The 56934-nt window shown below is 60.4% G+C and carries 52 protein-coding genes and 1 pseudogene (1 of these 53 only partly in view); 28 read left to right on the forward strand and 25 right to left on the reverse strand.

Annotation, left to right across the window (positions count from 1 at the left end):
* The 7 genes from KGB27_RS10225 to KGB27_RS10255 all read right to left on the reverse strand — a co-directional run.
* On the reverse strand, nucleotides 1-752 hold a 752-nt coding region (locus tag KGB27_RS10225; protein WP_223554262.1), incomplete at its 3' end, for a DeoR/GlpR family DNA-binding transcription regulator.
* Between the two features lie 55 nt (nucleotides 753-807).
* Entirely contained in the window at nucleotides 808-1809 is a 1002-nt protein-coding gene (gene pdxA, locus KGB27_RS10230) for a 4-hydroxythreonine-4-phosphate dehydrogenase PdxA (RefSeq protein ID WP_223452906.1), read from the reverse strand.
* Nucleotides 1810-1814: 5 nt separating this feature from the next.
* Nucleotides 1815-3095: a four-carbon acid sugar kinase family protein gene (locus tag KGB27_RS10235; protein WP_223554265.1), complete on the reverse strand. Its 1281-nt coding sequence runs from the start codon at nucleotides 3093-3095 to the stop codon at nucleotides 1815-1817.
* Nucleotides 3092-4105 (reverse strand): 2-keto-3-deoxygluconate permease, encoded by a 1014-nt coding sequence (locus tag KGB27_RS10240; RefSeq protein WP_008025009.1) that lies wholly within the window; start codon nucleotides 4103-4105, stop codon nucleotides 3092-3094. Before KGB27_RS10240 ends, KGB27_RS10235 begins: the two co-directional genes overlap by 4 nt.
* A gap of 286 nt (nucleotides 4106-4391) precedes the next feature.
* Nucleotides 4392-5678, reverse strand: a complete 1287-nt coding sequence (locus tag KGB27_RS10245) for an OprD family porin (protein WP_008040100.1) — start codon at nucleotides 5676-5678, stop codon at nucleotides 4392-4394.
* Between the two features lie 240 nt (nucleotides 5679-5918).
* Nucleotides 5919-6314, reverse strand: coding sequence for a nuclear transport factor 2 family protein (locus KGB27_RS10250; RefSeq protein WP_223434903.1), 396 nt, complete (start codon nucleotides 6312-6314; stop codon nucleotides 5919-5921).
* An 18-nt stretch (nucleotides 6315-6332) separates the two neighbouring features.
* Nucleotides 6333-7004 (reverse strand): DsbA family protein, encoded by a 672-nt coding sequence (locus tag KGB27_RS10255; RefSeq protein ID WP_223554266.1) that lies wholly within the window; start codon nucleotides 7002-7004, stop codon nucleotides 6333-6335.
* A 258-nt stretch (nucleotides 7005-7262) separates the two neighbouring features.
* Here KGB27_RS10255 and KGB27_RS10260 point away from each other — a divergent pair, with 258 nt between their 5' ends.
* Nucleotides 7263-9356, forward strand: coding sequence for a TonB-dependent receptor (locus tag KGB27_RS10260; protein WP_207285598.1), 2094 nt, complete (start codon nucleotides 7263-7265; stop codon nucleotides 9354-9356).
* Nucleotides 9357-9567: 211 nt separating this feature from the next.
* On the opposite strand, the gene KGB27_RS10265 is transcribed toward KGB27_RS10260, so the two are convergent.
* The 4 genes from KGB27_RS10265 to KGB27_RS10280 all read right to left on the reverse strand — a co-directional run bounded on the left by KGB27_RS10265 (nucleotide 9568) and on the right by KGB27_RS10280 (nucleotide 15258).
* Nucleotides 9568-9783 (reverse strand): hypothetical protein, encoded by a 216-nt coding sequence (locus KGB27_RS10265; protein ID WP_008040104.1) that lies wholly within the window; start codon nucleotides 9781-9783, stop codon nucleotides 9568-9570.
* A 245-nt stretch (nucleotides 9784-10028) separates the two neighbouring features.
* Nucleotides 10029-11135: an agmatine deiminase gene (gene aguA / locus KGB27_RS10270; RefSeq protein WP_223554269.1), complete on the reverse strand. Its 1107-nt coding sequence runs from the start codon at nucleotides 11133-11135 to the stop codon at nucleotides 10029-10031.
* Nucleotides 11136-11139: 4 nt separating this feature from the next.
* Nucleotides 11140-12018: an N-carbamoylputrescine amidase gene (gene aguB, locus KGB27_RS10275; RefSeq protein ID WP_223434907.1), complete on the reverse strand. Its 879-nt coding sequence runs from the start codon at nucleotides 12016-12018 to the stop codon at nucleotides 11140-11142.
* A gap of 327 nt (nucleotides 12019-12345) precedes the next feature.
* Nucleotides 12346-15258: an aminotransferase gene (locus KGB27_RS10280; RefSeq protein ID WP_223554271.1), complete on the reverse strand. Its 2913-nt coding sequence runs from the start codon at nucleotides 15256-15258 to the stop codon at nucleotides 12346-12348.
* 177 nt (nucleotides 15259-15435) lie between these two features.
* Between KGB27_RS10280 and rfbB the strand changes: the two genes are divergently transcribed.
* From rfbB to KGB27_RS10315, 7 genes are read left to right on the forward strand one after another with little or no spacing between them, the layout of a single operon-like run.
* Entirely contained in the window at nucleotides 15436-16518 is a 1083-nt protein-coding gene (rfbB, locus tag KGB27_RS10285) for a dTDP-glucose 4,6-dehydratase (RefSeq protein ID WP_008040110.1), read from the forward strand.
* Entirely contained in the window at nucleotides 16515-17387 is an 873-nt protein-coding gene (rfbA, locus tag KGB27_RS10290) for a glucose-1-phosphate thymidylyltransferase RfbA (protein ID WP_008040111.1), read from the forward strand. Before rfbB ends, rfbA begins: the two co-directional genes overlap by 4 nt.
* On the forward strand, nucleotides 17387-17932 hold the full coding sequence (gene rfbC, locus KGB27_RS10295) for a dTDP-4-dehydrorhamnose 3,5-epimerase (RefSeq protein ID WP_223554273.1): 546 nt from the start codon (nucleotides 17387-17389) through the stop codon (nucleotides 17930-17932). The genes rfbA and rfbC overlap by 1 nt, the downstream gene beginning before the upstream one ends.
* Nucleotides 17933-17940: 8 nt before the next feature.
* Nucleotides 17941-18810 (forward strand): dTDP-4-dehydrorhamnose reductase, encoded by an 870-nt coding sequence (rfbD, locus tag KGB27_RS10300; RefSeq protein WP_223481643.1) that lies wholly within the window; start codon nucleotides 17941-17943, stop codon nucleotides 18808-18810.
* A 36-nt stretch (nucleotides 18811-18846) separates the two neighbouring features.
* Nucleotides 18847-20655, forward strand: a complete 1809-nt coding sequence (locus tag KGB27_RS10305; protein WP_032832528.1) for an ATP-binding protein — start codon at nucleotides 18847-18849, stop codon at nucleotides 20653-20655.
* Nucleotides 20652-22037: a sigma-54-dependent transcriptional regulator gene (locus KGB27_RS10310; protein ID WP_207285595.1), complete on the forward strand. Its 1386-nt coding sequence runs from the start codon at nucleotides 20652-20654 to the stop codon at nucleotides 22035-22037. Before KGB27_RS10305 ends, KGB27_RS10310 begins: the two co-directional genes overlap by 4 nt.
* A 40-nt stretch (nucleotides 22038-22077) precedes the next feature.
* A complete protein-coding gene (locus KGB27_RS10315; protein ID WP_192417225.1) occupies nucleotides 22078-22533 on the forward strand; it encodes a thioesterase domain-containing protein in 456 nt (151 codons plus the stop codon).
* A gap of 124 nt (nucleotides 22534-22657) precedes the next feature.
* On the opposite strand, the gene cysQ is transcribed toward KGB27_RS10315, so the two are convergent.
* Nucleotides 22658-23485, reverse strand: coding sequence for a 3'(2'),5'-bisphosphate nucleotidase CysQ (gene cysQ / locus KGB27_RS10320; RefSeq protein WP_008040116.1), 828 nt, complete (start codon nucleotides 23483-23485; stop codon nucleotides 22658-22660).
* Nucleotides 23482-24048, reverse strand: a complete 567-nt coding sequence (gene nudE / locus KGB27_RS10325) for an ADP compounds hydrolase NudE (protein ID WP_008040117.1) — start codon at nucleotides 24046-24048, stop codon at nucleotides 23482-23484. Before nudE ends, cysQ begins: the two co-directional genes overlap by 4 nt.
* 90 nt (nucleotides 24049-24138) lie before the next feature.
* Here nudE and yrfG point away from each other — a divergent pair, with 90 nt between their 5' ends.
* Nucleotides 24139-24801 carry a GMP/IMP nucleotidase gene (gene yrfG / locus KGB27_RS10330; protein WP_008040118.1) on the forward strand — a complete coding sequence of 221 codons (663 nt, stop codon included), beginning with the start codon at nucleotides 24139-24141 and terminating at the stop codon, nucleotides 24799-24801.
* Nucleotides 24802-24920: 119 nt separating this feature from the next.
* On the opposite strand, the gene lysM is transcribed toward yrfG, so the two are convergent.
* Nucleotides 24921-25361, reverse strand: coding sequence for a peptidoglycan-binding protein LysM (lysM, locus tag KGB27_RS10335; RefSeq protein ID WP_223481566.1), 441 nt, complete (start codon nucleotides 25359-25361; stop codon nucleotides 24921-24923).
* A gap of 135 nt (nucleotides 25362-25496) precedes the next feature.
* Between lysM and KGB27_RS10345 the strand changes: the two genes are divergently transcribed.
* The 4 genes from KGB27_RS10345 (at nucleotide 25497) to KGB27_RS10360 (ending at nucleotide 30501) form a co-directional block, all read left to right on the forward strand.
* The gene (locus KGB27_RS10345; RefSeq protein ID WP_223554276.1) at nucleotides 25497-26384 is read left to right on the forward strand and encodes a LysR family transcriptional regulator; all 888 of its coding nucleotides are present in this window, start codon (nucleotides 25497-25499) and stop codon (nucleotides 26382-26384) included.
* Nucleotides 26385-26479: 95 nt separating this feature from the next.
* Nucleotides 26480-27319 (forward strand): formate dehydrogenase accessory sulfurtransferase FdhD, encoded by an 840-nt coding sequence (gene fdhD, locus KGB27_RS10350; protein WP_192417229.1) that lies wholly within the window; start codon nucleotides 26480-26482, stop codon nucleotides 27317-27319.
* Complete coding sequence (locus KGB27_RS10355; RefSeq protein WP_223416026.1) at nucleotides 27316-29664, forward strand: FdhF/YdeP family oxidoreductase; 2349 nt, start codon at nucleotides 27316-27318, stop codon at nucleotides 29662-29664. The genes fdhD and KGB27_RS10355 overlap by 4 nt, the downstream gene beginning before the upstream one ends.
* 351 nt (nucleotides 29665-30015) lie before the next feature.
* Nucleotides 30016-30501 (forward strand): glycine zipper domain-containing protein, encoded by a 486-nt coding sequence (locus tag KGB27_RS10360; protein ID WP_008025043.1) that lies wholly within the window; start codon nucleotides 30016-30018, stop codon nucleotides 30499-30501.
* A 70-nt stretch (nucleotides 30502-30571) separates the two neighbouring features.
* On the opposite strand, the gene KGB27_RS10365 is transcribed toward KGB27_RS10360, so the two are convergent.
* The 4 genes from KGB27_RS10365 to KGB27_RS10380 form a co-directional block, all read right to left on the reverse strand.
* Nucleotides 30572-30991, reverse strand: a complete 420-nt coding sequence (locus KGB27_RS10365) for an acyl-CoA thioesterase (protein WP_223554278.1) — start codon at nucleotides 30989-30991, stop codon at nucleotides 30572-30574.
* Nucleotides 30992-31126: 135 nt separating this feature from the next.
* Nucleotides 31127-32353: a 3-hydroxyacyl-CoA dehydrogenase gene (locus KGB27_RS10370; protein WP_223554280.1), complete on the reverse strand. Its 1227-nt coding sequence runs from the start codon at nucleotides 32351-32353 to the stop codon at nucleotides 31127-31129.
* Between the two features lie 228 nt (nucleotides 32354-32581).
* Nucleotides 32582-34516, reverse strand: a complete 1935-nt coding sequence (locus tag KGB27_RS10375) for an ATP-dependent DNA helicase RecQ (RefSeq protein WP_223554283.1) — start codon at nucleotides 34514-34516, stop codon at nucleotides 32582-32584.
* A gap of 287 nt (nucleotides 34517-34803) precedes the next feature.
* Nucleotides 34804-35307 carry a hypothetical protein gene (locus tag KGB27_RS10380; RefSeq protein ID WP_008040133.1) on the reverse strand — a complete coding sequence of 168 codons (504 nt, stop codon included), beginning with the start codon at nucleotides 35305-35307 and terminating at the stop codon, nucleotides 34804-34806.
* Between the two features lie 298 nt (nucleotides 35308-35605).
* Here KGB27_RS10380 and KGB27_RS10385 point away from each other — a divergent pair, with 298 nt between their 5' ends.
* The 4 genes from KGB27_RS10385 to KGB27_RS10405 all read left to right on the forward strand — a co-directional run bounded on the left by KGB27_RS10385 (nucleotide 35606) and on the right by KGB27_RS10405 (nucleotide 38074).
* A complete protein-coding gene (locus KGB27_RS10385) occupies nucleotides 35606-35881 on the forward strand; it encodes a hypothetical protein (protein WP_008025051.1) in 276 nt (91 codons plus the stop codon).
* Nucleotides 35882-36303: 422 nt separating this feature from the next.
* Nucleotides 36304-36603, forward strand: a complete 300-nt coding sequence (locus KGB27_RS10390) for a hypothetical protein (protein ID WP_411736700.1) — start codon at nucleotides 36304-36306, stop codon at nucleotides 36601-36603.
* 219 nt (nucleotides 36604-36822) lie between these two features.
* On the forward strand, nucleotides 36823-37176 hold the full coding sequence (locus KGB27_RS10400; protein ID WP_223554288.1) for a DUF1493 family protein: 354 nt from the start codon (nucleotides 36823-36825) through the stop codon (nucleotides 37174-37176).
* A 43-nt stretch (nucleotides 37177-37219) separates the two neighbouring features.
* Nucleotides 37220-38074, forward strand: a complete 855-nt coding sequence (locus KGB27_RS10405) for an EamA family transporter (protein WP_223434946.1) — start codon at nucleotides 37220-37222, stop codon at nucleotides 38072-38074.
* 204 nt (nucleotides 38075-38278) lie between these two features.
* Here KGB27_RS10405 and KGB27_RS10410 read toward each other — a convergent pair whose 3' ends face one another.
* Nucleotides 38279-39820 (reverse strand): phosphoenolpyruvate carboxykinase, encoded by a 1542-nt coding sequence (locus KGB27_RS10410; protein WP_008025058.1) that lies wholly within the window; start codon nucleotides 39818-39820, stop codon nucleotides 38279-38281.
* A gap of 179 nt (nucleotides 39821-39999) precedes the next feature.
* Complete coding sequence (hslO, locus tag KGB27_RS10415) at nucleotides 40000-40902, reverse strand: Hsp33 family molecular chaperone HslO (RefSeq protein ID WP_207285584.1); 903 nt, start codon at nucleotides 40900-40902, stop codon at nucleotides 40000-40002.
* A 101-nt stretch (nucleotides 40903-41003) separates the two neighbouring features.
* Between hslO and KGB27_RS10420 the strand changes: the two are divergent.
* Nucleotides 41004-41232 (forward strand): annotated as a pseudogene (locus KGB27_RS10420) (phosphoesterase); the annotation flags it as partial.
* A 186-nt stretch (nucleotides 41233-41418) separates the two neighbouring features.
* On the opposite strand, the gene KGB27_RS10425 reads toward KGB27_RS10420, so the two are convergent.
* A complete protein-coding gene (locus tag KGB27_RS10425; protein WP_008025063.1) occupies nucleotides 41419-41826 on the reverse strand; it encodes an RNA-binding S4 domain-containing protein in 408 nt (135 codons plus the stop codon).
* 247 nt (nucleotides 41827-42073) lie between these two features.
* Between KGB27_RS10425 and KGB27_RS10430 the strand changes: the two genes are divergently transcribed.
* Nucleotides 42074-42520, forward strand: a complete 447-nt coding sequence (locus KGB27_RS10430; RefSeq protein WP_177318178.1) for an ATP-dependent zinc protease — start codon at nucleotides 42074-42076, stop codon at nucleotides 42518-42520.
* Nucleotides 42517-43422, forward strand: a complete 906-nt coding sequence (gene rimK, locus KGB27_RS10435) for a 30S ribosomal protein S6--L-glutamate ligase (protein WP_007949201.1) — start codon at nucleotides 42517-42519, stop codon at nucleotides 43420-43422. Before KGB27_RS10430 ends, rimK begins: the two co-directional genes overlap by 4 nt.
* Before the next feature lie 127 nt (nucleotides 43423-43549).
* On the opposite strand, the gene KGB27_RS10440 is transcribed toward rimK, so the two are convergent.
* Entirely contained in the window at nucleotides 43550-44863 is a 1314-nt protein-coding gene (locus KGB27_RS10440) for an ATP-binding protein (RefSeq protein ID WP_192226739.1), read from the reverse strand.
* A 103-nt stretch (nucleotides 44864-44966) separates the two neighbouring features.
* Entirely contained in the window at nucleotides 44967-45707 is a 741-nt protein-coding gene (gene ompR / locus KGB27_RS10445) for a two-component system response regulator OmpR (RefSeq protein WP_008032260.1), read from the reverse strand.
* Nucleotides 45708-46067: 360 nt separating this feature from the next.
* Here ompR and KGB27_RS10450 point away from each other — a divergent pair, with 360 nt between their 5' ends.
* The 7 genes from KGB27_RS10450 (at nucleotide 46068) to tauD (ending at nucleotide 54530) form a co-directional block, all read left to right on the forward strand.
* A complete protein-coding gene (locus KGB27_RS10450; protein ID WP_223413709.1) occupies nucleotides 46068-48392 on the forward strand; it encodes a Tex family protein in 2325 nt (774 codons plus the stop codon).
* Nucleotides 48392-48775 (forward strand): PaaI family thioesterase, encoded by a 384-nt coding sequence (locus tag KGB27_RS10455; protein WP_008019061.1) that lies wholly within the window; start codon nucleotides 48392-48394, stop codon nucleotides 48773-48775. Before KGB27_RS10450 ends, KGB27_RS10455 begins: the two co-directional genes overlap by 1 nt.
* 171 nt (nucleotides 48776-48946) lie before the next feature.
* Nucleotides 48947-50530, forward strand: a complete 1584-nt coding sequence (gene gshA / locus KGB27_RS10460; RefSeq protein WP_223554290.1) for a glutamate--cysteine ligase — start codon at nucleotides 48947-48949, stop codon at nucleotides 50528-50530.
* A gap of 406 nt (nucleotides 50531-50936) precedes the next feature.
* A complete protein-coding gene (gene tauA, locus KGB27_RS10465) occupies nucleotides 50937-51914 on the forward strand; it encodes a taurine ABC transporter substrate-binding protein (RefSeq protein WP_008032265.1) in 978 nt (325 codons plus the stop codon).
* Between the two features lie 16 nt (nucleotides 51915-51930).
* Entirely contained in the window at nucleotides 51931-52725 is a 795-nt protein-coding gene (gene tauB / locus KGB27_RS10470; RefSeq protein ID WP_008040159.1) for a taurine ABC transporter ATP-binding subunit, read from the forward strand.
* The gene (tauC, locus tag KGB27_RS10475) at nucleotides 52722-53555 is read left to right on the forward strand and encodes a taurine ABC transporter permease TauC (RefSeq protein ID WP_008032267.1); all 834 of its coding nucleotides are present in this window, start codon (nucleotides 52722-52724) and stop codon (nucleotides 53553-53555) included. Before tauB ends, tauC begins: the two co-directional genes overlap by 4 nt.
* Before the next feature lie 132 nt (nucleotides 53556-53687).
* Nucleotides 53688-54530: a taurine dioxygenase gene (gene tauD, locus KGB27_RS10480; protein ID WP_207285582.1), complete on the forward strand. Its 843-nt coding sequence runs from the start codon at nucleotides 53688-53690 to the stop codon at nucleotides 54528-54530.
* A 168-nt stretch (nucleotides 54531-54698) separates the two neighbouring features.
* Here tauD and mgrA read toward each other — a convergent pair whose 3' ends face one another.
* The gene (gene mgrA / locus KGB27_RS10485) at nucleotides 54699-55736 is read right to left on the reverse strand and encodes an L-glyceraldehyde 3-phosphate reductase (RefSeq protein WP_223434921.1); all 1038 of its coding nucleotides are present in this window, start codon (nucleotides 55734-55736) and stop codon (nucleotides 54699-54701) included.
* 134 nt (nucleotides 55737-55870) lie between these two features.
* Nucleotides 55871-56761, reverse strand: a complete 891-nt coding sequence (locus tag KGB27_RS10490) for a LysR family transcriptional regulator (protein ID WP_008040163.1) — start codon at nucleotides 56759-56761, stop codon at nucleotides 55871-55873.
* Between the two features lie 127 nt (nucleotides 56762-56888).
* Between KGB27_RS10490 and KGB27_RS10495 the strand changes: the two genes are divergently transcribed.
* On the forward strand, nucleotides 56889-56934 hold the beginning of the coding sequence (locus KGB27_RS10495) for an SDR family oxidoreductase (protein ID WP_223554293.1). Its footprint extends 695 nt past the window's final position; the window shows 46 of its 741 coding nt (coding positions 1-46); the start codon lies at nucleotides 56889-56891; the stop codon falls past the right edge of the window.

The raw sequence follows: 56934 nt of genomic DNA on the forward strand, positions 1-56934 counted from the left end.
ACGGTGATTTGCTTGAGGGCGTGAAACGGTGCGAGAGCAGCTTCATCGGCGGTAGCACCGGTAATCAACCGCCACTCCCGCTCAATCGGCGTCCAGTGCTGTTGCCGCGCACGACCGAGTTTGTCGGTGTCGGCGAGCACCACAATCTGCGCCGCCCGTTTGATGATGCATTCCTTGAGATAGGCCTGCTGCGCGCTCGCTTCGCACAAGCCAAACTCCGCGACCACGCCGTCCGCGCCGAGGAAGGCTTTGTCGACGCTCAGCCGACTTAACGTCAACTCCGCCAACGGCCCCAATGTGCTCATGCTCGAACCGCGCAAGTCACCGCCGATCAGGGTCAGGCGAATACCCGGCGCATTGGCCAGGGTCATCACCGCCAGCAGGTTGTTGGTGACCACGTGCACGTCTTGTCGCGAGCACAGGTGATGGGCCAGCGCGGCGCAGGTGGTGCCGCCGTCGAGCAGGACGGTGTCGCCGTCCTGGACATGCGCCGCCGCCGCTTGGGCGATGGCGTCTTTCTGTTCCCACTGGCTGGTTTTGCGCTCTTCGAGCGAAGCTTCCGGTTCATGCACGCCGACCACGGCGGTGGCGCCGCCGTAGGTGCGCACCAGGTGCCGTTGTTTGGCGAGCATGGTCAGGTCGCGTCGCACCGTGGCTTCCGAAACCCCGAGGGCCGCGCTCAATTGCTCGACGTTGGCATCGCCGATGCGTACGAGGTCGAGGATGGCGCGGTGGCGTTCGGAGGCTTTCATGGCGGGTCTCGCACGGTGGACGGTGGTCGATCTTACACGACAGCGCCCCTGCGGCTCATCCCCGTCGCGTAGCCAGTTCCGCGCCCTGGCGCAGCGCTTCGAGCAGGCTGCGCTCATCGGCGATGCCTTTGCCGGCGATGTCGAACGCGGTGCCGTGGTCGACCGAGGTGCGGATCACGTCGAGGCCGACGGTGACGTTCACGCCCGCTTCCAGGCCGAGCACCTTGACCGGGCCGTGGCCCTGGTCGTGATACATCGCGACCACCAGATCGAAGTCGCCGCGTCCGGCGCGGAAGAACAGGGTGTCGGCCGGCAGCGGGCCAGTGACGTCGAGGCCGCGCTCCTGCAACAGCTTCACCGCCGGGATGATTTTTTCTTCCTCTTCGCCGTAACCGAACAGGCCGTTTTCACCGGCATGCGGGTTGATCCCGCACACGCCAATGCGCGGGCGGGCGATGCCGGCTTTGATCAATGTCGCGTTGCCACGCTCGATGGTGCGCTGAACCAGGCCCGGCTCGATCTTGCGGATCGCATCGATGATGCCGATGTGGGTCGTGACGTGAATCACCCGCAATTGCGGTGCCACCAGCATCATGGATACTTCATCGACGTTGGTCAGATGCGCGAGCATTTCGGTGTGACCTGGGTATTTGTGGCCGCCGGCGTGCAGCGCTTCCTTGTTCAGCGGCGCGGTGCAGATCGCGTCAATTTGATTGGCCTGCGCCAGCTCCACGGCACGAGCGATGTATTGATAAGCGGCATCACCGGCGATAGGCGACAGCACACCAAATGGCAGGTCGTCGGGGATCAGGTCGAGGTCGATGCAGTCGATCACGCCGGTCTCGTAGCGTGCCTCGGAAGCGTCCTTGATGCGGCGAATTTTGGCGCTGCCGCCGACGATCACATTGGCTTGTTCGAGACGGCGCGCATCACCAATCACCAGCGGTCGGCACTGTTGATAGACGATGTCGTGAGTCAGGCTCTTGACCACGATTTCCGGACCGACACCCGAGGCGTCGCCCATGGTGATGCCGATGATAGGGAGGTAATTGCTCATAGTGTTCATTCGAGTCCTTGGATTCGTGTGCGTTGGGGCGAGGAGCGATCGGCGCTGTCGCTCAGGTGTTGCCATGCCGCATACAAAGCGTGATCGGTGCCGAACGCGCCGGCCTTGGTCACGATGCCGGGACGATGGCCTTGCCGGGAAACAGTCGGGCGGGCGAAGGCAACGCCGGCCTCGATTTCGGTGATGAGTTGCAGGCTGTCGATGCCGACGGTGGTCAAAATGGCCCGGGCCGTCTCGCCGCCGGTGGCGATCAGGCCGCCGACCTTGGCGAAGTGCGGTTCAACCAACACGGCCAACATGCTTGAAAGTTGCGCGCCCTCTTGCGGATCGAACGCGTCATCGCGGCCGATGCGCAGCAGCAGGTCGCTCCAGCCATCGAGTTGCTCGCCAATGCGCGCCTGCCAGGTTGCCCAATCTTCATGGGCGACGCCCTGGCGAAGGACCTTAGGCGGGACGACCAGTTCGCTGACACCGCCGCGCTCCTTGAGCAGCGCGCATTGCCGCTCGCAGACGCCGGACAGGCTGCCGACGAGGATCAGAATCGGCGCCTGGTTTTTTTCCTGCGCGGTCGGTTCGATGGCCGTGAACCGTGTTTCTGAAAAATCCGGAAGGCTGGCGATTTCCCGCGCCAGGCCTCCCGAACCGATCCAGAACAGCGGCTGATCCATCGACGCGGTCAGGCGAGCGAGGGTCAGCAGATCGTCTTCGATTTGTGCATCGACGATCAGCGCTTGTGTGCCGCTGCGGGCGACTTCGGTAATGTGTTGCGCGAGCGCATTTTCGTTGCCGCGCAAAGTGTCGAGGTCCAGTTTCGCGGTGCTCAGGCCGGCGGCGATGAGCATCGCTTCTACATCAGCTGGGCGATCAGCGTTTTCGAGCTTCCAGGTATCGGTGGTTTCCAGCGGTTGACCGTTCACGAAGACCCGACCGCCGCGCAACGTGCGTCCCGTAGCAGGGAATGCCGGGGCAACGATCGCCAGGCCGGCCAAGGGTTGCAGGGCAGCGACTTCCGCTGCCCAGTTACCGCGCAAGGTCGAATCGATTTTCTTGTACAACCGCTGCCCAGGCTGATGCAGCGCCTTGAATGCAGCAACGGTGCGCTCGGCAGCCTGCGCCGCAGAGAGGCGGCGAGTGTCCGTATCAGCAGCGATCACCTGAGCATCGGCCTTGTCATTCAAAGGATCGAGCGTGACGACAGTTTGCAGCCCCACACTCGCAAAGCCGATGGCGCAATCCGCCGCGCCGGACAGATCATCGGCGATGATCAGAATCCTCATCGCAACGCCTCCTGCTTTTGAGGTTCGATCTCCTGCTCAGGGATGACGACAGGGTTGCGCTTTTGTACGCGCTTGGCGACGGCTGCAGTGAGTATCGGCGCAAGAATCGCGGTGACCACCACGCAGGCGGCTACCAATATGGTCGCGCTCTTGGCCGCTTCGGCGTAAACCGGATTGGCCGCCGCGATCAGCGCAGGAACGGCTGCGGCGTTCCCGGCGGTGGTAGCCGCAGCGACACCCGCGACGCCCGTGCCACCGGTCAAACGATCAGCGAAGAACAGCGGAATGCCAGTCAACACAACGACGGCGACACCCATGCCGAGACCCAGCAAACCAGCCTGCCAGACGTTGTGCAGATCCAGACTTGCGCCCAGTGCCAAAGCGAAAAACGGGATCATCACCGGAACGGCCTTGGCCAGGAAGTCGCGCATGTCGCGGTCGAGATTGCCCAGCAACATGCCCAGCGCCAGCGGCAGGATGCTTCCCACCAGCGTCGGCCACGGGAACGCCGACAGGCCGGCGATGCCGAGAGTGACCATGGTCAGAAACGGGCCGGACTCCAGGGACATGACCGAGTAGGCACCGACATCTTCGGAGCGGCCGTACTGCCCCATCAGCGCCATGTACAAGCCGCCGTTGGTGTCGTTCATCGCGGCGACTACCGCCAGCGTCGAGATACCGGCGAACAGGCCTGACGAAATCGGCTGTTCACCCAGGAAATGCCCGAGCACGATACCGATGAGCACGGCGATGCCGACTTTGGTAATCAGCAGCGTGCCGCCCTTCTTGAGCAGGTAAGGCGTGGCCTTGATGTTGATGCTCGCGCCCATGCACACATAGAACACCGCGAGGATAGGCAACGCTCCGGTGAACAGCGCGTTGGTGAAGGAGCCGAAAAACTTGGGCGTATCAGGCATGAAGGTGGCGACCAGCGAACCGATCAGCAGGGGCACGATCATCATGCCGCCCGGAATGCGTTCTATGGTGCGCTTGATAGGAAATTGGGCCACGAGGGTCTCCTTTTATAATTGTGGGGTAAGACGTGTTTCACCTCGAAACTGACTGAACTGATCACAAGAGTGATTGATTCAGTCAAAATAATCTTATGCCACCCTTACAGATTGCGCAAATCAATCATTATGAATGCTCGTTTTGATCATTTTGCGTCGGTAGTCGTTGAGCACCTGACGCACTTGCCGCGACCTAGAGCCTCGCGCCGCCCACAAAAAAGCCCCGAACCAGTCGGGGCTTCTTCGTTCTCAGCCTCTAATCAGGCCTCGATACTGCAACCGATCATCAGAAAATGTTGATCGGGTAGTCGACGAACACACGGACTTCGTTGCCGCTGACGTTGTACTCACTCGACTTCTGCGAAACACGCAGGATCGAGCTGCGCAGTTTCACGCTCAGGTCTTTGGCCGGGCCGCTTTGCACGACGTACTTGAACTGGTTGAAGATTTCGCGCTCGGTACCGCCTTCGCTGGTGGAAGTGGTGATGTTGTCGCCGCGCACGTAAGCCACGTTGTAGCTCAGGCCCGGAACGCCGAACGTGCTGAAGTCCAGACCGTAGCCGACCTGCCAGCTGCGCTCGTCTTCAGCGTTGAAGTCGGACCAGTAGGAGTTCGCCAGGTAGATGGTGTTGCCACCGTCACCGACGCGACCTTGATCTTTCTGATAGCCGCCGTAGGCGTAGCCCAGGTTGCTGTCGCCGGTGCTGCGCTGGTGAGCGACGGTGAACGAGTGCGGGCCGGTGGCGAAGGTGGCTGCCAGGCTCCAGATCTTGTTGTCGTCGCCAGTGGCACCGCTTTCGCGGACGTAGGAATCGTCCAGCTTGGTGCGGTAGCCGTTGAAGTCGAGGGTCAGGGACTGATCCTTGTCGATCGGGAACACGTAGTTGGCGTTCACGTATTGCTTCTTCAACACGTCTTCAACGTCGGACGCGTACACCGCAGCCTTGAACTGCTCGGTGAACTGGTAGCTACCGCCCAATACGTTGATCGACTTCAGGCCACCGCTGTCACGGCCTTCCGCGCTTTTGCGCGATTCGGCGGTGAAGCGACCGGCGTTCAGTTCCAGGCCTTTGATCTCCTTGGAGGTGATCAGCGTGCCGGTATAGCTTTCCGGCAGCAGGCGCACGTTGTCGTAGCTCAACACCGGCAGGGCCGGCATCTGGTCACCGTAAGTCAGCGTGGTGCTGGAGAGACGGAATTTGACCGCAGCGCCGCCCTTCGACAGGTCGTCAGCCGCGTTGCCGCTGTCGCCCTTCTTGAAGAAGTCGATGCCTTGCGCGCCGGTGCGACCCTTGCCGCCATCCAGACGCAGTGCGTACAGACCGAACGCATCCACACCCACACCGACGGTGCCTTGGGTGAAACCGGACGAGAACGTGCCGATGGCCGCTTGGCCCCACTCGGCTTTGTCCTCACGACTGTCTTTGTAGTCACGATTGATGTAGGCATTGCGCAGCAGCACTTTGAGGCTGCTGTCTTCAACAAAACCCTTGGATTCGGCCTGGTCGTTAGCCATGGCCTGTGTCGCACTCAACATCCCCAGAGCGATCAGGCTGATTCGCTTATTCAACATTTTGTTCTTTTCCTTATTTCGGGTTGATACGCGCTGTGTCGAACGGCTGAAACGGCGCTATCGCACTCTTTTTTCACCCGAAAACAAAAAGGCCCGCCCACGATAAATCGTGGAGCGGGCCTTTTTATTTTTTTGAGTCATGGCGGTTAGCCACAGGCGTTGGGGCGAATCCTATCCGCGCCCTTAACCATGTGTCAATTTCATGAATCGTCTGTGATTAGGTGAAAATCGTCTAAGAAATTACTTGTCTACGATTGCCAGCTGCACGGTGTGGCTGTCGACGAATTGTTCGAAATGGGTAACTTTGCCATTGGCGATGGTCCACAAATGGGCGACGCGAGCATTCATCGAGCGGCCGGTGGCTTTGTAGACTCCGCTGTAATTGCCGTAGGCAAACACCTTGTCTCCCTGTGCGACGTAGTCCTCGATCTTCAGCTGAAAACCTTCCCATTCGGTGGCCAGACGCTTGAAGACGTTCTCGACGATGGCGTCAAAACCAACGTAGGTGCCGGCGTAGGGAAAGCCTGCGGCTTCGGTCCAGCGAACGTCATCGGCCAGGGCTGCGGCGGTGTTGCGCGCATTTTCCTGGGAGTTGGCGCCTTCGTAGGTGCTTTTGATCAGGCTCAGGTTATCCATGAGAGGCTCCGGGAGAATTCAGTGGGCACAGCCGGTGAGGCCACAGGCTTGAAACTCGGATGTCGCGGCGTCTGCGGGAAGCGATTGACTCAGCCATGCCGCGAAGGCTTGCGGCTTGCCCAGCCACGGGCTGATGTCGATCAACGTGAACTGGCCATCCTGCTCCAGGGCGAAGGTCGGGAAACCATGGCCGCCGACGTTGGCCAACAAGGCGCGACTGGATTTGATGTGGCCATCGGTATCGGCGTTTTCAAACGCTGACAAGAAGGCTTCGGCTTCCAGGCCGATGTCGTTGGCGAGTTCGATCAACACGGCTTCATCGGCGATACGCCGCCCTTCCACGTAATGCGCGCTCTGCAAACGGCCCAACAACTCCAGTCCACGGCCAGCGATCTGCTGCGCCGCGAGCACGGCGGCAATCGGCGGAGCGGAATCGAACGCCGCCGTTTCATCACGTAGCAACCCTTCGAAATACGCTTCGCCGAATGGCTGACCGGTGTACTCGGCGATGCGCCGGTCGTGGGGCATCACGTAGTCACGCAAACGTGGCGAGACCCTCTGGCGGTTGGCGCCGGTCATCATGCCGCCGCCATGGGCAATCACCGGCAGAACGGCCTGAGCGGCTTGCACCAATGGTTTTGCGCCGTAGCACCAGCCGCACAACGGGTCGTAAATGTAGTGAAGGATCATGGGAAGGCTCCGGCAAAAAGTCAGGAAAAATCGATGCCGGCAGGTTAGCCCTGCGACAGTTTCTGAAAAACGCCGGAATGGCTTTCAGTCTGTTTCATGAATCGGTCGAATGCTGCAAATCCTTCCTGTAACAACTACGACACAAATTGAAACAATCAAACAAAGGAACTTCTCAGGAATAATTCACGAAAGTAAATAGCAAGCATTACCATTCGCACCCTTCACGATACTACCCAAAATCCTACGGATGCGTCCTTAATGCCTGCCCCTTTTCGTCTTACGCCCTTCAGTCTTGGGCTCTCTGCCTTGCTATCTGCCGGTTTTTCCTACGCCGCGCCTACAACCCTGCCGGCAACCTCGATCAGCGCCGAAGCAGAGGCTGACGATCCACGTGTGAAAGAAACCAGCACAGCGACCCGCACGGCCACGCCGGTACGCTACGTGCCACAAGCCATCGACTCGATAAAAACCTCGAACGTCGTCGATTACGGGACCAACGATCTGGGCACGGCGCTGAGCGGAATGCCCAACGTCAGCAGCGGCGCCGACACCCGTTTCGACAGCTTGCGCATTCGCGGTTTCGACGCCAGCAACGACTTTTACCTGGACGGTATTCGGGACGACAGCCAGTACGTGCGCGACCTGCACAACATCGAGCGCATCGAAGTCCTCAAGGGGCCGGCGGCGGTGTTGTACGGCCGTGGCAGCCAGGGCGGGATCGTCAACCGGGTCAGCAAGTTGCCGGAATTCGGCCGCCGTTCGACCATCGAAGCCCAGGGTGGCAGCAACGATTTGCGCAGCCTTTACGCGGACCTGAGCACTGACCCCAGCGAGAACATCAGCCTGCGTCTGAACATGGGCAACATGGATCAGAACAGTTTCCGCGATGGCGTCAGCGGCAATCGCCAGTTGTTCGCGCCGTCGATGAGCTGGCAACTGACACCCGACCTGAACTGGTTGGTGCAGTACGAATACAGCCGCTACAACCGTACGCCGGATCGCGGAATTCCCGGTGTCAACGGACGCCCGGCCGATGTCGGACGGGATACGACCTACGGCAGCGATAACGATTTCATCGATGACAAGTCGCAATCCCTGCGCTCGAAACTCAGCTATGACATCAACGAGAACTGGCAGCTGCGTCAGACCTTGGGTGTGTTCAAGCTCAACAGCGATTTCGACAACACCTACCTGATCGGCTACACCCCGGCGACCAACTCGGTCACGCGCCAGCACTGGCAGCAGGACCTGAATACCCGCAACGTGTTTAACAACGTTGAGCTGGAGGGTGGTTTCGATACCTTTGGCCTTGAGCATCGATTGCTGACCGGCATCGAAATCGGCAGCCAGCGCCGCGACCCGATCCTGTACACCGCCGCCACGACCGGCCCCGGCAGTCGGCCCGTTCCGGCGCTGAACCTGAACAGCCCTAATCGCAATTTGCGTCACACCGGACGCATGCAGGTGTCCAGCGACAACCACACCGAAGTCGAAAGCCGTGCGGTGTACGTGCAGGACCAACTGCGCCTGAACGATGAATGGCAACTGTTGGGCGGTCTGCGTTACGACACCTTCGACATCGAATCGACCAACAACCTGCGGGACATTTCCGAGGACCGCGACAGCCACAGCACCAGCCCACGTGTAGGACTGGTCTGGACGCCACTGCAGAATCACTCCTTCTATGCGTCATGGACCAAGACCTTTTCCCCGGTGGGCGGTGGCTTGATCGGCATCACGCCTGGCGCTGCCGGCAACACCAACGACCTGAGCCCCGAGCTGACCAAGCAGAAGGAAATCGGCGTGAAGAGCGACTGGCTCGATGATCGCCTGAGCACCACGCTGGCGATCTACGAACTGGAGCTCTACAACCGTCGCACCAGCGATCCGCTCAACCCGACCATTACCTTGCTTACCGGTAAACAACGTTCCCGCGGGATCGAGCTGACCGGCACCGGCAAGATTGTCGGCAACTGGTACGTGCGCGGTGGCGTGGGCGTGCAGGACGCGACGGTCGAGAAGGACAACAACGGCTTTGAAGGCAAGCGCATCAGCAACGTGGCCAAGCACAACGGCAGCCTGTTCCTGACCTGGAAACCGGAAATGGGCTGGTACGCCGAAACCGGTTTGACCCTGGTCGGCCAGCGTTACGCCGACAACCTCAACACCACCGTACTGCCGGGTTATGGCCGTTGGGATGCGTTGGCCGGGTTCCGTCAGAAGGATTGGGATTTGCGTGCGGCGCTGAACAACATCAGCGACAAAACCTATTACTCGTCGGCCACCAGCGCGGCGCAGATTCAGCCGGGTGAACCGCGCAGCGTGGTGGTGACCGGGACTTACAGCTTCTAAACACCAAAGATCCAGACATCAAACTACCTCCCTGTAGGAGCTGGCTTGCCAGCGATGAGGCCATAACATTCAACATTGATGCTGGATGAAAAACCGCCATCGCTGGCAAGCCAGCTCCTACAGGGATTTGTGTAAATACCGGAAAAACCTGCAGGCATAAAAAAAGCGCCGCCCTCCCGGCAGCGCTTTTATCAATCCGTTGTTTTTCTTCTTATCCTTCCATCACATCCCACAACGCTTCCAGTTCCGCTTCGCTGAATAAACCAGCGGGGTAACGCTCGATCATCATCCGGCGCGGATCAGGTTCCCTGATCTGACGCGTTCCATTGGACTTCAACCAGTGCGCCAGAATCTGGAGCGAATCGCTGTTCTTTACTGCCAGGGGATGCAATGCCCGCTCGCTCACCACATTCATTTCGGCGTTCATTTCCGCGCTCTCTCCTGGTTTGTGAGCGGCTAACTTATCCAAGGTTTATGACAGAACATCGAAGTCCTCCCCCTCCCTGTCTACACCTGGTGAGATACAAGAGCTGTGCCAATGTGTCTGGATGGTCGACGAGCGGATACAAAAAAAGCCCGCAGTCCTGACGGGCTGCGGGCTTTCTGCGAGGCGTACGGGGAAAACGTTTGCCTGAGCGATTTAGCAATCAACTCAAGCTGTTACAACCCCACTCACTCCTTGTGCGGCGCGGGCTGTTGTTGGGTAAGGCAGTGGATGTTACCGCCTCCCAGTAACAGTTCGCGGCCCGGCACCATCACCACTTCGTGTTGCGGGAACAGGCTCTGCAAAATCTCTTTGGCCGGACCATCCAGCGGGTCGTCGAAACTTGGCGCGATGATGCCGCCGTTGACGATGAGAAAGTTCACGTAGGAACCAGCCAGACGCACGGTCGGATTGCGCTCCTGAGTTCCGTCCACCGGATCGACACCGGCGCACTCTTCTTCGGTCGCATACAGCGGCCCCGGAATCGGCATCTTGTGCACCGTGAATGGGCGACCCTTGGCGTCGGTGCTGCTTTCCAGCACCTTCATCGCCGCCTGGCAGCGCGGGTAATTCGGGTCTTGCGGGTCGTCGGTCCAGGCCAGCAATACTTCGCCCGGACGCACGTAGCAGCAGAAGTTATCCACATGGCCGTCGGTTTCGTCGTTGAACAAACCGTCCGGCAGCCAGATGATTTTATCCACAGCCAGATTCGCGCTGAGCATCGCTTCAATTTCCGCACGGTTCATGTGCGGGTTGCGATTGCGGTTGAGCAGGCATTCTTCAGTGGTGATCAGCGTGCCTTCGCCATCCACGTGAATCGAACCGCCCTCGAGCACAAAACCCTCGGTGCGATAACGCGGGCTGCGCTCGATCTCGAGTATCTTGCCGCCGACCTGCGAGTCGCGGTTCCAAGGCGAATACAACCCACCGTCAAAGCCGCCCCAGGAGTTGAAATCCCAGTTCACGCCGCGGACTTCACCGCTGTTATTGATGACGAATGTCGGGCCGGTGTCACGGACCCAGGCGTCGTCGCTGGACATCTCGACCACACGAATATTCGGCACGTCGAGACGCGCCCGAGCGTTTTCGTATTGACCGGTGGACACCGCCACGGTCACCGGTTCGAAACGCGCAATGGCCTTGGCCACCGCCACGTGTGCGGCTTGCGCCGGTTTGCCGCCCAGGCGCCAGTTGTCCGGACGCTCTGGCCAGATCATCCAGGTTTGGGTTTGCGCCGCCCACTCGGCGGGCATGTAGAAGCCGTCGGCGCGCGGGGTGCTGTTTAAAGTGGTCATGCGGTCAGGACTCCAGGGAACCGTCGAGGGTTTTGAGCGCATTGTATAGGTTCGGGCGGCGATCACGGAACGAGCCCCATGCGCTGCGGATGTGCTCCAGTTCGTCGAGGTCGAAGCGATGAACCAATACGCCTTCTTCGGTTTTATTGAGTTCCTGAACCTTCTCGCCGAACTGGTTGGCGATGAACGACGAGCCGTAGAAGGTGATGTCGTACCCGTCCTGCTCCTCATTGCCGATACGGTTGCTGGCGATCAGCGGCATCAGGTTGGCACCGGCATGGCCCTGTTGCACACGCTGCCAATGATCGCGGGACGAGATGGTCTTGTCGTGCGGCTCGCTGCCGATGGCGGTCGGGTAGAACAGAATTTCCGCACCCAGCAACGCCATGCTGCGCGCGCACTCCGGGAACCACTGGTCCCAGCAAATGCCCACGCCGATTTTCGCGTAGCGGGTGTTCCACACCTTGAAGCCGGTATCGCCCGGATTGAAATAATACTTTTCGTGATAGCCAGGGCCGTCCGGGATGTGGCTTTTACGATAAATCCCGAGGTTGGAGCCGTCGGCATCGATGATCGCGATGCTGTTGAAACGCGCGCGGCCGGCCAGCTCGTAGAAGCTGATCGGCAGCACTACTTGCAGTTCTTTGGCGACTTTCTGGAAATGCTTGATGGCGACGTTGTCTTCAACCGTCGTGGCCAGTTGCAGGTAATCCGGGTTCGGCTTCTGGCAGAAGTACGGCGCCTCGAACAGTTCCTGGATCAGGATGATCTGCGCGCCTTTGGCCGCAGCCTCACGGACCAGCCTTTCAGCGGTTTCGAGGTTGGCTTCAAGGTCCCAGGAACAGGCCATCTGGGTGGCGGCGACGGTAACGATACGGCTCATGAATCATCTCCGGGCAAGTGCTGTGGGTCGAGTTTGGCATCGACCGATGACAGAAAGGGAAGCGCCGGACGTGAAGAGACACGCCGCGGCAATGGCGACTTTATAGCCGATAAAAATCGGCTTTAAAAGCGATTAATCTTCCTTCTGTCGAAAACAACAGCGCTTAAACCAGATAATAATCGGTATTTGTCGGTGTATTGATGGGCGCTTTCGCGGGCAAGCCTCGCTCCTACAGGTCCGTGTCATACGCAATTTTTGCGACCGACCCGGACCTGTAGGAGCGAGCGGTGCGGCGATCCGACTTGCCCGCGAAAGCGATTTCAAACCTTACAACCCCTCCCCCAACACCTTCGCCAGCATGTCGACAAAGAAATCCACACTCTGGCGCGACGTAACCATCGGCGGTTTGATCTTGAGGACGTTCAGGAAATCACCGGTCGGCTGCATGAAAATCCCCAGCTCCCGCAACCGGTCACACAGCGCCGTCGTTTCCTCGGTCGCCGGCTCCAGGGTCTCGCGGTTGCGGATCAACTCCACGCCCAGATAAAAACCGGAACCGTGCACCGCGCCTACCAATGGATGACTGTCGATCAGCGCCTCAAGACGCTCCTTGAAATACCCGCCCACGACCTGGGCGTTTTCCCAGAGTTTTTCCTCCTCCATCACATCCAGAACGGCCATGCCGATCTGGCAACTGACCGGGCTGCCCCCCGCCGACGAGAAGAAGTAGCCCTCGGCCTCCAGCGCTTCGGCGATTTCCCGACGGGTGATCACCGCGCCCAGCGGCTGGCCGTTACCCATGCCTTTGGCCATGGTGATGATGTCCGGCACCACACCCTGCTCTTCGAAGCCCCAGAAGAAATGGCCCATGCGGCCGTAACCCACCTGCACTTCGTCGGCGATGCACACACCGCCCTGCGCACGGACCATTGCATAGACCTGTTTCAGGTAACCCGGCGGCAGCGAAATACCACCGGCATTGCCATACACCGGTTCGCAGATGAAACCGGCCAGCGGGCGTTGCTGCGCCGCGATTTTCGCCAGGTTGTGTTCGACGCTGCGCACATAATCCGGCGCACTGTCCGGGCCACGGAATTCGCCGCGATAGGTGTTCGGCGCGGTTACCGGGTGCACCCAGTCGGGACGGCTGCTCAAGGCCTTGGGGTTGTCGGCGATCGAGGTCGAGACCGCGTCCGCGCCCACGGTCCAGCCGTGATACGCCTCCAGCACGCTGATGATGTCGCGACCGCCGCTGTAGGCCCACGCCAGACGGATCGCCAGGTCGTTGGCCTCGCTGCCGCTGTTGACCAGGAACACCCGGTCCATGCCCTCCGGCGACAGTTTCAGCAAGCGCTCGGAAAACTCGGCAACCGCTGCGTAGTTGAACCGCGAGTTGGTGTTGAGCAGCGACCATTGACGACTGGCGACCGCGGCCATGCGCGGATGACCGTGGCCAAGCACCGCGACGTTGTTGAGCATGTCGAGGTAGGAGCGGCCCTGCATATCGATCAAGTGATTGCGCCAGCCGCGCTCAATGCGCGGCGGGTCGACGTAATAGTGCTTCTGGGTTCGGGCGAAACTGGCGTCGCGGCGCGCCAGCAAAGTCTGCGCATCGAGCTCTGCCTCGGCATCGCACGCCAGACCCAACAACGCTGCCGGCGACGGGCACAACACTTGCCAGGCGGCCGCGCGCGAAGGCGTGCAAAACAACGGCGCATCGAGCGCCGCGCCTCGGCACAACTGCACCCGCAACGGGCCGCTGACCGAACCCAACACCTGGCCTTTGACCAAGGCTGCACCGGTGTGCAGCGACGGTGTCACGCCCCACAACCGCACGCTCAACTGCGGGCCGTCCAGTTGCAGCACACCCGGCGCCGGTTGATGCACAACCCCGGCAAACGGCGATTCGACCGCAGTGCCATGAGGCACCCGCAGCTCGACGTGCAACGGGCAGGTGTCTGGTTCCGTCGCACTGTCCGGGCGTGTGCGGGACAAACGGTATTGTCCATAACGGCTCGCTGCCAAGCCGTGGGCCGCAGCCGCTTCGCTCAACAGACGCTGATCGATCCCCTCCTGTTCCCAGTTACCGGCCTCGAAATGCGGGCTCAATACGCCCAGATCGATCAAGGCAAATTCACGCCCGACCAGGCTCGGCAGCAGCGGTGCGAAGCCTTCGCTGCCGATGTCCGGCAGGCTGTGCCCCACCGAGGTGAGGATCGCCGCTTCCATCAACGCCAACGGCACCGACGTGGCCACGCGGAAAATCTCCCACTCATGGGTCAGGTTGTCGCGACTGTAGGCATTACCCGGGTCGATGCTGACCTGCTGCTCGCCGCTGAGCACCAGCACCGCCGCCCGCGCAACGATCAATGGCCACAGCGCCAGCAGCTCTTCGTGTTGCAACGGATTGACCGCGTGATAAGCCTGAACCGCCGGCAAAATGTAGAACGGATCGCCTCCGGCATGGTGCAGCAGCGCCGCGCAGGTCACCGACAGGTCGGTAATGCGCCACGTGCGGACCAGATCGCCAAAATCGATCACGCCCCGCAATTGCCACTGGCGTTGCGCATCGCGCTGCCAGACCGCGTTGTCGTCGGTGATGTCCATGTGAATGGCCTGTACCGGCAACTTGTCCACCAGCGGCTGCAAATGCCGCTCGGCCTGTTCGGCCACTTCGGCGATCAACGCGCGTTGCCGGTCATCTTCAATCACCGGCAGCAAATGCGCGATCAACGCATTCGCGTGGCGGGCGTCCCACTGAAGGGTGCGCTCAAGGCCCGCATGATCGAAAGCGGCCAGCGCCAGGTCCATTTCGCCGCAGAGCCGGCCGAAACCGGCCACCACGGATCCGGGCAGATGATCGAGATGTGTAAGCGACTGGCCCTCGATGTATTCGAGCAGGCGTACGTGCACCGCTTGCCCGTCGATTTCCAGTGACAGCAGGTCGGCGCCGCTTTGCGCGGCAATCACTCGCGGCACCGGCACACCGGAGTGTTCGGCCAGATGCTTGAGCCCGGCATGCTGGGCTTGCAGCTCCAGCACCGAATAGTCGCCCCGGCAGATTTTCAGGACGAAACGCCCATGCTTACTGTCAACGCGGAAGTTCAGGTCTTGCTGGCTGCCGAGCGCCTGCAGCTTTGCGCTCAGCCCGTAATGCCCCTCGAGCAGCTCAAGCGCTTGCGCCGCAGACACTTGCGGGCTGGGCAAACTGGCGCGATGAATCAACGTGGCGAGCGGCATACAACAACCCCTGAAATTTTATTAGGCGCTTATATCGCCACCGCATCGGTCGATAATCAACCCCCTGTTTACGCCACAAAACCCAAATTGCAGACACAACCCTCTTGCACCACCACTCTCCTGCCGACAAGCTATGATCTTCGCTATATCGTCTGACGGAAAAAAAGGCTGGCCCACATGCGTATTCTTATCACCGGCGGCGCCGGTTTCATCGGCTCTGCCCTGGTTCGCCAGCTGATTCGGCACACCGAGCATGAAGTGCTCAACCTGGACAAACTGACCTATGCGGGCAATCTCGAATCGCTGACCAGCATTGCCACCGACACTCGCTACGAGTTCGTGCAGGCCGATATTGTCGACCAAGCCACCGTGAGCGCCGTACTGACACGTTTCCAGCCACACGCCATCATGCACCTGGCGGCTGAGTCCCATGTCGACCGCTCCATCGATGGGCCTTCGGACTTCATTCAAACCAATATCGTCGGCACCTACAGCCTGCTGGAAGCCACTCGCGCCTACTGGCACACGCTGGCCGAGCCGGAAAAAAGCGCCTTCCGCTTCCACCATATCTCCACCGACGAAGTCTACGGCGACCTGCACGGTGTCGATGATCTGTTCACCGAAACGACTTCGTACGCGCCAAGCTCACCGTACTCCGCCAGCAAAGCGGCCTCGGACCACCTCGTCCGCGCATGGCAGCGCACCTACGGGCTGCCGGTATTGCTGACCAACTGCTCGAACAACTATGGCCCGTTCCACTTCCCCGAAAAATTGATTCCGCTGGTGATTCTCAACGCGCTGGCCGGCAAACCGCTGCCGGTCTACGGAAACGGCCTGCAGATCCGCGACTGGCTGTTCGTCGAGGATCACGCACGAGCGTTGCTCAAAGTAGTCACCGAAGGTGTCGTCGGCGAGACGTACAACATTGGCGGACACAACGAACAGACGAACATCGACGTGGTGCGCAGCATCTGTGCCCTGCTCGAAGAACTTGCCCCGGTCAAACCAGCCGGTGTTACCCGATATGCCGACTTGATCACCTTCGTCCAGGACCGCCCCGGGCACGATCTGCGTTACGCGATCGATGCCGGCAAAATCGAGCGCGACCTGGGTTGGGTGCCGGAAGAAACCTTCGAAACCGGTCTGCGCAAAACCGTTCAGTGGTATCTGGAAAACCTGGAATGGTGCCGCCGCGTTCAAGATGGCAGTTATCAGGGTGAACGACTAGGCTCCACCGATATCAAGGAGTTACTCGCATGATGAAAGGAATTGTGTTGGCTGGAGGGTCGGGCACGCGCCTGCACCCGATCACGCTAGGCGTTTCCAAACAGCTGTTGCCGATCTACGACAAGCCGATGATCTACTACCCGATCTCGGTGTTGATGCTGGCTGGCATCAAGGAAATCCTGGTGATTTCCACCCCGCAGGATCTGCCGCAGTACCGCAACCTGCTGGGTGACGGCAGTCAGTTCGGCGTCCATTTCAGCTACGCCGAACAGCCTACGCCGGATGGCCTGGCCCAGGCGTTTCTGATTGGTGAGGAATTCATCGGCGACGACCCGGTGTGCCTGATCCTCGGTGACAACATCTTCCATGGTCAGCACTTCGGTGGCCAGTTGCAAAGAGCGGCGCAGCAAACCAGCGGCGCGACGGTATTCGGCTATTGGGTCAAGGACCCGGAGCGCTTTGGCGTGATCGACTTCGACGCAGAAGGCCGCGCCATCTCGATCGAAGAAAAACCGCTCAAGCCAAAGTCCAGCTATGCGGTCACCGGGCTGTATTTCTACGATAATGACGTTATCCGCATTGCCAAGGCCGTCAAACCGTCACCGCGCGGCGAGCTGGAAATCACCGATGTTAACAACGCCTATCTGCAACGCGGCAAACTTCAGGTCGAGCGCTTTACCCGCGGTTTCGCCTGGCTCGACACCGGCACTCACGACAGCCTGCTTGAAGCGTCGCAATACGTGCAAACCATCGAGCACCGCCAGGGACTGAAAGTGGCCTGTCTCGAAGAAATTGCCTACATGAATGGCTGGATCGATCGCGAGCACTTGCTTGAGCGAGCGAAGTATTTCGGCAAGACCGGTTATGGCCAGTATCTCTATACGATTGCCGGAGAAGCGTAATGAAAGTCACCCCCACCCAGTTACCAGGTGTGCTGATTATCGAGCCGAAGGTCTTTGGTGACGAACGTGGGTTTTTCTATGAAAGCTTCAATGTCCGTGAGTTTGAAAACGCCACCGGCCTCAAGAAAGCGTTCGTTCAAGACAACCACTCGCGTTCGCGAAAAGGCGTGCTGCGTGGCATGCACTATCAGGTGCAACACACCCAGGGCAAGCTGGTTCGGGTGACTGCGGGGGAAGTACTCGATGTGGCCCTTGATGTCCGCCGCAGTTCGCCAAACTTCGGACGCTGGGCCAGTGTGCGTTTGTCCGCACAGAACAATCGTCAGTTGTGGATACCGGAAGGCTTCGCCCATGGCTTCCTGGTACTCAGCGAGTACGCCGAGTTTCTCTACAAAACCACCGACTATTACGACCCGGCGTCAGATCGCTGCATTCGCTGGGACGATCCGACACTGGCCATCGACTGGGAACTGGAAGAAGCGCCTCAACTGTCAGAAAAGGACCAACACGGTAAAAACTGGCAGGAATCTGAACTGCTTCCATGAAAATCCCTTTGCGAATTCTCATCATTGGCCAGCACGGCCAGGTCGCCCGCGAACTGCAGCGCCGCTTGAGCGCGGCTGATGAACTCATGGTGCTGGGGCGCGATCAACTCGATCTGGCTCAACCGGAGCAGATTCGTCAGCAGGTCCGGCGCGTTCGTCCCGACCTGATCATCAACGCCGCCGCTCACACGGCGGTCGATCGGGCAGAAAGCGAACCTGAGCTGGCGTTCGCCATCAACGCGACGGGCCCGGGAATTCTGGCCGAAGAAGCACTGGCGCTGGGCATCCCGCTGATTCACTACTCCACCGATTATGTGTTCGATGGCAGCAAGGGCGAGCCTTACAACGAAGCCGACGCGCCCAAGCCGCTGGGGGTCTACGGCCAGAGCAAACTGGCTGGCGAACAAGCCATCACGGCGGTGGGGGGCATGCATCTGATTCTGCGGACCAGCTGGGTCTACTCGGCCAGTGGCAGCAATTTCCTGCTGACGATGCAGCGTCTGCTGCAAGAAAAACCCGAGTTGCGCATCGTTGCCGATCAGATCGGCGCGCCCACCTGGGCCGGCACGATCGCCAACAGCACCCTCGCCCTGATCGAGCGCTGGCAGGCCGGTGAGCGGGGCGCCTGGGGCACTTATCACCTGACCGCTCAAGGTGAAACCTCATGGTTCGGTTTCGCCCAGGCCATTGGTGAAGCGCTGCGCAAACAGGGCAAGCCTTGCGCGCACCTGTTGCCCATCCCTTCCAGCGATTACCCGACGCCTGCCGCCCGACCGTTGAACTCGCGCCTCGATTGCAGTCGCCTGCTCCGCGAATGGGGCGTCAGTCAGCCAGACTGGCAAACCGCGCTGCGCGAGTGTCTTGCCGGGCAAGCCTAGGCATAATGCGCCTGTACCCTCAGGCGCCTGATGCTCATGACTCCGACCCTCCCCCGCAGACCCCGTTGGCGTAGCCTCGCCCTGCTGGCGCTGTGCCTGGCGCCGTTGCTGTGGCCGCTGGAGCATCTGGCCGAGCGTTATTACCGCAGCGAACTGGCCGGGCAGAACCGGCAGACCCTCGACCTGTACGTCGCCAACCTGCTGGGCACCCTGCACCGCTATGAAGTGCTGCCGCAGATCCTCGGCGACCTGCCGGCCCTGCGCGCCACGCTCGGGGCCCCCGACGACGGTGTGACCCAAGGCAATGCCAACCGCCTGCTGAAGAACATCAGCGCGCAGACCGGTGCCGAAGTCATGTACCTGATGGACACCACCGGCAAGACCCTTGCGGCGTCCAACTGGGACAAACACGACAGCTTCGTCGGCCGGAATTTTTCGTTTCGCCCCTACTTCAGCGAAGCCATGGCCGGGCGTCTCGGGCGGTTTTTCGGGCTGGGCACCACCTCGGCCAAACGCGGTTACTTCTTTGCGGCGGCCGTGCGTGACGGCGAAAAAATCCTCGGCGTGTTGGTGGTCAAGGTCGACCTGGACCACACCGAAAGCCTTTGGGGCAAAACCCCGGAACAACTGCTGGTCACCGACCACAACGGCGTGGTCATCCTCACCTCGCGGCCAGAATGGCGATTCCGCGCGACCCGGCCACTGGGCGAGGGCGAGCGCGAGGCAATCACCGCGATTCAACCCTATCCGACCCGCGACCCGAAACCGTTGAATCTCAATCCTGACGCCTGGCTGACCCAGACCCGGCAGATCGACGAAACCGGCTGGAGCGTCAGCATTCTTGCACCGCGCACTTTGATTGATCGCCCGGTGCGCACGGTGGTCGCCATCGGCGGCGCGACGCTGCTGGTGTTGATGCTGCTGCTCGGCCTGATGATGCAACGGCGCCGTCACTACCTCGAACGGATCGCCTTCGAAGCCAAGGCCCGGCGCGAACTGGAAGGCCGGGTCGCTGAACGAACCAGCGACCTCGAAGGCCTGAACCGCCGACTGAAACAGGAAGTGCTGGAGCGCGAACACGCCCAGCAGGAACTGGTACGCGCCCAGGATGACCTGGTGCAGGCCGGCAAGTTGTCGGCGCTCGGGACCATGTCGGCAAGCATCAGCCATGAACTGAATCAACCGCTGGCCGCCATCCGCAGCTACGCGGAAAACGCCGAAGTGCTGCTCGATCATCAGCGCACCGACGATGCGCGCGGCAACCTCAAACTGATCAGCGAACTGACCGGCCGCATGGCTTCGATCATCGCGCACCTGCGCGCCTTTGCCCGTCGTGATCGCCACGCGCCGGAAAGCGTTGCGTTGCAACCGGCGCTCGACGACGCGCTGGCGCTGTTGGCCAAGCGTCGACGGAGCATGGAAGTCGAGCTGATCCGCGATTTGCCCGCCGCCACGCTGTGGGTCGAGGCCGGGGAAACCCGTCTGCGCCAGGTGCTCGGCAACCTGCTGGCCAACGCACTGGACGCGCTGACGGAAAAAGGCCCGCCGCGTAAACTCTGGTTGAGTGCCCAATCCACCGCCGACGGCGTCAATCTGTACATTCGCGACAACGGCCCCGGCTTTTGCATGGAAGCTCTTGGCCGCGCCAGCGAGCCCTTCTACACCACCAAGACCCGCACCCAGGGGCTCGGTCTGGGGCTGGCGATTTGCGAAACCCTGATGCGCGCCTTCGGCGGTGAACTGTCGTTCGCCAACCACAAGGAAGGCGGCGCCCTGATTACCCTGAAACTGCGCGCAGGCGCACCGGGCGTGAGCCTGCAACCGTCCGAGGACCGAAGTGCATGACCATCGACAACCGCATCCAGGTCGTGCTGATCGACGATGATCCCCATCTGCGCCAGGCCCTGAGCCAGACGCTGGATCTGGCCGGCCTGAAAATCCTGCCGCTGGCCGAAGCCAAGGGCCTGGCCGGGCAACTGGAACGCGACTGGCCGGGCGTGGTGGTCAGCGATATCCGCATGCCCGGCATGGACGGTCTCGAACTGCTGACTGAACTGCACGCCCAGGACCCGGAACTGCCGGTGCTGCTGATCACCGGTCACGGTGACGTGCCGCTGGCGGTGCAAGCCATGCGCGCTGGCGCTTACGACTTTCTGGAAAAACCCTTCGCCAGCGACGCCTTGCTCGACAGCGTGCGCCGCGCGTTGGCCCTGCGTCGACTGGTGCTGGACAACCGCAGCTTGCGTCTGGCCCTCAGCGACCGCAATGAACTGAGCACAAGACTGGTCGGGCAATCGGCACCAATGCTGCGTCTACGCGAGCAGATCGGCGCACTGGCGGCGACCAAGGCCGATGTGCTGATCCTCGGCGAAACCGGCGCCGGCAAAGAAGTCGTGGCGCGGGCGCTGCACGATTTGTCGAACCGGCGTAACGGCCCGTTCGTGGCGATCAACGCCGGGGCTCTGGCCGAATCCGTGGTGGAAAGCGAGTTGTTCGGTCACGAGCCGGGCGCGTTTACCGGTGCGCAGAAGCGCCGTATCGGCAAGTTCGAATTCGCCAGCGGCGGCACGGTTTTCCTCGATGAAATCGAAAGCATGAGCCTGGATGTGCAGGTGAAATTACTGCGCTTGCTGCAAGAACGTGTAGTCGAGCGTCTGGGCGGCAATCAGTTGATCCCGCTGGACATCCGCATCATCGCCGCGACCAAGGAAGACCTGCGCCAGGCCGCCGACCAGGGCCGCTTCCGCGCCGACTTGTATTACCGCCTGAACGTCGCCCCGCTGCGCATTCCGCCGCTGCGCGAACGCGGTGAAGATGCGCTGATGCTGTTCCAGCACTTCGCCGATGAAGCCAGTGCTCGCCATGGCTTGCCACCCCACGAACTGCAACCGGGGCAACGGGCGCTGCTGCTGCGTCACACCTGGCCGGGCAACGTGCGGGAGTTGCAAAACGCCGCCGAGCGTTTTGCCCTGGGCCTCGAACTGGCGCTGGACAACAACGCGCCGGATGGCACGGCGGGCACAACGGTTGAAGCGGTCAGCGGTGGCTTGAGCGAGCAGGTGGAAAACTTCGAGAAAACACTGATTGCCGCCGAACTGGCGCGCTCTCACAGCTCGGTGCGCAGCCTCGCCGAAGCCCTCGGCATTCCGCGCAAAACCTTGCACGACAAACTGCGCAAGCACGGACTGAATTTCGCCGACCACCACCCGAGCGACGAACTCGATTGATCGACCGTCAAACCGTCCTCTTCAAACAAAAGGCCCCGTCATGAACCGCGACAGTCGTCACCTGGAATCAGTCCTCCACCGCGACATTCCCCTGACGCAAGCCATGGGCATCAAAGTGCTCGACTGGCACGACCAGCAACTGCGCCTGCACTTGCCGCTGGAAGCCAACGTCAATCACAAGAGCACCATGTTCGGCGGCAGCCTGTACTGCGGCGCGGTGCTGGCGGGTTGGGGCTGGCTGCATTTGCGTTTGCGCGAAGAAGGCATTGAAGACGGGCACATCGTGATTCACGAAGGGCAAATCAGCTATCCGCTGCCGGTGACCATGGACGCGACCGCGATTTGCCAGGCGCCGAGTGCGGCGGTGTGGAAGAAGTTTCTGGCGATGTATCAGCGCTATGGAAGAGCGCGGTTGACGCTGCATTCGCGGATTGTGAATGCCGATAGCGATGAAGACGCCGTGAGGTTTGCCGGGCAGTACGTCCTGCACCGGTAAACCGGAACGCCACAAAACCTGTGGGAGCGAGCCTGCTCGCGATGGCGGCCGTCCAGCCAACATCGTAGTTGCCTGACCCGCCGCCATCGCCGGCAAGCCGGTCTCGCTCCCACAAAGAAAGGTCTTAGCCGCGTGCCAGTTCCAGCAACTTTTCACGCCAGGCAGCCTTTGCAGGCAGCGCCAGGAAAAACGCGTTCCGCAAAGACTCCCGCGCCGGATAGCTGAACGGCACGCCACTCAACTCCAGCACTTCACCGCCCGCCCCTTCCAGCACACCCTGGGCCGCCGCCGTATCCCACTGCGAAGTCGGCGCCAGACGCGGGTAACAATCCGCCGCCCCTTCCGCCAACAAACAAAACTTCAGCGAACTGCCGATATTGGCCAGTTGCAGCTCACCCAAGCTGTCGCTCAACCCGGCGAGCAAGCGCTCTTGCTCAGGGCTCGAATGCCGACGGCTGGCGACGACCGTGAAGGCCTCGCCCGGGGCGGGCACGGTGCGAACCTGAATCGGCAGCGGCTCGGCGTCCTTATCACCACGCCACGCGCCCAGACCGGCACCACCGACGTAGAAACGCCCATTGGTCGGCATCGACACCACGCCAAACACCACGCGCCCCTGCTCGATCAACGCAATGTTGACGGTAAATTCTTCGCTGCCGGAGATGAACTCCTTGGTGCCGTCCAACGGATCGACCAGCCACCAGCGCTGCCAGCCGGCACGCACGCTCTGCGGAATGTTGGCGTCTTCTTCAGACAACACCGGGATGCTCGGGTCCAGCGCGGTCAGCCCGGCCAGAATCAGATGATGAGCGGCCAGGTCGGCAGCGGTGACCGGTGAATCGTCGGCCTTGGCGGTCACGGTCGTGCCGGTGCGCCAGAACGGCAGGATCGCGTCGCCAGCCTTCAATGCCAGTTCAATCACCGGCGCCATCAATGGATGAGGGAAAATCATGGCAGGAACACTCCGCGCTGGGTCAGCAAATCTCGGGTCAGGTACAGCGCCGCCAAGGCACGGCCCTCGGTGAATTTCGGGTTCTGGGCCAGGGCCGACAACTCTCGCAGGTTGATCTTGTCCACGCGCATCGGTTCAGGCTCGTCGCCTTCAAGCCGTTCTTCGTACAGATCGGTGGCCAGCACCACCTGAATCTTCTGGCTCATGTAACCCGGCGACAAGGACAGCTCGGTCAGGTGTTCCAGTTGTCGCGCGCCATACCCGGCTTCTTCCTTGAGCTCACGCTCGGCCGCCGCCAGCACGTCTTCACCCGGCTCGATCAAGCCTTTGGGCAGCGACATCTCGTATTCATCGGTGCCGCCGCAATATTCCTCGACCAGCACCGCGTGATCTGCGTCGAGCATCGCCACGATCATCACCGCGCCATACCCGGCGCCTTTGCCGACCAGTCGCTCATAGGTGCGCTCCACGCCATTGGAAAAGCGCAATTTCAGCTCTTCGACGCAGAACAAGCGGCTGGTGGCGACGATCTCGCGGGCGAGGATGGTGGGTTTCTGGCGCATGAAAAGCTCCTTGGCGTGAACGCGTTACTATACCCGGCCTATCCTGATTGTTGACCTCGGATATCTCTTTTACCGCTGGAGAAGTTTTTTATGTCCCTGCTGCCCTGGCGAGACATCGACACCGTTCTGCTCGATATGGACGGCACGCTGCTGGACCTGCACTTCGACAACCATTTCTGGCTGGAACACTTGCCCCAGCGTTACGCCGAATTGCACGGGGTGAGCCGGGCCATGGCCGAGATGGAATTGCAGCCGCTGTTTGAACGCCATGCCGGCCAGTTGCAGTGGTATTGCCTGGATTTCTGGAGCGCCGAACTGAAGCTGCCGGTGCGCGAGCTGAAACTTGAAACCGCGCACCTGATCGCGTTGCGCCCGGACGCGGATACGTTTCTGGAGGCGATCAAGCAGGCCGGCAAGCGGGTGGTGATGATCACCAATGCACACCGGGATTCGCTGTCACTGAAACTGGAACGAATTGAACTGGCGCCGTATTTCGAGCGGTTGATCAGCTCGCATGATTACGGTTTTCCCAAAGAGAATCCGCAATTCTGGCAGGCATTGCAGGCGGATATCGGTTTTGATCCGGCGCGCAGCCTGTTTATCGACGATACGTTGTCGATCCTGCGCAGTGCGCGGGATTTTGGGGTCGCGCATTTGTTGGCGGTGAAGGAGCCGGACAGCCGCAAGGGGCCGAAGGACACGGCGGAGTTTGCGGCGGTGGTTGATTATCGGGAGCTGATAGCGGGGCTTTAGACCGAGTCGCGCCTTTCGCGGGCAAGCCTCGCTCCTACAGGTTAGGCGTCGTTCGTGAACGAGGCGATAACCTGTAGGAGCGAGGCTTGCCCGCGAAGGCCATAACGCGGTCTTAAACCTTACTCAGGAATCCGCAACGACTGCCCCGGATAAATCTTGTTCACATCCTTGAGCATCGGCTTGTTGGCCTCAAAGATTTTTTGATACTTGTTGGCATCGCCATACACGCGCAATGAAATCGCGCTAAGGGTGTCGCCCTTCACAACCGTGACAAATTTCGCGGCGACGACCGCAGGCCCGGTCACCGCAATCTGATCATCCACGCTACCGACACCGGCGATATTGCCCACGGCCAGCAGGATTTTTTCTTTCTCTTCCTGGCTCGCCACCTCACCGGTCACCGTGACTTTGTCGCCCTCTACCGTCGCCTGCACATTCGGATTGCCCAGGCCGACCTTGCTGATGTGTTCCTTCAACTGCTCGCTGGCATTGGCGTTACCCGGCGTCAGCAAATCGATAAGCTTTTCGCCTGCTTCCTTCACAAAGCTAAAAATACTCATGGTGCACTCTCCTTGGTTTTTGGTTCCAGACGCAAAAGCCTAGACCAAGGTTGCAACACCCGGTTCCTACCCGACCAATGACGCCGCTTGCCCCCAGGCGCTAGAATCCCGACCTTCCCGCGCCCTGGAGCGAAGATGGACATCAAGCAGCTGAAATTCCTCATCGCCCTCGACGAAACCCGGCATTTCGGTCAGGCCGCTGCACGTTGTCACGTCACTCAGCCGACCCTGTCCATGCGCTTGCGCAGCCTTGAAGAAGAACTCGAGTTACCGTTGGTCAACCGTGGCCAGCGCTTCGAAGGCTTCACCGCGCCGGGCGAGCGGGTGCTGGCGTGGGCGCGCACGGTGCTCGCGGCCTACGACGGCTTGCAGGCCGAAGCCGCCGCCTGTCGCGGCAACCTGGTCGGTACGTTGCGTCTGGGCGTGGTGCCGTTGTCGAGTTTCGACCCGCTGCCGCTGCTGCAACGCTTGCACGGCGAACACCCGAACCTGCGCTTCGAACTCTCGGCGCTGAGCTCCGAGCAGATCCTCGAACAACTGGCGAACAATCGCCTGGATCTTGGCGTGTCGTACCTGGAGCGTCTGGACGCCGAACGTTTCGATTCCCTGGCGTTCAGCGAAACCCGCATGGGCCTGCTCTACGACCAGCGCTTCTTCACGTTCGGCGAGGCGCCGCTGAGCTGGGAGTCGCTGATCGAACTGCCGCTGGGCATGCTCACCAGCGGCATGCATTTCCGCCAGTCCATCGACCACAATTTCCACAGCCGCGGCCTTACTCCGCAGCCGTTGTTGCAAACCGATGCCGTGCATCAACTGTTACAAGCTGTTCATGGCGGGTTGTGTTGCGCCGTGATGCCGCTCGAAGGCGGCCTGGAAAACCTGACAGACCATCTGCGCCTGCAACCGATCGAAAACGCCCAGACCCTCGGCCGGCTGGGGCTGATCATGCGGCGCAGCGCACCGCGCTCGGCGTTGGCGGAGGCCTGTTTCGCGATCTACCAACAATCAATGGCAGGCTCTTGATCGACGCCATCTATCGGCAGATCAGTAATAGCGATTAGACGCGACAACTTGTCGCGCATAGGCTTAAAGCTGACTAAACCGTCGGTGATGCCCCCATGAACGCCAAGCGTCCTGTTTGCGCGGCGCCAGCCCTCGAAACGCCCGCGCCCGCCGCCAGCCAAACGTACAGTTACAGCGATTTTCAATACACCGAATCGGCCAGCACCGCGCTCGCCGAGGAAGTTGCGTTGGCGATTGCCTATAACGGTATCAGTCAGGCAGTGATGCTCGTGACGCCGACGGACCTGGAAGACTTCATCGTCGGCTTCAGCCTCGGTAGCGGCATCATCGAAGACGCCTCCGACATTTATGACCTGCAACTGAGCGGTTCAGGGTCGGCGCAGTACGCGCAAGTGACCATCGCCAACCGCGCCTTCTGGAACCTCAAGCAGCAACGTCGGCAACTGGCCGGCACCAGCGGCTGCGGGCTCTGTGGCGTGGAAGCGGTCGAACAAGCCTTGCCGGACCTCAAAGTGTTGCCCGGTGCGCCATTGCCGCCCGCCGAATGGCTCGACGGTTTGCGCCAGCGTATCGGCGCGTTCCAGCCGCTCGGCCAGCATTGCGGCGCGGTGCATGCGGCGGTGTTCATGAACGCTCATGGCGAATTGCTGCTGGGCCGCGAGGACATTGGCCGGCACAACGCACTCGACAAGCTGATTGGCGGGCTGATCCGGCAAAAGATCCCGACCACTGGCGGCCTGGCGATTGTCACCAGTCGTTGCAGCCTCGAATTGATCCAGAAAGTACTGCGCGCAGGCATCCAGACCCTGGTCAGCCTGTCGTCGCCCACGGGCCTTGCCGTGCAATGGGCCCGTCGTCACAACCTGAACCTTATCCATCTGCCACAGAAGAATGCGCCGCGGGTCTACAGCCCGGCTTTGGAGAATCAAGCGTGAGTCAACACCGTCAAGCCGACCAGAAACCCGTCCCCCGCTACAAGCCCTACAAGGGCCCAGCCGGTGGCTGGGGCGCACTGATCAGCGTCGCCCAGGCCTGGTTGACCAGCGACAACGCGCTGAAAAACCTGCGCATCATGCTCAAGACCAACCAAAATGGCGGCTTCGACTGCCCGGGTTGTGCCTGGGGCGATTCGCCGGAAAAGGGCATGGTGATGTTCTGCGAGAACGGCGCCAAAGCGGTGAACTGGGAAGCGACCAAACGGGCCGTCAACCCGGCATTCTTCGCCAAACACAGCGTCACCTCGCTGCTGGAACAAAGCGATTACTGGCTTGAATATCAGGGGCGCCTGACCGAGCCGATGCGCTACAACGCCGAAACCGATCGCTACCAACCGATCAGCTGGGATGACGCCTTCACCCTGATCGCCAAACATCTGCGCGGTTTGTCGAGCCCGGACCAAGCCGAGTTCTACACCTCGGGACGTGCCAGCAACGAAGCGGCGTTTCTCTATCAGTTGTTCGTGCGCGCCTATGGCACCAATAATTTCCCCGACTGTTCGAACATGTGCCACGAGGCCAGCGGTGTCGCGTTGGCGCAGAGCGTTGGCGTCGGTAAAGGCACCGTGACCTTCGACGACTTCGAACACGCCGACGCGATTTTCGTCTGGGGCCAGAACCCCGGCACCAACCACCCACGGATGCTCGAGCCGCTGCGTGAAGCCGTGAAGCGTGGCGCGCAAGTGGTGTGCATCAATCCGCTCAAAGAACGCGGCCTGGAACGTTTCCAGCACCCGCAACACCCGATCGAAATGCTCACCAACGGCGACAAACCGACCAACACCGCCTATTTCCGTCCGGCCTTGGGCGGCGACATGGCGGTACTGCGCGGCATGGCGAAATTCCTGCTGCAATGGGAGCGCGACGCGCAGAAAGCCGGTGAGCCTGCCGTGTTCGACCACGACTTCCTCAATGAACACAGTGTCAACGTGCTGGAGTACCTGGGTACCGTCGACGATACGCCGTGGGAGCAGATCGTCGAGCAGTCCGGCCTGACGCTCGTGGAAATCGAGCAAGCAGCGCGCATGTATGCCAAAGGCAAGAACGTGATCATGTGCTGGGCGATGGGTATCACCCAACATCGCCATTCGGTTGCGACCATCCAGGAAATCGCCAACCTGATGCTGCTGCGTGGCAACATTGGCCGCCCCGGTGCCGGCCTGTGCCCGGTGCGTGGCCACAGTAACGTGCAGGGCGACCGCACGATGGGCATCAACGAGCGTCCGCCGGTGGCGTTCCTCGACTCCCTGGAACGTCGCTTCCAGTTCAAAGTGCCGCGCGAAAACGGCCACAACGTGGTCGAGGCGATTCATGCCATGGCCGAAGGTCGTGCAAAAGTGTTCATCGCTCTGGGCGGTAACTTCGCCCAGGCCACTCCGGACAGCACGCGCACCTTCCAGGCTCTGAGCAACTGCGACCTGACCGTACAGATCAGCACCAAGCTCAACCGCAGCCATTTGGCTCACGGCAAGGAAGCACTGATCCTGCCGTGCCTGGGCCGCACCGACATCGATATCCAGACCGAAGGCCCGCAAGCGGTGACCGTGGAAGATTCGTTCAGCATGGTCCACGCCTCCAACGGCCAGTTGCAGGCGCTGTCGAACCAGATGCGCTCCGAGCCTGCGATCATCGCCGGTATCGCCGCCGCGACCCTGGGCAGCAAACCGGTGGACTGGAACTGGCTGGTGGCCGATTACTCGCGCATCCGTGACCTGATTGCCGATACGATTCCGGGCTTCAAGGACTTCAACGAGAAGATCAAGAATCCGGGCGGCTTCTACCTCGGCAACAGTGCCGGTTCCCGTCGCTGGAACACCGCGTCGGGCCGGGCGAATTTCCGTGCGAACGTCCTGCCCAAGGACCTGGTGCACGAGCGCACGCGCTCCACAGGCGTGTTGCCGGACCTGATCATGCAGTCGATGCGTTCCCACGATCAGTACAACACCACCATTTATGGCCTCGACGACCGTTATCGCGGCGTGAAAGGTCAGCGTGATGTGTTGTTTGTGAACGAGGCGGATATTATTCGACTGGGGTTCAAACCGGGGCAGAAGGCTGACATCGTTTCGATCTGGGACGATGGTCGTGAGCGTCGGGTGAAAGGCTTCACACTGCTGGCGTTTGATATTCCTGCGGGGCAAGCGGCGGCGTACTACCCGGAAGTGAATCCGCTGGTGCCGCTGGAGAGCACTGGGGATGGCAGCCATACGCCGACGTCGAAGTTTGTGGCGATCCGGTTGGAAGCGGCGAGTGAAATCGGGTTGATTTTGGCGAAGTCTGCGTAACGCGGCAGCAGGTCTGGCCTCTTCGCGGGCAAGCCTCGCTCCTACAGATCAGTAGTGATCTCACGGTCACGGCAAAACCTGTAGGAGCGAGGCTTGCCCGCGAAGGCATCCGACACGACTACACCTGTATCCGCACCGCCCGATTACTTTCCAATCGCCCACAAAAAAGGCCGTTTTTTCACAAAAACGGCCATTCCGAAGTAACTAAAGACCGGCGAAAAACACTTAAGTTCCAGCTAAAAAACAGTAACTTATAGAAATGTGCTGAAGTCGTGTTACTCGTCGGATTTCGATTGTCAGCCTTACGACACAGCCTCAGGATCGCGCCGTCATCCCCTTGAGGTTCCTCAAATGAAGTTCTCCTCGATTCTCTTGTTGTCCCTTGGCCTGGTCAGTGGCTTCGCTTCTGCCGGAGGCACCACCGAAGCAGGTGTGGGCGGCGCATTGGGCGGGGTTTTGGGCTCGGTCGTCGGTCAATCGCTAGGCGGCAACACAGGTTCAACCATTGGCGCGGCCCTGGGCGGCGCGGGTGGTAGCGCAGTCGGCGCAGACAAACGCAGCCGTGGCGAAGCGGCCATTGGCGGTGCGTTGGGCGCAGCAGGCGGTAACGTGGTCGGCCGCAGCATGGGCGGCACCACCGGCAGCCTGATCGGCTCCGCAGCAGGCGGCGGCGCCGGTGGCGCGCTGGGTAACTACATGGGCAACAAAAGCGATGATGATGACGATGATCGTCGTTCCTATCGCGGTCATGGTGATCGTCGCTATTACCGGGATGACCATCCGGGCCGCGGCCATGCTTATGGCCACCGCAAGCACAAACATCGCTATCACGACTGAGGCTTGAATCGCCTCGTTTACCGGTAGATCAAAAAAATCGCAGCCCAAGGGCTGCGATTTTTTTTGCCCCTCAAACCGCCAATCGCTCCAGCGCACCGCGCAACCCGGCAGGAATCGCCACGGGCTGATTCGACACCCGATCCACAAACACATGCACGAAACGCCCCGCGGCGCAGGCTTCGTCTTCACCGACCTTGAACACCGCCAATTCGTATTGCACCGAGCTGTTGCCCAACTTACCCACGCGCAAACCGATCTCGATCCGGTCGGGGAAAGCGATTGAAGCAAAATAATCGCAAGCCGAACTCACCACAAAACCCACGACTTCGCCGTCATGAATATCCAGGCCGCCGACTTCGATCAGGTAGGTGTTCACCGCCGTGTCGAAGAAACTGTAGTAGGTGACGTTGTTGACGTGACCGTAGGCATCGTTGTCGTGCCAGCGCGTAGTGATGGGCTGGAAGTGCGGGTAGTCGGTGCGTTGGGGCATCAGCGTCGGTTCCTGAAGTTGGATGGCCAGTAGACCGTGTCGCTATCATCGCTGGCAAGCCAGCTCCTACAGGATAGCGAGGACCTTGTAGGAGCTGGCTTGCCAGCGATGGCGCCACCACGGTCAATACACCACTTACCGATCAGCAAACCCCTTGCCCACCACCGCCAACTCCCCGATCAACCGCGCCGGCTGCCAGTGGTCACCCTGTTTGGTTTCCAGCTGCAGTAGCCGCTGATGAATATCCACCAACCCCTGCTGATCCGCCCAGGCCATCGGCCCGCCCTTGTCCGCCGGAAAACCATAACCGTTGAGGTAAACCAGATCGATGTCATGCGCCGACGCCGCAATCCCTTCCTGAAGAATCTTCGCCCCCTCGTTGACCAGTGCCAGCAAGCAGCGCTCCAGAATCTCCTCAGGCCCGATCTCGCGACGCTGGAAACCCAATCCTTCGCTGACCTTCAGCACCAGCGCATCCACCTGCACATCGTGCTCAGCCTGGCGACTGCCCGCTTCGTAGTGGTAATAGCCGTTGCCACTCTTCTGCCCGAAACGGCCCAGTTCGCACAGACGGTTATCCACTTGAACCTGCGGCGCATCCTGCCCCTTGCCCGCCAGCTCCCGAGCCCGCCATTCGAGGTCGATACCAACCACGTCGTACATGCGGAACGGCCCCATGGCGAAACCGAACCCCTGCAACGCCGCATCCACCTGATAGGGATAAGCGCCTTCAAGCAGCATCTTGCGTGCTTCCAACACGTAGGTTTTGAGCATGCGGTTGCCAATGAAACCCTCGCAGTTGCCCGACACCACGCTGACCTTGCCCATGCGCTTGCCCAGGTCCAGCGCGGCTTCCAGCACCGCCGGTGAAGTCTGTGCGCCACGAACGATTTCCAGCAGTTTCATGATGTGCGCCGGGCTGAAGAAGTGCAGGCCCAGGACTTGTTTCGGGCGGCGGGTGGCGGCAGCAATGGCGTCGATATCCAGCGCCGACGTGTTGCTGGCCAATATGGCTTCGGGCTTGAGCAGGCCATCCAGCTCGCGGAAGATTCTCTGCTTGAGCTCGAGGTTTTCGTAAACCGCCTCGATCACCAGATCGACCTCGCGGATCGCTGCGTAATCGGCAGCCGCCGTGACCCGTGCAATGCGCGCATCCGCTTCAGCCTGATCAATCCTTCCCTGCCGCACGTTGTGCGCATAGGTCTCAGCCACGCTGGCCAGTGCCTGCTCAAGCATCTGCGGATTGTTATCGACCCACTGCACCGGCACCCCGGCATTGGCCAGGCACATGACAATGCCACGGCCCATGGTGCCCGCACCGATGACGGCAGCGCGCTGAATGTTGAACGGTGTCTGGCTCATGGTTGTTCTCTTGTTGGCGATCCAAAGACAGACCCCACCATAGTCAGCCACCCGGCTTTTTTGAAATTTATTCCTGTGATGGGGGACATTCAGCGGATGGATGCACGTCCGCCAGACACTGACATCCCTGTAGGAGCAAGCTTGCTCGCGATGAGGCCATCACCGTCAAAATCAATGTTGAATGTAAATCCGCCATCGCCAGCAAGCCGGCTCCTACACAGGTACGGTTCAGCCTGAGAGGTGTTGCTCGACCCAAGTCCGTACTTCGCCATACGGATACTCTTCCAGCGCCGCAAACCCCGGAATCGACCGTGCCTTGAGCTTGGTAAACAGCGGCACACTGATCCCGCACAGAAACCGTGTCACCCGCTCAGCGGGAGGAATGCTGCCGGTGTGCTGCTCGTGCCTGTGGATAAATCCACCACACAGCGCCTCGAAGTTTTTATCCACAAGCGTCGGCAACTCCGGCGGTGCGGGCAGCCGCGCCACATGCCCGTGACACACCGAACAATGCCCGCACTGCTGCGGCGAGTTTTCGTCACCGAAGTATTCGGCCAGGCGATTACCCAGGCAGTGGTCAGTGGCGAACAGGTCCAGCATGGCGTGAATCCGCGCAATCTCGGTGCGTTCATGCCGGGTGAAACAATCATGCAGTTCGGCACTCAGCGCCTGAATGTCGAATGCCGTTTGCAGCAGGCTGTAGACCTCGGTCATCTGCTTGCTTTCCAGCTCGACCCAACCCTTTTCCTGGAAGTAATCCAACGCCTTGACCACCCGATTGCGCTCGGCTTGATGCTGCTCGTACAGCGCATCGAAATTCACCGTCGCCCAGGTCCGCGCGCGGCTGGAGGTCTGGATGATGGCCGCGACGAAATCCTTGCGCTCGCCCTCGAAGCGGGCGAGCAAGTCTTCCGGCTCCAGCAAATACTTGAAGCGATATTCAGCGTAATAGGCGTAACGCGGGGCGATGATCCCGCGCAACTCCAATTGCACCAGCAAGGTCTTGAGCGGCAACTGGCGAATGTTGCTCTGATCGGCCAACGGCCCTAGCAGAAACTCCCAATGCCCCTCGGGTGCGGCGGCTTGCAATTCGTCGAGCACATGACGGATGCCTTCCAGTTCCGGCGTGTCGCCGTAGACGAAATTTTCCAGCACGTTGAGGCTGTCGCGGTTGGCCAGTACCAGGCAGTCCGATGGCTGACCGTCACGCCCGGCGCGACCAATTTCCTGGCTGTAGTTTTCGATGGATTTGGGCAGGTCGAAATGCACCACATTGCGGATGTCGCTCTTGTCGATGCCCATGCCGAAGGCGATGGTGGCGACGATGCAATTGGACTGGCCACCCATGAATCGTTTCTGAATGGCTTCGCGTTGTTCGTGGGGTAAACCGGCGTGATAGGCCTCGGCCTGAATACCGTTGCGATCCAAGTGCTCAGCGATGTGTTCAGCGGTTTTCTGCAGCGTGACGTAGACGATGCTCGGCTGGTTGGGACGCTCGCTCATCCATTCGACCAAGCGTCGGCGTTTGTCCTGACCACGCACCGGTTCCACCAACAAGTTGAGGTTCGGCCGGTAGAAACCGGTGGTCACCACGTCTTCCGGCGCAATGGCGAATTTCGCCTCCATGTCGGCGATCACTTTCGGGGTCGCGGTGGCAGTCAGCAACAGCGCTTGAGGAATGTTGAACTGACGCTGGTAATCCGGGAGTTTGAGGTAGTCGGGGCGGAAGTTATGACCCCACTCCGAGATGCAATGCGCCTCGTCCACCACCAGCAGCGAGATAGGCACTTGCTGCAAGAAATTGCGGAAGCGCTCGTTCTTCAGGCGCTCCACGGAAATCATCAGAATCTTCAATTCGCCGGACTTGGCGCGGGCCATCACGTCACCGGCGTCATCGCGGCTTTGAGCCGAATCGATACTGCCTGCCGAAATGCCATGGCGCTGCAGAAACGCCAATTGATCCTGCATCAACGCGAGCAGCGGCGAGACCACCAGCGTCAGGTGCGGCAGCAACACCGCCGACATCTGGTAACACAGGGACTTGCCTGAACCCGTGGGGAAAATCGCCGCCGCCGAGCGCCCGGCCATCACCGCGCTGACCACCGCCTCCTGGCCGGGTCGAAACTGTGGATAACCGAAAACCTGTTCCAGGGTGTTGTGCATAAGCTGTCACTCCGTTGACCGCTGCGAAGCCCAAAGCCTAGCCGGTGATCGCAGCGAGTCGAGAAAAGGTCGGGGGCAAAAACGATACGGGATGATACAGCGGATGGCGCGGAGGGGATTGCGGGGGTTGAGGAATATGGCGACCGGTAGATCGCCATCGCTGGCAAGCCAGCTCCTACAGTTGAGCTTCGGCGGACAGCGATTTTATAGGCGCACCTGCCCCTTGTAGGAGCTGGCTTGCCAGCGATGAGGCCTGCGGCCTCACCAAAAAATCATGGTTGATCCCTTCAGGGCACCAACACCGCCACCCGCAGCTGCTCATTCAACATCTGCTCATGAAACACCTGGCTCTTGCTCGCCCACACCGCATGGGCCGGGCTGATTTCGCCGGTGAACGCCGCCGCCAACTGACGCAAATCAGCGACGCTTCGCACACGCGGGCAGAACGGTTCGCCGTCGCAGTTCTGACTGGCGTTGCGGTAGGTGGTCAGCAACCTATCCCACAACCCGTCACGCACTTGTCGCACAGACTTGAGCTTCAATGCCTGCACGCCCAGACGCTGTTTCAGCCCCTGCTCGTCCAGCGATTCGCTGGCCAGCAACGCCTTGCCGAACATCAACACCTCCGCACGGGACGCGGTGTCCATGTTCGCCTGAGTGGTGAGGGCGTCCGGCCAACCGGTGCGGGCCATGTTGGCCAACATCATCGAACTGCCAGCGTCGGCCGCGCCCGTCAAACGACAAACACCCGCCCACAACAACAAAACCGAGGCCATACGTAGCCACTGCATACCTAATTCCCTTTAAGTGCCTAACCAGGCATTTTCGAAATGCCCTACAGATTCTGGCGCGCACCATACAGAGGTTTACTGCGTCGCGCCTGATAAACACGTAGGAAATTTCACCAGTAGGGGTTTCGGTGAAAAAAACCTCGGGAATCACGTAGGGCCAATGCCCGAAGACCAGTAAATCCCCTACACACTCTGTCGATTGCGGCTGTATTGCCGCAGCCCGCCGTCCCCTTCATAGTTTTCGGCGCGGCTGAAACAGTGTGTCGGCCTGCCCGACTTCCCAAAGGACTGCCCCTCGATGCAAGATCGCTACCGCCCCCTCAAAAGCAGCTACAGCGACACCCCGGTCCTGGTCATCGACACCGAGGCCGACCCACACGAAATCCTCGACGCCGCCCGCCAACGCATCCACGCCGCCAGCGACCTGCTCGAAACCCTGTATTGCCTGTGCTTCAAACAGGCAGACGCAAGCGACATCCCCAACATCGTCAACGCCCTCTACCTGCTGACCCAGGACGGCAACGAACTCCTCGACATCGCCCGCCAACGCCTCCCAAAACTCACCGCCGGCTAATGCCCCCAGCCCCTCTGTAGGAGCGAGGCTCGCCCGCGAAGAACGATAACGCGGTGTACCTGACTAAAAATTTCGGCTGGGGATAACTCCGTAGGCAACGCCCTATCAAAGCTTCATCCCGGTCCTACAACAGAAGACACCTTATCGCCTATCGCCAACCGGTGGCTCGCACCTATAGTCGGACCGTCGCTGCAAATCAGCGACTCGGGCTTGGTCACCCGAATGGATAACGCATCAGCCTCCGTTGTATGCTGCCGGCACCTCTGTGTCTGCACCCTATATGGTGGCTGTGTTTGGGACGCCTTCGGGCGTGCCGGGTTATGCGTATATCCTCACCGGTTGACCAACCCGAACACAGTCCGCCTCCCATCGCTTGGTCACGATGATGGCGGTTTTGCATGATGCATTTGAGGATGAATAAAATGAAAAATACCTGGAACCCGCTCACCGATCGCTACCGCCCACTCCAAACCAACCTCACCGATTCCCCACCCCTGATCATCGACACAGAAGCCAACCCGCAAGACATCCTCGAAGCCGCCCTCCAGCGCATCCGAGCCTCCAGCGAATTGCTCCGAACCCTGCACTGCCAATCCTTTGAGCAAGGCGATCTAGAAGACATCCCCCACATCACCCACGCGCTCTACCTCCTGACCCAGGACGGCTGCGACCTGCTAAAAGTCGCCCAACAACGCATGCTGGGCTGGAAAGCGCCTGCCTGACGCTAAGCGCTAACAGGTAAGCCGCGCCCTTGTGGGAGCTGGCTTGCCTGCGCCTCGCAGGATTCGACACGTCGCCAGAGGACATCCTCACTCCACTTCCTACGCGAGAGGGAGTGCTCGCCAAATACCGGGAAGACAATCCGTCACAATCTGCTCATGCCCTTCCCAGCAAACCTGACGACAAATAAGATCCGCCCAAGCCCAACCGGACGCCCCCGAATGAACCTCGCCTCCAACTTCCCCGACGACCACACCATGCACCTGCTCATGCAGCTGCTGCACGAGGAACTCGGCCTGCCCGAACGCAAAACCATCAGCCTCACCACCTCGATCAACTTCGACCTGGGCTGCGACGGTGCCGATGCTCAAAACCTGATGGAAGCACTGGAAGAACAGTTCGCCATCGACCTCATCGATTACGACGCCTATCGCTACTTCCAACCCGAAGGCTACGATGTCTTCCTCAAACGCAGGGCCAAGGGGCGTGGCGACAAAGTCCCGCTTACCATCGGCATGCTCTACCAGGCCATCAAGGCCCGACGCTGGGACACTCAGACGCTGGAAGGCTTCTAACGTCCGCAGCACACACCTATAAGGACATAGCGTGGACGTACTGATGGGTTTACTCGCCGCCTTACTGTGGGGCGGCACGGATTTTCTGGTGGGGTTGAATGCCCGCGCAGTGGGCGTCAAACGCGCGGTGTATTTCGGTCAGGCGCTGGGGTTCAGCATCATGAGCCTGCTGTTGATTGCCTTCCCCGCGTTCATCCTCAAATCGATGTCGGCGTCACTCACTGTCTGGCTGTTCGGCATTGTCGCCGCCGTGCTGACGGTGTCTGGTGCCCTCGCGTTGTCCAAAGCCTTTGCCCTCGGCAAAGCGTCCATCGTTGCGCCGCTGGTAACTTCCTACGGGGTAGTGACGACGTTGCTGTCTTGGGCCGGAGGTGAGCAGATCAGCCTGATTCAGCTGCTTTGCATTGCTCTGTGCGTGATCGGGGTGATTCTCTCCAGCATCCATTCCGACTCGAAAATCCCACACACCACTCAAGCCAGTAGCTCGATTGCCTATGCGTTGCTGGCCGCGGTTTTCTATGGCACCAGTTTCTGGCTGCAAGGCCACTTTGTGCTTCCGGTCCTTGGTCCGGTAACGATGCTTTGGCTCGCCTATCTGGTTGGTCTGATCGTGCTGGTGGTTATCGTCCTGAGGATCGAGGACGGACTGAAAATTCCACCGTTGAAAAACTGCATGACGCTGACCGGCGCCAGCTTGATGAACCTGGGTGGGTTTTCTTCTTTCGCCTGGGGCGCGGTGGCAGGATCGGTTTCGGTGGTAACGGTGATCAGCACACTGTCCGGAGGAATCGCGGCGATTCTGGGATACGTATTCTTCAAGGAAAGGCTGGCAAAGTTACAGGTGCTTGGCGTGGTTCTGGTGTTGGTGGGCGCGTTCGTTTTGCACCTGAAAACCTGAGCCGTCCCCACAAAAAAGGCACCTTACGGAATCCAATACCTGTAGGAGCCAGCTTGCTGGCGATGGTGGTTAACGATAACGCGTGCTGTCTGGATAAACGCGGCGCACTTGGGTTTATCGCCAGTAAGCTGGCTCCTACAGGTAATGCGTTACCCACAAAAAAGCCGCCCCAAAGGGCGGCTTTTTCATTACATCAAACCAATCTTACAACTTCGGCCCAGCAGCCTTGATCGCGTCGCTCACTTCGAACTTCTTGAAGTTCTCAACAAACAACCCGGCCAGTGCTTTAGCCGCTTCATCGTAAGCAGCCTTGTCAGCCCAGGTGTTACGTGGGTTCAACAGGCCAGTTTCAACGCCCGGTACGGCCAGTGGCACGTCGAGGTTGATGGTGTCGAGGTGTTCGGTTTCAGCACCGATCAACGCGCCGCTCTGGATCGCTGCGATGACGCCGCGAGTGGTCGGGATGTTGAAGCGTTTGCCGACGCCGTAGCCGCCGCCGGTCCAGCCGGTGTTGACCAGGTAGACCTTGGAGCCGAAGCCGCGGATGCGCTTGATCAGCAGTTCTGCGTATTCGCCGGCCGGACGCGGGAAGAACGGTGCGCCGAAGCAGGTGGAGAAGGTCGACTTGATGCCGCTGCCGGAACCCATTTCGGTCGAGCCCACCAGTGCGGTGTAGCCGGACAGGAAGTGGTAGGCCGCTTGTTCTTCGCTGAGGATCGACACTGGCGGCAGAACGCCGGTCAGGTCGCAGGTCAGGAAGATCACAGCGTTTGGCTCGCCACCGAGGTTCTTCTCGGAACGCTTGGCAACGTGCTCCAGCGGGTAGGCGGCGCGGCTGTTCTGGGTCAGGCTGACATCGGCGTAGTCGGCGTGCTTGGCGTCGTCGATCACGACGTTTTCCAGGACTGCGCCGTGCTTGATGGCTTTCCAGATGACCGGCTCGTTCTTCTCGGACAGGTCGATGCACTTGGCATAGCAACCGCCTTCGATGTTGAAGACAACGCCTTCGCCCCAGCCGTGTTCGTCGTCACCGATCAGGTAACGGCTTTCGTCGGCCGACAGGGTGGTTTTACCGGTGCCGGACAGGCCGAAGAACAGGGTCACGTCGCCCGCTTCGCCGATGTTGGCGGCGCAGTGCATCGGCAGTACGTCAGCGGCAGGCAGCAGGAAGTTCTGCACCGAGAACATGGCTTTCTTCATTTCACCGGCGTAACGCATGCCGGCGATCAGCACTTTCTTCTGTGCGAAGTTGATGATCACGCAACCGTCGGAGTTGGTGCCGTCACGCTCTGGCACGCATTCGAAGTTGGCAACGTTGAGCACTTGCCACTCAGCACGACCCGCCGGGTTGTACTGGGCCGGGTTGATGAACAGGCAACGACCGAACAGGTTCTGCCAGGCAGTCTGGGTGGTCATCTTCACGGCCAGGTAGTGATCTTCGGCCGCGCCTACATGCACGTGGGAAACGAAATGATCTTGCGCGTTGTTGAACGCCTCGACGCGAGCCCACAGGGCATCGAACTTGTCGGCCGGGAACTTGCGGTTGATCGGGCCCCAGGCGATAGCGGCCTGGGTGGTCGGCTCTTCAACGATGAAACGATCGACTGGCGAGCGACCGGTACGGTGACCGGTGCGAACAACCAGCGCGCCGGTATCGGCAAGCTCGCCTTCACCGCGATTCAGGGCTTCTTTAACCAGATCATCAACACTCAGATCGGTGTACACGGCGTTATTGGCTTGCGTCATGAGGTTCCCCGTCGGCCAGTGGCCGAGTGCTCCAAACGTTTTGTAGTAGAAAGTCGTGCACTACTACCGCGAAAAAAGTGGGCCGGATTATGCCAGAAACGCCCAAAAAAAGTAGGGCCCTCCCGTCGTAACGGCGTTATTCCGGCACTTTCCAGTGAATTTACCTGCGCTGAACCGTTTTAGTGACGGGTATCTGACGGCGTGTCGACGCCCGCACCGGCGAATAATTGAACAATATCGGCGGCGTCGAACAGGTAACGTTCATTGCAGAACTGACAGTCGACCTCGATGTTGCCACCGTGTTCGACGACCAGGCTCTGCGCATCTTCCAGACCCAAACTGACCAGAGCATTGGCAGAACGTTCGCGCGAGCAACTGCAACGGAAGCGCAATTTCTGCACATCGAACAGCCGGACCTGCTCTTCGTGGTAGAGGCGATGGAGCACGGTTTCGTTGTCCAGACCGAGCAATTCATCGGCGGTCAGGGTACTGCCCAGCGCGGTGATGTGCTGCCAGCTGGCGGCGCGTTCTTCTTCGTCTTTCAGGCGGTCGGCGGGCAGTTGCTGCAGCAACAGGCCACGGGCGCGACGGCCATCGGCGTACAGCCAGAAACGTGTGCCCACCTGTTGCGACATCACGAAGTAGTTAGTGAAGCATTCCGAGAGGGTTTCGCCATCCAGGTCGACGATGCCCTGATAACGCTGGCCCACGGTCGGGTCGACGGTCAGCGCCAATACGCCGTTGGGCATCAGGTCGGCGAGTGTGGCGTCAGGGGCGATCTGGTCGGCCTCGTAACGGGCCAGACCACGGATGTCACGTTCGCTGGAGCATTCGATCATCAGCAACGGGATCGGGCCGTCGGACCGCGCCTGAAGAATCAGCAGACCATCAAACTTCAAGGTGCCGACCAGCAACGATGCCGCGGCCATCAGTTCGCCAAGCAGTTGCGCGACCGGCTCCGGATACGAGTGTTTGGCAAGGACCTCGGCGTAGCTGCGCTCCAACGAAACCAGCTCGCCGCGGGTGTCGCTGTCATCGAAGATGAAGCGTTGGGTGTAGTCGGTATCCGGTAGATCGGTCATAGGTCTGGGTATCTGAAGTAAATGATAAAAGGTTACAAACGAAAAATTGCGCCTCTGCAGCACCGTTTTGGTGCGCACTGTTCAGCCATGGGAGGCATTTTATGAACAATCCGGTTTTGTTCCAAGCAAGGTGGAACGTCTGCCGGTAGCGCTGTGCAACTTTGTGCCGCTGGCGCTGCTGGCCTTCTGGTTATGGCCTACAGGTCAGAGGCTGTGTGTGATTTTCGACGAGTGGCTTTCCATCCACTCGATTCGCCGCTGGCGATTCACCCGATATGGCTGCGCATTCGGGTAATTGCAAGTCTGCGACCGTTCGATGCGGTGGTTGGGGATGCTAGTCGTCGGAGAAATATGGTGCGTAGCGCCCGATTTTTTCGTTGGAGGGCGAGTGCTGCGCACTCGATCGCCGGCAAGCCAGCTCCTACAGTGACCGCGTCGTTCAAACGTAACGCAATCTCCTGTAGGAGCTGGCTTGCCAGCGATAGCGTCAGCCCAGACAACGCAGAAGCAACAGCCTCACTCGTCGTTGCTGCTCCCACGAAATTTAAACAGATCCCGCCGCTGCTTCTTGCTTGGTTTGCCGTCAGTGCTCACGCCCAGCGAGCCCGCCTTGCGCATCGCCGCAGCCGCTTCGCGCTTGGCGATGCTGGCTTCGGTTTCGGCGTACAAGGTCTGAGCTTCCGGCGCACCACGGCGCACGATCGATAACGCCTGGACCACCACCGTGCGCTCTTCGAACCCTGCGCGAATCTGAAACTCGTCGCCGATCCGCGGCTCTTTGCCCGGCTTGCAACGCTCACCCCGGCAATGCACCTTGCCACTTTCAATCGCCGCTTTCGCCAAGGCACGTGTTTTATAAAAACGCGCGGCCCACAACCACTTATCGAGACGGACCTTGTCGTCCTCTTCGCTTTTTTGTGCCATGGAATTTCCTCATTCTGAAATATTGGTGAACTGTACTACCGTTTCTGTCGTGCCAGGATTTCCACCGACCCGTACTACAATGCGCACGCCACACCTCGCTTGCAGGGGTGGAATTCCGGGCTGTAGATATCTGTCGCCTTTTAACCATTATTCTGCGTGAATACCGCGAATCCGGCCGCGTGCGGCCCCGGCGGTATCCACCGGTTGAGTACCTTTGAAGACATTTGACCATTTGACCGTTGTCGGTCTGCGCGAGTGGGTGGCGCTCCCGGGTTTGGGAGTTGCGGGCCTGCGGGCAAAAATCGACACCGGTGCCAGCACCTCCAGCCTGCATGCCACTGACATCGAGCCGTTCGAGCGCGACGGCGAACAGTGGGTGCGCTTCACCGCGCACCTGGGCACGGTAGTGCAGTTGCGACACCGACGCTGTGAAGCACCGCTGGTGACGATGAAATCCATCAAGAGCTCCAACGGCCAGGCGCAGAAGCGTTACGTGGTCAGCACCACCCTGGCCCTCGGTGATCGGGTCTGGCCCGTCGAGTTCACCCTCGCCTGCCGCAAGTCCATGCGTTATCGCCTGCTTCTCGGTTCCAAAGCCCTGATCGATGGCCAACTGGTGGTCAATCCGGGCATTAAATATGTACAAGACAAGCCGGTGTTCCCGGTATCTACCTCCTCCACAGGTGTTGCATGAAGATCGCTGTGCTGTCGCGGAACCCGCGTCTGTATTCCACTCGTCGTCTGGTCGAAGCCGGTACCGAGCGTGGCCATGAAATGGTGGTGATCGACACCCTGCGCGCCTACATGAACATTGCCAGCCACAAACCGCAGATCCACTACCGCGGCAAGCCGCTGGAAGGTTTCGATGCGGTGATCCCCAGGATCGGTGCATCGGTAACGTTCTATGGCTGCGCGGTGCTGCGTCAGTTTGAAATGATGGGGGTGTTCCCGCTTAACGAATCGGTGGCCATTGCCCGCTCGCGGGACAAACTGCGTTCGCTGCAATTGCTCTCGCGCCGTGGGATCGGTTTGCCGGTCACCGGGTTTGCCCACTCTCCGGATGACATTCCCGACCTGATCGACATGGTCAACGGCGCGCCGCTGGTGATCAAGGTACTGGAAGGCACCCAGGGCATCGGCGTGGTGCTGTGCGAAACCGCGACAGCGGCGGAATCGGTGATCGAGGCGTTCATGGGCCTCAAGCAGAACATCATGGTTCAGGAATACATCAAGGAAGCCGGCGGTGCGGACATCCGCTGCTTCGTGGTCGGCGACAAGGTGATTGCAGCGATGAAGCGTCAGGCCAAGCCTGGGGAGTTTCGTTCCAACCTGCATCGCGGTGGCAGCGCCAGCCTGATCAAGATCACGCCGGAAGAACGCATGACTGCATTACGCGCTGCGAAGGTGATGGGACTGGCGGTGGCGGGTGTGGATATTCTGCGTTCGAATCACGGGCCGTTGGTGATGGAAGTGAATTCGTCGCCGGGGCTGGAGGGGATTGAAACCACCACCGGGAAGAATGTGGCGGGGATCATCATTGAGCATCTTGAGAAGAATGGTGGGCCGAATATGACTCGGACCAAGGGTAAGGGCTGATCCTGAATAAGTGGCGGCAGTGATGCCGTCTTCGCGGGCAAGCCTCGCTCCTACAGTGATCATAAATCCATGTAGGAGCGAGGCTTGCCCGCGAAGAGGCCATCAGCCCCACTGAAGATCTCAGTTGTTAAACCGCATCCCGAGGCAGCATCAACCCCAACGGCAACCGCACCCGCGCTTCCAGCCCGCCACCAGTACGATTGCGCAGCTCAACATTCCCGCCATGCATCGAAGCAATCCGCTTCACGATCGCCAGACCCAACCCGGTCCCTTTGCCACCGCGAGCGCGATCCCCACGGGTAAACGGGTTGAAGATCGCCTCCAGCTCCGACGGATCAATCCCCGCCCCACGGTCCATGACGCTCAGCACCACATACGGGGCGCTGACATCCCCGGACACATAAGCCGCCACCTCAACACCGCTGCCGGCGTGATGCAGCGCATTGCCGATCAGGTTGTTCAGCAACCGTTTCATGGACACGCGACGCAGCGGAAACGGCTGAATCGGCTCCAGACGCAAGCGTACTTTCTCTTCATTCTGGTTAAACGGCGCGGCGACTTCGCGGACCAGATCGCTCAAGTCCACCTCTTCCACCGATTCATCGCGGCCATCGCGGATGAACGCGAGGAACTGGTCGAGAATCGCGTCCATGTCCTCGATGTCGCGGACCATGTCGTCCGTCAGGTCGCTGTGGTCGCCCATCAGTTCCAGTGACAAGCGCAAACGAGTCAGCGGTGTCCGCAGGTCATGGGACACCCCGGCCAGCATCAGCTCGCGCTCGCGGCCAGCCTGTTCGACGTCTTCGGCCATCTGGTTGAACGCGCGGTACACCTCGGTCATCTCGCTCGGTGTGTCGCTGATCGGCAAACGAACGCTGCGACCCTGGCCAAGTTGGCGGGCGGCATAGACCAGGCGCTTCAAGGGTTGATTGAGCTGACTGACGAAGATCCACGCCGAGGCGGTGGACAGCAAACCAATGGCAAGGAACCAGCCGAGCACGTTCCAGATTTTCTGGCCACGCAAAGGATGCGGATACAGCGGTACTTTCAGCCAGCCATCGCCCAGGCTCGGCGCCCGGACCCACAGCGCTGGCGGCGAGTGCATGCGTAATCGCACCTCGGTGTCGGCGCCGAGTTCGGCCTGCATCTGCCGCTGATAGATCTCGCTGTAAGGCCAGTGTTGCTCGCCTTCCGGCACGCCGGTGCCCACCACCCGGATCAGGGTCGCGGCTTCGGCAATCTTGTCGCGATTGTTTTCATCGGCCGCCCAATAGGCGCGCAGCGTCAGGGCGACGCCGTGGCTGTATTGACGATCCACCAGCACGTCTTCGTTCATCAACAGATAAACCAGGGTCAGCGCTTTGGAAAACAGGACGACAATCAGCACCAGCCACAGGGTGCGGGAGAAGAAACTCTGGGGGAACCAAACCGGGGTTTTCATGAATAACCGCTACACACTTGCAGGAGCGAGCGATGCTCGCATATTGCGGATCGCGAGTCTGCGGACAACATCATCCGCACGACCCGCTCCTACAAATCGCCGATCACTTGGTGGCGGCGCCATCCGGAACGAACACGTAGCCCACGCCCCAGACAGTCTGGATGTAACGCGGCTTGGACGGATCAGGCTCGATCATCCGGCGCAGACGGGAGATCTGCACGTCGATGGAACGCTCCAGGGCATCCCACTCGCGGCCACGGGCCAGGTTCATCAGCTTGTCGCGAGTCAGTGGCTGACGCGCGTTCATGACCAATGCCTTGAGCACCGCAAACTCACCGGTGGTGAGCATGTGCACTTCGTCACCGCGTTTCAGTTCGCGGGTCGCCAGCGACAGTTCGTAGTCACCGAAGGTCACGCTTTCGTCTTCGCTGCCCGGCGCACCCGGCACCGGCGCCGACTGACGGCGCAGGACCGCTTTGACGCGAGCCATCAGCTCATCCGGGTTGAACGGCTTGGCCAGGTAATCGTCGGCGCCCAGTTCCAGGCCCTTGATGCGGCTCAGCTCGTCGCCCTTGGCGGTGAGCATGATGATCGGAATCTGATTGTTCGCGCCGCGCAGACGGCGGCAGGCGGTCAGACCGTCTTCGCCGGGCAGCATCAGGTCGAGGACGACCAGGTTGAACACTTCACGCGCCAGCAGGCGATCCATTTGTTCGGTGTTCGGTACGGCGCGGGCGCGGTAGCCCTTGCTGACGAAAAAGCGTTCCAGCAGGCTGCTGAGCCCCGGATCGTCGTCAACGATAAGAATTTTTTCGCCTTCAGCAATGTTTGCAGTGCTGCTCATTGGATGCTCCTTTGATCTCGGCGCGCATTATGGCGTAGCTGCCGTTATACGCACCGTGTGCATTGTTAGCAGATTTTTCCTTCACCGCCAGAAATCCGGGCATTGTGCCTACAGCCTGTGATGCCCCCGAATGACAGAACGCTGGTTATAATGCGCGGCCTTTTGTGTCAGGCAACGTCTGATCGTTACCGTCGCGGCGGCTTTTTATTTTCATCGCCACGGCAGTAATTGTTCGATTTCACGGGTCAACGGGATGCCTGTTGATCCAGGTAGCGGCGCAGGCCAGGCCGCTCAACCAGACTCGCCGAGCCTTTATCCCCGCGCCCGCGAGCCTGCTTTCACAATTTGTCAGGTGGTTTTATGGACAGCATCAACAGCCGCATCGCCGAGGAACTCGGCGTACGCCCACAACAGGTCGAAGCGGCCGTCGCGCTACTCGATGAAGGCTCTACCGTTCCCTTCATCGCCCGTTACCGGAAAGAAGTGACCGGCAGCCTCGATGACATCCAGTTGCGTCATCTGGAAGAGCGTCTGCGCTACCTGCGAGAACTCGACGAACGGCGCATCAGCATCCTCGCCAGCATCGAAGAGCAAGGCAAGCTGACCCCGCAACTTGAACGCGACATCAAGCTCGCCGACACCAAGACCCGCCTCGAAGACTTGTACCTGCCGTACAAGCAAAAGCGCCGCACCAAGGGCCAGATCGCCCTGGAAGCCGGCCTCGGCGAGCTGGCCGACGGTCTGTTCAACGATCCCTCGCTGGCCCCGGACACCGAAGCCGCACGCTTCATCAACGCCGAAAAAGGCGTGGCCGATGTGAAGGCGGCCCTCGAAGGAGCCAAGTACATCCTCATGGAGCGCTTCGCCGAAGACGCTGGCCTGCTGGACAAGCTGCGCAACTACTTGAAGCAAGAAGCCACCCTCAGTGCCCGCGTGATCGCCGGCAAGGAAGAGGAAGGCGCCAAGTTCCGCGACTATTTCGAACACGACGAACCGCTGAAAAGCATGCCGTCGCACCGCGCGCTGGCGATTTTCCGTGGCCGCAACGAAGGCATTCTCAGCTCCGCGCTGAAAGTCGGCGACGAACTGCCGGGCACCATGCACCCGTGCGAAGGCATGATCGGTCAGCAGTTCGGCATCCAGAACCAGAACCGCGCCGCCGACAAATGGCTGGGCGAAGTGGTGCGCTGGACCTGGAAGGTCAAGCTCTACACCCACCTCGAAACCGACTTGCTGGGCGAGCTGCGCGATGGCGCGGAAACCGAAGCGATCAACGTGTTCGCACACAACCTGCACGACCTGCTGCTGTCTGCTCCGGCCGGCCCGCGTGCCACCCTGGGCCTCGACCCGGGCCTGCGCACCGGTTGCAAGGTCGCCGTGGTCGATGCCACTGGCAAGCTGCTGGATCACGCCACGGTTTACCCGCACGTGCCGCACAACAAGTGGGACCAGACCCTGGCGATTCTCGCGGCCCTGTGCGCCAAACACTCGGTGGACCTGATCGCCATCGGCAACGGCACCGCCAGCCGCGAAACCGACAAGCTGGCTGCTGAACTGATCAAAAAATACCCAGCCATGAAGATGACCAAAGTCATGGTCTCCGAGGCCGGTGCATCGGTTTACTCGGCGTCGGAACTGGCTTCGAAGGAATTCCCGGACCTCGACGTGTCGATCCGTGGCGCGGTGTCCATCGCCCGTCGCTTGCAGGATCCGCTGGCCGAGCTGGTTAAAATCGATCCGAAATCCATCGGTGTCGGCCAGTACCAGCACGATGTGTCGCAGCTGAAACTGGCGCGCGGCCTGGACGCTGTGGTCGAGGACTGCGTGAACGCCGTCGGCGTCGACGTGAACACCGCTTCCGTGGCGCTGCTGGCCCGTATCTCCGGCCTCAACGCCACCCTGGCGCAGAACATCGTCAGCCACCGTGACGAGCACGGTGCGTTCAAAACTCGCGCAGCGTTGAAGAAAGTGGCGCGTCTGGGTGAAAAAACCTTCGAACAGGCGGCCGGGTTCCTACGCGTGATGAACGGCGACAACCCGCTGGATTCGTCTGCGGTTCACCCGGAAGCCTATCCGCTGGTGCAACGCATCGCTGCTGAAACCGATCGGGATATTCGCTCGCTGATCGGCGACGCGAGCTTCCTCAAGCGTCTTGATCCGAAGAAGTACACCGACGAAACCTTCGGTCTGCCGACGGTCACCGACATCCTGCAAGAGCTGGAAAAACCTGGCCGCGACCCGCGTCCGGAGTTCAAGACCGCCGAGTTCCAGGAAGGCGTCGAAGACCTCAAGGACCTGCAACTGGGCATGATCCTCGAAGGCGTCGTGACCAACGTGACCAACTTCGGTGCATTCGTCGATATCGGCGTGCATCAGGACGGTTTGGTGCACATCTCTGCGCTTTCGGAGAAGTTCATCAAGGATCCGCGCGAAGCGGTGAAGGCCGGCGACGTGGTGAAAGTGAAGGTCATGGAAGTCGATATCCCGCGCAAACGCGTCGGCCTGTCGATGCGCATGAGCGACACCCCGGGCGAGAAAATCGACGGTGCCCGTGGTGCGCGTCCGGGGTCGGCACCGCGCCAGTCCCAGAACACTGCACCGCGCAAGGAAACCACGGCAGCGGCCCCGTCCAACAACGCCATGGCTTCGTTGTTCGCTAACGCCAAGCAGTTGAAGAAACGCTGATGGAAATCCCGGCCGGGCTGACCGAAAGCGCGTTTTTCAAGCTGCTGGGCTGTCGCTTGCACAGCCTGGAAACCGGGGTGGCGCAAGTCGCCCTGGCGCTGGAACCCGAACTGCGCAATCGCGGCGGCAAGCTGCACGGCGGGGCCTTGTTCAGCCTGGTGGACATTGCCATGGGGCTGGCCTGTTCCAGCACCCACGGCTTTGACCAGCAGAGCGCGACCATCGAGTGCAAGATCAACTACATCCGCGCCGTTTCCGACGGTGAGGTGATGTGCACGGCGCGGGTGATCCACCCGGGCCGCCGCACGCTGGTGGTCGAAGCCGACGTGATGCAGGGCGACAAACTCGTCGCAAAAGCACAAGGCACGTTCGCTGTCCTGTAGATGAATGCCATCATTTTGAGTTAATTTCAGCGCAACGAAACCTGTGGGAGCGAGACCGGCTTGGCTTGCGCGGTTGCAAAAACCAGGCGAAAACGCCAGTTTCAACTTCACCCTTGTAGACCGTCCTGCCCACCCCCATATTGGGGCGACTGACGCGTGAAGGAATCCAACTTGAGCGAACTTCTCAACCGCCGCCTGGCTCTGCTCGGCGAGCGCGCTAACCTCTCTCTGCTCGAACAGTGCCTTCACGGCATCGAACGTGAATGCCTGCGCGTGACCGGCGAAGGTCGCCTGGCGCAAACGCCGCACCCGGAAGAATTGGGTTCCGCGCTGACCAACGAACAAATCACCACCGACTATTCCGAGTCGCTGCTGGAGTTCATCACGCCCGCCCTGCCCGACCCGGCCGACACCCTGGCGAGCCTGGACAGGATTCACCGTTTTGCCTACAGCAAGCTCGGCAACGAGTACCTGTGGAGTCCATCGATGCCGTGCCCGTTGCCGGCCGAGGAAGATATCCCGATCGCCTATTACGGCACCTCCAACATCGGCAAGCTCAAGTATGTCTACCGCAAGGGTCTGGCCCTGCGCTACGGCAAGACCATGCAGTGCATCGCCGGGATTCACTACAACTTCTCCCTGCCGGAGAAGCTCTGGCCGCTGCTCAAGCAGGCGGAAGGCTTTGTCGGCACTGACCGCGACTATCAGTCGTCGGCCTACATTGCGCTGATCCGTAATTTCCGCCGCTACAGCTGGCTGCTGATGTACCTGTTCGGTGCTTCGCCAGCGCTGGACGCCGGTTTCCTGCGCGGTCGCACGCATCAGTTGGAACAGCTGGACCCGGACACCTTGTACCTGCCGTACGCCACCAGCCTGCGCATGAGCGATCTGGGTTATCAGAGCAACGCCCAGGCCGGCCTGACGCCGTGCTACAACGATCTGGCGAGCTACACCGACAGCCTGCGCAAAGCGGTGGCCACACCGTATGCGCCGTATGTCGAAATCGGCACGCATCAGGACGGTGAGTGGGTTCAGCTCAACACCAACATCCTGCAGATCGAAAACGAGTACTACTCCAACATCCGCCCGAAACGCGTGACCTACACCGGCGAGCGGCCGATCCAGGCGCTGGTGGCCCGTGGCATTCAGTACGTCGAAGTGCGTTGCCTGGACATCAACCCGTTCCTGCCGATGGGTATCGACCTGACCGAGTCGCGGTTCCTCGATGCGTTCCTGCTGTATTGCGCGCTGAACGACAGCCCGCTGTTAACCAGTAATTCGTGTGGCAACGCAACATCGAACTTCCTCAGCGTGGTCAAGGAAGGTCGCCGTCCGGGCCTGCAACTGCAACGCGACGGTCAACCGGTTGACCTGAAGGAATGGGCCGGCGAGTTGCTGGAGAAGATTGCGCCACTGGCGGCGTTGCTGGATCAGAGCCATGGCGGCGATGCGCACAGCAAGGCATTGGACGCGCAACTGGCCAAGGTCAAGGATTCGTCCCTGACGCCATCGGCCCAAGTGCTGGCCGCGATGGCCGAACACAAGGAAAGCTTCAGCCAGTTCTCCCTGCGCCAGAGCCAGGCCCATGCGGAATATTTCCGTAGCGAGCCTTTGAGCATCGAAGACCAGGCAACGTTTGAAGAGCGCGCACGCTCCTCGCTGGCGGAGCAAGTGGAGCTGGAGCAGAACGAAGTCGGCGATTTCGATGTGTTTGTCGGCTCGTATCAGGCGAGCATTCTGGCGATCAGTAACTGATCGTTGACGGTCCTGCGGACCTTGATCGCCAGCAAGCTGGCTCCTACAAAAATCATGTGTCTCACACATAACCCTGTAGGAGCTGGCTTGCCAGCGATGGCGGCCTGAAATTCACCGCAAGCCTCAAGAGCCTCATCGCCAGCAAGCTGGCTCCTACACAGATGCGGGATCGCCAAAAATCGCGCGCCCAACGCAATACCCTGTAGGAGCCGGCTTGCCGGCGATGGCGGCCTGAAATTCACCGCAAGGCCAAGGGCCTCATCGCCAGCAAGCCGGCTCCTACAAGGGAGCACTTAGAATATTCCGCTCATAAGCTCATTCGAAAAAGTTATTTATTTTCGGATTCTTATATCATTTAGTCTCTTTTTCACGCCGACTCTCGGTCCGCCTGAAAAGGAGCTTCCCAATGAAACTGCATTTCCCTCTTCGCCTCCTGGCGGCCGCGTCTTTGGCTGCGGCGAGTTTCTTTGCCCAGGCGGCTGACGTGACGGTCGCTTACCAGACCACCGTGGACCCGGCGAAAGTCGCCCAGGCCGACGGCGCCTACGAAAAAGCCACCAACGCCAAGATCGACTGGCGCAAATTCGACAACGGTGCCGACATCATCGCCGCCATCGCTTCCGGCGACGTGCAGATCGGCTACCTCGGTTCCAGCCCTCTGACGGCTGCAATCACCCGCAAAGTCCCGGTTGAAACCTTCCTCATCGCCACCCAGATCGGTGCCGCTGAAGCCTTGGTTGCCCGCGACGGCTCCGGGATCAAGACGCCGCAAGACCTGATCGGCAAGAAAATCGCCGTGCCGTTCGTTTCCACCGGCCACTACAGCCTGCTCGCCGCGTTGAAGCACTGGAACATCGACCCTTCGAAAGTCACCGTGCTCAACCTCGCCCCGCCAGCCATCATCGCCGCATGGAAACGCGGTGACATCGACGCCACCTACGTGTGGGACCCAGCGCTCGGTGTGGCCAAGGAAAACGGCAAAGTGCTGATCACCTCCGGCGAACTGGCCAAGTTCGGCGCACCAACGTTCGATGCCTGGATCGTGCGTAAAGACTTCGCCGAGAAGCACCCGGAAATCGTCACCGCGTTCGCCAAAGTCACCCTCGACGCCTACGCCGATTACCGCAAAGACCCTAAAGCCTGGCTCGCCAATCAATCCAACGTCGACAAGCTGGTGAAGCTGTCCGGTGCCAAGGCCAGCGACATTCCGCTGCTGCTGCAAGGCAACGTCTACCCGCTGGCGGCTGACCAGGTGATCACCCTCGGCGCGCCGACCACCAAAGCCATCACCGACACCGCCGTGTTCCTCAAGGAGCAAGGCAAGGTCGAGGCCGTGCTGCCGGACTACGCGCCGTACGTCAGCGCCAAGTTCATCACCAACTGATCGGGAGTTAATTGCGATGGCCTTGCTACAGCTGGAGCGCATCAGCGCACAGTACCCCGGCAGCCCGGAACCGGTATTGGCGGATATTTCCTTGAGCCTTGGGCCCCAGCAATTGCTGGTGGCCCTCGGCCCGTCCGGCAGTGGCAAGACTTCGCTGTTGAACCTGATTGCCGGTTTCGTCGAGCCCAGCGCCGGGCGCATTACCCTCGATGGCGTGCCGGTCAAAGGCCCGAGCGCCGAACGCGGCGTGGTGTTTCAGGACGACGCGCTGCTGCCTTGGCAAGACGTGTTGGCCAACGTCGGTTTCGGTCTGGAACTGGCCGGTGTCTCCCGGGACAAACGTGAAATCCGCGCTCGGGAAATGCTCGCACTGGTGGACCTTTCCGGTTTCGAAAATCGGCGGATCTGGCAACTGTCCGGTGGCCAGAAACAGCGTGTCGGCCTGGCCCGTGCGCTCGCCGCCGACCCTCGCGTATTGCTGATGGACGAACCTTTCGGCGCCCTCGACGCCTTCACCCGCGAACAGATGCAGGAGCTGCTGCTGCAAGTCTGGCAGCGCACTGCCAAACCCGTATTCCTGATTACCCACGATATTGAAGAAGCGGTGTTTCTCGCCACGGACCTGATTCTGCTGGCGCCAAACCCCGGGCAAATCGTCGAGCGCCTGAGCCTGGATTTCGGTCAGCGTTACGCCGCCGGCGAGTCCGCACGGGCGATCAAATCCGACCCGCGCTTTATCGAAACCCGCGAACACGTACTCGCCAAAGTGTTCTCCCAACGCAGCGCCGCCACGCGGCAGGAGCGCGCATGAGCAGCTATGAAATTCCGGCCGTGACGGTGAAACCGGGTTCGACGGTGATTCCTGTTCGGCGAAGCCTCAGTACTCGCTGGATCAGCGTGCTGACTCTGGTCGCGTTGGTTGCCCTGTGGTGGGCCGTTACCGCCACAGGAATGATCGAACCGCTGTTCCTGCCGCCACCGTCCGCCGTGCTGCAAAAAGGCTGGCTGCTGGTAACCACCGGCTACATGGATTCGACGTTGTGGCAGCACTTGGGCGCGAGCCTCAGCCGCATCGGCCTGGGCCTTGGTTTTGCCGTGCTGACCGCCGTGCCGGTCGGCATCGCCATCGGTCACAACCGTATTGCGCGCGGCATTCTCGATCCGCTGATCGAGTTCTACCGCCCGATTCCACCGCTGGCCTATCTGCCGTTGATTGTCATCTGGTGCGGCATTGGTGAATTGTCGAAAGTCCTGCTGATTTACCTGGCGATTTTCGCCCCGATCGCCATCGCCACCGCGACTGGCGTGCGCACCGTCGACCCGGCCAAATTGCGCGCAGCACAGTCTTTGGGCGCGACCCGGGCGCAGTTGATTCGCCATGTGATTTTGCCGAGTGCGTTGCCGGACATTTTGACGGGCGTGCGCATCGGTCTGGGCGTGGGCTGGTCAACGCTGGTCGCCGCCGAACTGATCGCCGCCACCAGCGGCCTGGGCTTCATGGTGCAGTCGGCCGCACAGTTCCTGGTCACCGATGTGGTGGTGCTGGGGATTCTGGTGATTGCGCTGATCGCCTTCGCCATGGAGATGGGCTTGCGTGCGCTGCAACGCAAACTGGTGCCGTGGCACGGCCAGGCTCACTAACAATTTCCCATGTGGGAGCGAGCCTGCTCGCGATGCGGTGTGCCATGCGAAATTGCTGTAACTGACACACCGCTTTCGCCGGCAAGCCGGTCTCGCTCACAGTCGGTACCCCGAATTCAGTAGAGAACCACCATGAGCAACCTGACAATCGTCCCCCTCAGCTCCGCCCTCGGCGCGCAAATCAGCGGCATCGACATCAGTCAGCCATTGAACCTGGAACAGCGCGATGCCATCGAGCAGGCACTGCTCAAGCATCAGGTTTTGTTCTTTCGCGACCAGCCGATCACGCCGCAGCAACAGGCGCGTTTCGCCGCCAACTTCGGCGACCTGCACATTCACCCGATCTACCCGAATGTGCCGGAACAGCCGGAAGTGCTGATCCTCGACACCGCCGTCACCGACGTGCGCGACAACGCGATCTGGCACACCGACGTGACCTTCCTGCCGACTCCGGCGATGGGCGCGGTGCTCAGCGCAAAACTGTTGCCGGAGTTTGGCGGCGACACGTTGTGGGCCAGCGGCATTGCGGCTTATGAGGCGCTGTCCGCGCCGATGAAAAGTCTGCTGGAAGGGCTGACGGCGACGCACGATTTCACCCGTTCGTTTCCGTTGGAACGCTATGGCAACACGCCTGAAGCATTGACTCAGTGGGAAGAGGCTCGCCGCAAGAATCCACCGCTGTCGCACCCGGTCATTCGTACGCACCCGGTGAGCGGGCGCCGTTCGTTGTTCGTCAGTGAAGGGTTTACGTCGAAAATCAATGAACTGTCGGAGACGGAGAGCGAGGCGATTCTGAAGTTTCTGTTCGCCCATTCCACGCGGCCGGAATTCACCATTCGCTGGCGCTGGCAGCAGGACGACATCGCGTTCTGGGACAACCGCGTGACGCAGCATTACGCGGTGGATGACTACCGGCCGGCACGGCGAGTGATGCAGCGGGCTACGGTGTTGGGGGATGTGCCGTTTTTTCGGTAAATCCTGATTTTTTTGTTGTCTGTACTGGCCCCATCGCGAGCAGGCTCGCTCCCACAGAGTGATCGGCCGGCCACACATTTTGTGGTCAACCCCCAACCACTGTGGGAGCGAGACCGGCTTGCCGGCGATAGCGGTCTAAAAGGCGCCAGAGACTCTGGCGCCAAACACTTACTCAGCCGTCGAAGGCTTCTCCCAAAGATTGATCCCGCCCTCTTGGGCAAACCGGTCAATCTCCGCCAACTCTTGCGCACTGAAGCTCAGATTCTTCAACGCCCCGACGTTCTCGATAATCTGCTCCGGCCGGCTCGCACCGATCAGCGCCGAAGTCACCCGAGGGTCGCGCAGCGTCCAGGCCAACGCCAGTTGCGCCAGGCTCTGGCCGCGACGCTTGGCAATCTCATTGAGCCCACGCACATGGGCGATGTTGGCCTCCGACAGGTGCGAGGACTGCAACGAACCGCCGCCCGGACGATTGACCCGCGCATCCTTCGGAATGCCGTTGAGGTATTTGTCGGTCAACAGGCCCTGCGCCAACGGCGTGAACGCAATCACGCCGGTGCCCAGCTCGTCGGTGACATCCAGCAGATCCTTTTCCACCCAGCGATTGAGCAGGTTGTAGGCCGGCTGGTGAATCAGCAACGGCACTTTCCACTCTTGCAACAGCGCCGCCATCTCACGGGTTTTCACCCCGGAATACGACGAGATGCCGATGTACAACGCCTTGCCCTGCTGCACCGCCGTGGCCAGTGCGCTGGCGGTTTCTTCCAGCGGCGTGTCCGGGTCGAAACGGTGGGAGTAGAAAATATCCACGTATTCCAGGCCCAGACGCTGCAGGCTCTGATCAAGGCTGGCCAGCACGTACTTGCGCGAACCACCGCCCTGCCCATAAGGACCGGGCCACATGTCCCAACCCGCCTTGCTCGAGATGATCAGCTCGTCGCGATACTGCTTGAAATCTTCACGCAGCAAACGCCCGAAGTTGATCTCGGCGCTGCCGTACGGCGGACCATAGTTATTGGCGAGGTCGAAGTGGTTGATCCCCAGATCGAACGCCGTGCGCAGCAACGAGCGCTGGGTGTCGATCGGCGTGCTGTCGCCGAAGTTGTGCCACAGGCCCAGGGACAACGCCGGCAACACCAGACCGCTGCGACCGACGCGGCGGTAAGGGATGGAGTCGTAGCGGTTTTCGGCAGCGGTGTAGGTCATCGAATCCTCTCTTGTCTGTCTTGAAGTTGGTATCGACTGCTTCGCAAGTTGCCCAGCATACGCCCAGACAAACGTCGATAAACCTCGGACTTGAGGAAATGCTGAAACGTTTCACATATTTTCGATTCGAGGGGCTAACGCGCCCCGGCAAACACCTCCCCCAACCAATCCACAAACACCCGAACCCGTGGCGACATGTGTCGGTTGTGCGGATACAACACTGAAACCGGCATCGGTGGCGGCGGCGTGTCGATCAGGACTTCCTGCACCAGGCCCTGGGCGATCTGCGTTTCCATTCGGTAATGCGGGCACTGGATCAAGCCCAGTCCGGCAATGGCCGAGGCGGCGTAGATTTCTGCGCCGAACACCGAGATCGCGCCCTCGATGGCGACTTCCTGCAACTCGCCATCGACCATGAATTCGAACGGGAACAACTTCGCCGTGGTGCGCGAGACGTAGTTCACCGCGCGATGATGTTTCAGGTCCTCGAGGGATTTTGGCTCGCCGAATTTGCGCAGGTAAGCCGGGCTGGCGCAGGTGATCTGGCGCAGGTTGGCGACACGTTTGCCGATCAGCGCCGAGTCGCCGAGGGTGCCGGCCCGCAGCACACAGTCAACGCCTTCGGCGATCAGGTCGACAAAGCGGTCGGCCTCGCTGATGGATAGTTCGATGTCCGGATAGCGCTCCATGAATTGCGGCAAGGCGGGGATGACAAAACTCTTGGCCAGCGTGCCGTGCAAATCCACCCGCAATCGCCCCTTCGGCGCGACGCTGCGAAAAGCCAGTTCAGCTTCTTCCAGTTCCGCCAGCAATTGCACACAACGCAAGTAGTACGCCTCGCCGTCCAGCGTAGGACGCACCTTACGCGTGCTGCGCTCCAGTAAACGCGTACCGAGCCACGCTTCGAACTGGTTCAGCGTGTGGGTCAGGGTTGCCCGTGGCAGGTTCAGGTCTTCGGCGGCCAGGGTGAAGCTGCTGCGCTCGTAGATCCGCACGAACACCTTCATCGCTTTGACTTGATCCATGGCGTTCCCGACCTTTGATTGTTGGCGATTATTGAACAGTCAAGGCAACTCTCGTGCATTTATCAGCCTGAGTAAACATGTGAGTCTGGCTTCACCCCAAACGGACACCTACAAAGGATTCACCGCCATGACTACTCAAATTTCGAAAGTTGCCATCGTGACCGGCGCCTCCC

The sequence above is a fragment of the Pseudomonas sp. BF-R-01 genome (genome assembly GCF_019946615.1).
Lineage (GTDB): Bacteria > Pseudomonadota > Gammaproteobacteria > Pseudomonadales > Pseudomonadaceae > Aquipseudomonas > Aquipseudomonas migulae.

What these genes read in the sequence shown, in the direction of transcription:
- KGB27_RS10400 (WP_223554288.1), top strand. Translation starts at nt 36,823, where the DNA reads ATGAACCTCGCCTCCAACTTCCCCGACGACCACACCATGCACCTGCTC.
- KGB27_RS10245 (WP_008040100.1), bottom strand. Translation starts at nt 5,678, where the DNA reads ATGTTGAATAAGCGAATCAGCCTGATCGCTCTGGGGATGTTGAGTGCG.
- nudE (WP_008040117.1), bottom strand. Translation starts at nt 24,048, where the DNA reads ATGCGCCAGAAACCCACCATCCTCGCCCGCGAGATCGTCGCCACCAGC.
- lysM (WP_223481566.1), bottom strand. Translation starts at nt 25,361, where the DNA reads ATGAGTATTTTTAGCTTTGTGAAGGAAGCAGGCGAAAAGCTTATCGAT.
- hslO (WP_207285584.1), bottom strand. Translation starts at nt 40,902, where the DNA reads ATGACCGATCTACCGGATACCGACTACACCCAACGCTTCATCTTCGAT.
- KGB27_RS10380 (WP_008040133.1), bottom strand. Translation starts at nt 35,307, where the DNA reads ATGCAGTGGCTACGTATGGCCTCGGTTTTGTTGTTGTGGGCGGGTGTT.
- KGB27_RS10305 (WP_032832528.1), top strand. Translation starts at nt 18,847, where the DNA reads ATGACTCCGACCCTCCCCCGCAGACCCCGTTGGCGTAGCCTCGCCCTG.
- KGB27_RS10425 (WP_008025063.1), bottom strand. Translation starts at nt 41,826, where the DNA reads ATGGCACAAAAAAGCGAAGAGGACGACAAGGTCCGTCTCGATAAGTGG.
- cysQ (WP_008040116.1), bottom strand. Translation starts at nt 23,485, where the DNA reads ATGATTTTCCCTCATCCATTGATGGCGCCGGTGATTGAACTGGCATTG.
- KGB27_RS10345 (WP_223554276.1), top strand. Translation starts at nt 25,497, where the DNA reads ATGGACATCAAGCAGCTGAAATTCCTCATCGCCCTCGACGAAACCCGG.
- KGB27_RS10450 (WP_223413709.1), top strand. Translation starts at nt 46,068, where the DNA reads ATGGACAGCATCAACAGCCGCATCGCCGAGGAACTCGGCGTACGCCCA.
- yrfG (WP_008040118.1), top strand. Translation starts at nt 24,139, where the DNA reads ATGTCCCTGCTGCCCTGGCGAGACATCGACACCGTTCTGCTCGATATG.
- aguA (WP_223554269.1), bottom strand. Translation starts at nt 11,135, where the DNA reads ATGACCACTTTAAACAGCACCCCGCGCGCCGACGGCTTCTACATGCCC.
- mgrA (WP_223434921.1), bottom strand. Translation starts at nt 55,736, where the DNA reads ATGACCTACACCGCTGCCGAAAACCGCTACGACTCCATCCCTTACCGC.
- tauC (WP_008032267.1), top strand. Translation starts at nt 52,722, where the DNA reads ATGAGCAGCTATGAAATTCCGGCCGTGACGGTGAAACCGGGTTCGACG.
- KGB27_RS10455 (WP_008019061.1), top strand. Translation starts at nt 48,392, where the DNA reads ATGGAAATCCCGGCCGGGCTGACCGAAAGCGCGTTTTTCAAGCTGCTG.
- KGB27_RS10410 (WP_008025058.1), bottom strand. Translation starts at nt 39,820, where the DNA reads ATGACGCAAGCCAATAACGCCGTGTACACCGATCTGAGTGTTGATGAT.
- KGB27_RS10255 (WP_223554266.1), bottom strand. Translation starts at nt 7,004, where the DNA reads ATGATCCTTCACTACATTTACGACCCGTTGTGCGGCTGGTGCTACGGC.
- KGB27_RS10280 (WP_223554271.1), bottom strand. Translation starts at nt 15,258, where the DNA reads ATGCCGCTCGCCACGTTGATTCATCGCGCCAGTTTGCCCAGCCCGCAA.
- KGB27_RS10250 (WP_223434903.1), bottom strand. Translation starts at nt 6,314, where the DNA reads ATGGATAACCTGAGCCTGATCAAAAGCACCTACGAAGGCGCCAACTCC.
- KGB27_RS10315 (WP_192417225.1), top strand. Translation starts at nt 22,078, where the DNA reads ATGAACCGCGACAGTCGTCACCTGGAATCAGTCCTCCACCGCGACATT.
- pdxA (WP_223452906.1), bottom strand. Translation starts at nt 1,809, where the DNA reads ATGAGCAATTACCTCCCTATCATCGGCATCACCATGGGCGACGCCTCG.
- KGB27_RS10360 (WP_008025043.1), top strand. Translation starts at nt 30,016, where the DNA reads ATGAAGTTCTCCTCGATTCTCTTGTTGTCCCTTGGCCTGGTCAGTGGC.
- KGB27_RS10235 (WP_223554265.1), bottom strand. Translation starts at nt 3,095, where the DNA reads ATGAGGATTCTGATCATCGCCGATGATCTGTCCGGCGCGGCGGATTGC.
- KGB27_RS10405 (WP_223434946.1), top strand. Translation starts at nt 37,220, where the DNA reads ATGGGTTTACTCGCCGCCTTACTGTGGGGCGGCACGGATTTTCTGGTG.
- rfbB (WP_008040110.1), top strand. Translation starts at nt 15,436, where the DNA reads ATGCGTATTCTTATCACCGGCGGCGCCGGTTTCATCGGCTCTGCCCTG.
- KGB27_RS10365 (WP_223554278.1), bottom strand. Translation starts at nt 30,991, where the DNA reads ATGCCCCAACGCACCGACTACCCGCACTTCCAGCCCATCACTACGCGC.
- KGB27_RS10260 (WP_207285598.1), top strand. Translation starts at nt 7,263, where the DNA reads ATGCCTGCCCCTTTTCGTCTTACGCCCTTCAGTCTTGGGCTCTCTGCC.
- KGB27_RS10265 (WP_008040104.1), bottom strand. Translation starts at nt 9,783, where the DNA reads ATGAACGCCGAAATGAATGTGGTGAGCGAGCGGGCATTGCATCCCCTG.
- rfbC (WP_223554273.1), top strand. Translation starts at nt 17,387, where the DNA reads ATGAAAGTCACCCCCACCCAGTTACCAGGTGTGCTGATTATCGAGCCG.
- fdhD (WP_192417229.1), top strand. Translation starts at nt 26,480, where the DNA reads ATGAACGCCAAGCGTCCTGTTTGCGCGGCGCCAGCCCTCGAAACGCCC.
- tauD (WP_207285582.1), top strand. Translation starts at nt 53,688, where the DNA reads ATGAGCAACCTGACAATCGTCCCCCTCAGCTCCGCCCTCGGCGCGCAA.
- tauA (WP_008032265.1), top strand. Translation starts at nt 50,937, where the DNA reads ATGAAACTGCATTTCCCTCTTCGCCTCCTGGCGGCCGCGTCTTTGGCT.
- rfbA (WP_008040111.1), top strand. Translation starts at nt 16,515, where the DNA reads ATGATGAAAGGAATTGTGTTGGCTGGAGGGTCGGGCACGCGCCTGCAC.
- tauB (WP_008040159.1), top strand. Translation starts at nt 51,931, where the DNA reads ATGGCCTTGCTACAGCTGGAGCGCATCAGCGCACAGTACCCCGGCAGC.
- KGB27_RS10375 (WP_223554283.1), bottom strand. Translation starts at nt 34,516, where the DNA reads ATGCACAACACCCTGGAACAGGTTTTCGGTTATCCACAGTTTCGACCC.
- KGB27_RS10310 (WP_207285595.1), top strand. Translation starts at nt 20,652, where the DNA reads ATGACCATCGACAACCGCATCCAGGTCGTGCTGATCGACGATGATCCC.
- KGB27_RS10440 (WP_192226739.1), bottom strand. Translation starts at nt 44,863, where the DNA reads ATGAAAACCCCGGTTTGGTTCCCCCAGAGTTTCTTCTCCCGCACCCTG.
- KGB27_RS10490 (WP_008040163.1), bottom strand. Translation starts at nt 56,761, where the DNA reads ATGGATCAAGTCAAAGCGATGAAGGTGTTCGTGCGGATCTACGAGCGC.
- rimK (WP_007949201.1), top strand. Translation starts at nt 42,517, where the DNA reads ATGAAGATCGCTGTGCTGTCGCGGAACCCGCGTCTGTATTCCACTCGT.
- ompR (WP_008032260.1), bottom strand. Translation starts at nt 45,707, where the DNA reads ATGAGCAGCACTGCAAACATTGCTGAAGGCGAAAAAATTCTTATCGTT.
- KGB27_RS10385 (WP_008025051.1), top strand. Translation starts at nt 35,606, where the DNA reads ATGCAAGATCGCTACCGCCCCCTCAAAAGCAGCTACAGCGACACCCCG.
- aguB (WP_223434907.1), bottom strand. Translation starts at nt 12,018, where the DNA reads ATGAGCCGTATCGTTACCGTCGCCGCCACCCAGATGGCCTGTTCCTGG.
- KGB27_RS10390 (WP_411736700.1), top strand. Translation starts at nt 36,304, where the DNA reads ATGAAAAATACCTGGAACCCGCTCACCGATCGCTACCGCCCACTCCAA.
- KGB27_RS10370 (WP_223554280.1), bottom strand. Translation starts at nt 32,353, where the DNA reads ATGAGCCAGACACCGTTCAACATTCAGCGCGCTGCCGTCATCGGTGCG.